Annotated in this window: 39 protein-coding genes (2 of these 39 cut by a window edge); 16 read left to right on the top strand and 23 right to left on the bottom strand. The window is 67.7% G+C overall.

Going from position 1 to position 57671, the window contains the following annotated elements; translation table 11 throughout:
• The 6 genes from K4043_RS16040 to glnA form a co-directional block, all read right to left on the bottom strand.
• A protein-coding gene (locus tag K4043_RS16040) for a hypothetical protein (RefSeq protein WP_265309915.1) crosses the window boundary here: on the bottom strand, positions 1–136 show its start. It extends 479 nt beyond the left edge of the window; 136 of the gene's 615 nt are visible here — the first part of the coding sequence; its start codon is at positions 134–136; the stop codon falls past the left edge of the window.
• Positions 137–704: 568 nt separating this feature from the next.
• Positions 705–16988 carry a hemagglutinin repeat-containing protein gene (locus K4043_RS16035; RefSeq protein ID WP_265309914.1) on the bottom strand — a complete coding sequence of 5428 codons (16284 nt, stop codon included), beginning with the start codon at positions 16986–16988 and terminating at the stop codon, positions 705–707.
• A 69-nt stretch (positions 16989–17057) separates the two neighbouring features.
• Complete coding sequence (locus K4043_RS16030; RefSeq protein ID WP_260232304.1) at positions 17058–18707, bottom strand: ShlB/FhaC/HecB family hemolysin secretion/activation protein; 1650 nt, start codon at positions 18705–18707, stop codon at positions 17058–17060.
• A 464-nt stretch (positions 18708–19171) separates the two neighbouring features.
• Positions 19172–20605, bottom strand: coding sequence for an ammonium transporter (gene amt, locus K4043_RS16025; RefSeq protein ID WP_123731038.1), 1434 nt, complete (start codon positions 20603–20605; stop codon positions 19172–19174).
• An 18-nt stretch (positions 20606–20623) separates the two neighbouring features.
• Positions 20624–20962 carry a P-II family nitrogen regulator gene (locus K4043_RS16020; RefSeq protein WP_019184907.1) on the bottom strand — a complete coding sequence of 113 codons (339 nt, stop codon included), beginning with the start codon at positions 20960–20962 and terminating at the stop codon, positions 20624–20626.
• A gap of 339 nt (positions 20963–21301) precedes the next feature.
• On the bottom strand, positions 21302–22711 hold the full coding sequence (gene glnA / locus K4043_RS16015; RefSeq protein WP_123731037.1) for a type I glutamate--ammonia ligase: 1410 nt from the start codon (positions 22709–22711) through the stop codon (positions 21302–21304).
• Positions 22712–22934: 223 nt separating this feature from the next.
• Here glnA and K4043_RS16010 point away from each other — a divergent pair, with 223 nt between their 5' ends.
• Complete coding sequence (locus tag K4043_RS16010) at positions 22935–23729, top strand: undecaprenyl-diphosphate phosphatase (protein ID WP_123731036.1); 795 nt, start codon at positions 22935–22937, stop codon at positions 23727–23729.
• A 71-nt stretch (positions 23730–23800) separates the two neighbouring features.
• The gene (locus tag K4043_RS16005; RefSeq protein WP_265309913.1) at positions 23801–24625 is read left to right on the top strand and encodes an META and DUF4377 domain-containing protein; all 825 of its coding nucleotides are present in this window, start codon (positions 23801–23803) and stop codon (positions 24623–24625) included.
• Positions 24626–24851: 226 nt separating this feature from the next.
• Here the strand turns inward: K4043_RS16005 and K4043_RS16000 are convergent, their stop codons facing one another.
• The 9 genes from K4043_RS16000 to K4043_RS15960 all read right to left on the bottom strand — a co-directional run bounded on the left by K4043_RS16000 (position 24852) and on the right by K4043_RS15960 (position 33868).
• A complete protein-coding gene (locus K4043_RS16000) occupies positions 24852–25463 on the bottom strand; it encodes a YbhB/YbcL family Raf kinase inhibitor-like protein (RefSeq protein WP_265309912.1) in 612 nt (203 codons plus the stop codon).
• A 10-nt stretch (positions 25464–25473) separates the two neighbouring features.
• Positions 25474–27543: a tetratricopeptide repeat protein gene (locus K4043_RS15995; protein WP_265309911.1), complete on the bottom strand. Its 2070-nt coding sequence runs from the start codon at positions 27541–27543 to the stop codon at positions 25474–25476.
• Positions 27544–27605: 62 nt separating this feature from the next.
• Positions 27606–28601 (bottom strand): alpha/beta fold hydrolase, encoded by a 996-nt coding sequence (locus K4043_RS15990; RefSeq protein WP_265310028.1) that lies wholly within the window; start codon positions 28599–28601, stop codon positions 27606–27608.
• Between the two features lie 57 nt (positions 28602–28658).
• The gene (locus K4043_RS15985; protein WP_265309910.1) at positions 28659–29450 is read right to left on the bottom strand and encodes a lysophospholipid acyltransferase family protein; all 792 of its coding nucleotides are present in this window, start codon (positions 29448–29450) and stop codon (positions 28659–28661) included.
• A 181-nt stretch (positions 29451–29631) separates the two neighbouring features.
• The gene (locus K4043_RS15980; RefSeq protein ID WP_123731030.1) at positions 29632–30069 is read right to left on the bottom strand and encodes a hotdog fold thioesterase; all 438 of its coding nucleotides are present in this window, start codon (positions 30067–30069) and stop codon (positions 29632–29634) included.
• Between the two features lie 19 nt (positions 30070–30088).
• A complete protein-coding gene (locus K4043_RS15975) occupies positions 30089–32149 on the bottom strand; it encodes a phospholipase D-like domain-containing protein (RefSeq protein WP_123731029.1) in 2061 nt (686 codons plus the stop codon).
• Complete coding sequence (locus K4043_RS15970) at positions 32146–32703, bottom strand: YceI family protein (RefSeq protein WP_260232303.1); 558 nt, start codon at positions 32701–32703, stop codon at positions 32146–32148. Before K4043_RS15970 ends, K4043_RS15975 begins: the two co-directional genes overlap by 4 nt.
• Positions 32704–32745: 42 nt before the next feature.
• Positions 32746–33222, bottom strand: a complete 477-nt coding sequence (locus K4043_RS15965; protein WP_123731027.1) for a histidine phosphatase family protein — start codon at positions 33220–33222, stop codon at positions 32746–32748.
• A gap of 13 nt (positions 33223–33235) precedes the next feature.
• On the bottom strand, positions 33236–33868 hold the full coding sequence (locus K4043_RS15960) for a ParA family protein (protein WP_123731026.1): 633 nt from the start codon (positions 33866–33868) through the stop codon (positions 33236–33238).
• Positions 33869–34000: 132 nt separating this feature from the next.
• On the opposite strand from K4043_RS15960, the gene K4043_RS15955 reads away from it, so the two are divergent.
• A complete protein-coding gene (locus tag K4043_RS15955) occupies positions 34001–35485 on the top strand; it encodes an AAA family ATPase (RefSeq protein WP_123731025.1) in 1485 nt (494 codons plus the stop codon).
• A gap of 10 nt (positions 35486–35495) precedes the next feature.
• Here the strand turns inward: K4043_RS15955 and K4043_RS15950 are convergent, their stop codons facing one another.
• From K4043_RS15950 to K4043_RS15940, 3 genes are all read right to left on the bottom strand, one after another.
• Positions 35496–36413 carry an AEC family transporter gene (locus K4043_RS15950; RefSeq protein WP_265309909.1) on the bottom strand — a complete coding sequence of 306 codons (918 nt, stop codon included), beginning with the start codon at positions 36411–36413 and terminating at the stop codon, positions 35496–35498.
• Between the two features lie 110 nt (positions 36414–36523).
• Complete coding sequence (locus K4043_RS15945) at positions 36524–37162, bottom strand: tetratricopeptide repeat protein (protein WP_123731023.1); 639 nt, start codon at positions 37160–37162, stop codon at positions 36524–36526.
• A 92-nt stretch (positions 37163–37254) separates the two neighbouring features.
• Positions 37255–37878: a class I SAM-dependent methyltransferase gene (locus K4043_RS15940; RefSeq protein ID WP_265309908.1), complete on the bottom strand. Its 624-nt coding sequence runs from the start codon at positions 37876–37878 to the stop codon at positions 37255–37257.
• A gap of 144 nt (positions 37879–38022) precedes the next feature.
• On the opposite strand from K4043_RS15940, the gene K4043_RS15935 reads away from it, so the two are divergent.
• The 10 genes from K4043_RS15935 to K4043_RS15890 all read left to right on the top strand — a co-directional run bounded on the left by K4043_RS15935 (position 38023) and on the right by K4043_RS15890 (position 50599).
• Complete coding sequence (locus K4043_RS15935) at positions 38023–39651, top strand: TldD/PmbA family protein (protein WP_184997333.1); 1629 nt, start codon at positions 38023–38025, stop codon at positions 39649–39651.
• Complete coding sequence (locus K4043_RS15930; protein ID WP_221180355.1) at positions 39648–39797, top strand: hypothetical protein; 150 nt, start codon at positions 39648–39650, stop codon at positions 39795–39797. The genes K4043_RS15935 and K4043_RS15930 overlap by 4 nt, the downstream gene beginning before the upstream one ends.
• Positions 39784–41418: a TldD/PmbA family protein gene (locus tag K4043_RS15925; RefSeq protein WP_265309907.1), complete on the top strand. Its 1635-nt coding sequence runs from the start codon at positions 39784–39786 to the stop codon at positions 41416–41418. Before K4043_RS15930 ends, K4043_RS15925 begins: the two co-directional genes overlap by 14 nt.
• 20 nt (positions 41419–41438) lie before the next feature.
• Positions 41439–42773, top strand: coding sequence for a TldD/PmbA family protein (locus K4043_RS15920; RefSeq protein ID WP_123731020.1), 1335 nt, complete (start codon positions 41439–41441; stop codon positions 42771–42773).
• Positions 42774–42840: 67 nt separating this feature from the next.
• The gene (locus tag K4043_RS15915; protein ID WP_123731019.1) at positions 42841–43542 is read left to right on the top strand and encodes a DUF4159 domain-containing protein; all 702 of its coding nucleotides are present in this window, start codon (positions 42841–42843) and stop codon (positions 43540–43542) included.
• A gap of 63 nt (positions 43543–43605) precedes the next feature.
• The gene (locus K4043_RS15910) at positions 43606–44589 is read left to right on the top strand and encodes a MoxR family ATPase (protein WP_265309906.1); all 984 of its coding nucleotides are present in this window, start codon (positions 43606–43608) and stop codon (positions 44587–44589) included.
• A 10-nt stretch (positions 44590–44599) separates the two neighbouring features.
• A complete protein-coding gene (locus tag K4043_RS15905) occupies positions 44600–45496 on the top strand; it encodes a DUF58 domain-containing protein (protein ID WP_265309905.1) in 897 nt (298 codons plus the stop codon).
• A complete protein-coding gene (locus K4043_RS15900; protein WP_265309904.1) occupies positions 45493–46611 on the top strand; it encodes a BatA domain-containing protein in 1119 nt (372 codons plus the stop codon). The genes K4043_RS15905 and K4043_RS15900 overlap by 4 nt, the downstream gene beginning before the upstream one ends.
• Complete coding sequence (locus tag K4043_RS15895) at positions 46608–48770, top strand: DUF4175 domain-containing protein (protein WP_265309903.1); 2163 nt, start codon at positions 46608–46610, stop codon at positions 48768–48770. The genes K4043_RS15900 and K4043_RS15895 overlap by 4 nt, the downstream gene beginning before the upstream one ends.
• On the top strand, positions 48767–50599 hold the full coding sequence (locus tag K4043_RS15890) for a ThuA domain-containing protein (protein ID WP_265309902.1): 1833 nt from the start codon (positions 48767–48769) through the stop codon (positions 50597–50599). The genes K4043_RS15895 and K4043_RS15890 overlap by 4 nt, the downstream gene beginning before the upstream one ends.
• A gap of 34 nt (positions 50600–50633) precedes the next feature.
• On the opposite strand, the gene K4043_RS15885 is transcribed toward K4043_RS15890, so the two are convergent.
• The 4 genes from K4043_RS15885 to K4043_RS15870 all read right to left on the bottom strand — a co-directional run bounded on the left by K4043_RS15885 (position 50634) and on the right by K4043_RS15870 (position 53090).
• The gene (locus K4043_RS15885) at positions 50634–51245 is read right to left on the bottom strand and encodes a hypothetical protein (protein ID WP_265309901.1); all 612 of its coding nucleotides are present in this window, start codon (positions 51243–51245) and stop codon (positions 50634–50636) included.
• Positions 51242–51742: a sigma-70 family RNA polymerase sigma factor gene (locus tag K4043_RS15880; protein WP_265309900.1), complete on the bottom strand. Its 501-nt coding sequence runs from the start codon at positions 51740–51742 to the stop codon at positions 51242–51244. The genes K4043_RS15885 and K4043_RS15880 overlap by 4 nt, the downstream gene beginning before the upstream one ends.
• A 9-nt stretch (positions 51743–51751) precedes the next feature.
• Positions 51752–52480: a hypothetical protein gene (locus K4043_RS15875; protein ID WP_265309899.1), complete on the bottom strand. Its 729-nt coding sequence runs from the start codon at positions 52478–52480 to the stop codon at positions 51752–51754.
• A gap of 166 nt (positions 52481–52646) precedes the next feature.
• Positions 52647–53090 carry a hypothetical protein gene (locus tag K4043_RS15870; protein WP_265309898.1) on the bottom strand — a complete coding sequence of 148 codons (444 nt, stop codon included), beginning with the start codon at positions 53088–53090 and terminating at the stop codon, positions 52647–52649.
• A gap of 208 nt (positions 53091–53298) precedes the next feature.
• Here K4043_RS15870 and K4043_RS15865 point away from each other — a divergent pair, with 208 nt between their 5' ends.
• The 3 genes from K4043_RS15865 to K4043_RS15855 are packed head-to-tail and all read left to right on the top strand — an operon-like array spanning position 53299 to position 57272.
• Positions 53299–55779 (top strand): DEAD/DEAH box helicase, encoded by a 2481-nt coding sequence (locus tag K4043_RS15865; RefSeq protein WP_321160153.1) that lies wholly within the window; start codon positions 53299–53301, stop codon positions 55777–55779.
• The gene (locus K4043_RS15860) at positions 55776–56888 is read left to right on the top strand and encodes a ribonuclease H-like domain-containing protein (RefSeq protein ID WP_265309897.1); all 1113 of its coding nucleotides are present in this window, start codon (positions 55776–55778) and stop codon (positions 56886–56888) included. Before K4043_RS15865 ends, K4043_RS15860 begins: the two co-directional genes overlap by 4 nt.
• 48 nt (positions 56889–56936) lie before the next feature.
• On the top strand, positions 56937–57272 hold the full coding sequence (locus K4043_RS15855; protein ID WP_265309896.1) for an I78 family peptidase inhibitor: 336 nt from the start codon (positions 56937–56939) through the stop codon (positions 57270–57272).
• Between the two features lie 5 nt (positions 57273–57277).
• On the opposite strand, the gene K4043_RS15850 is transcribed toward K4043_RS15855, so the two are convergent.
• A protein-coding gene (locus tag K4043_RS15850) for a M56 family metallopeptidase (protein WP_321160152.1) crosses the window boundary here: on the bottom strand, positions 57278–57671 show its 3' end. It continues 1427 nt past the right edge of the window; only the last 394 of its 1821 coding nucleotides appear in the window; the start codon falls outside the window, past its right edge; it ends in the stop codon at positions 57278–57280.

Here is a 57671-nt window from a genome sequence, read left to right as displayed (position 1 = left end):
TGAAGGTCAGCGTCTGCGCGGTTAGTTCGCTGTTGGTGGCGTTGGTGCTGGCAATCGCACCGCCGACCAGGTTTACGTAGCCGGCATCGACGTAGCACCCGCCGTCACCGGCGAACAGGCCCGACTGCTGGCCCACGCCCTGATAGCTGCCATCGGATTTGCCCGCCTGGCTGACCCCAGCCCAGCGTGCGCCAGTGGCGTGCAGGCAAACTGAGTCCTTTCCGCATGCTGCACAATCAGGATCCTTCGCCTTCCGCTGCGGGGCACTAAGGTAAATGCTCTCCACCACATTTTTCGCGATTCCGGCTGCCAGTGCAGCTCCTCACCGTTAAGTGGCTGCGCATCTATGAAGATGGAAAGAATGTTGCACTCGCTGCGAACAGGAGCAGCGATCCCACGGCAAGAAGCGTCTCCCACCGAAGGAACCGACCGGACATAGCGACACGCACAATTAGGGCGAGAGTCAGTACAGGGAGCGATACAAAAGCGATGACTAGAAAAGCATCCATGCAAGGGCGCAGAAAATGACATAGCGCGAGCGAGAACGAACCTCTGCCGTCGCAGCCAAGGAAGCTGTAGCTCATTACGTAGTTGGTCAGCACTGCCGCCCAGCTGGTCAAGCACACTATCCAGGAAAAAATGTAAGAACGTTGCATCATTTACGACATCCTCATCGAGCCGACCACGGGCCGTAAGCCCGGTATTTACCTGCGCGTCCAGTCGCTCGGAAAATTGAGCTTTGACCAGTCAATCTGAGGTGCTACGGGTAGGGTCACACCGTAGACCTTACGAATGGCTTCGTTGGCAATGTTTCCTCCACAGCGTTGGTACCACTCGCAACCCGCGATGGGCGAATCAACCAGTGCCGGATCCTTACCGCCATAGGCGGCGGCCGCCGCCGCCAGAGCCGCCTTCTGATCATCGTTTGATTTCTTGGCAACAACGGTTGCGGTGAGTGTACTCACATCATTGCTTCGGACGTTGGGACCAGCGACTGATGATGCCACCGCGTATAGCGATTCGACATAGTTTGTGAAGGCTCCTGGGTGCTTATTCGGCTCATCTGGATCAGTACCGTCCTTCAGATGTCCTTGCCCGCCGTCGTAATGCGTTCCGTCAGCCTGGACATGTGCAAAAGAATCGCCAAAGGCATGAAGTATCCTCTGATTCTCCGCATTCGAGAGGATGGCTGCCTTTGATTCCGGATTGTTCTCATACCGCTTCAAGTCAGTGAGAATTTCTTTGACCTTCTTCGCCAGCTCATTCTGTATGGCAGCGACCTTGGCTGGGTCTTTCTCTCCGGTGAGAAGGTGGTACGCCTTCTGATTTCCGGTGGGAGAATCACCGTTGGCTACGTTTTCCTTTGTGATGGCGTTGCGGTTGTCCGTGTCTGGTGACCATGCGGCGAGGGCTACAGCTTTTGCGTCCTGCTCTGAGAAGCCAGACAGGTAGAGAATGGTCGCCATCGTGGAGTAGTGACCTACCTCTGACCAGTTGTTCTCAACAGCGTTCTTCGCTGCAGAGCTGCCTGCGATGGCTCCCAGCATGCCGTCTTGGAGTGAGCCTAGCATCGCGCCTCCGATACCCGCGACGGCGCTGACGGTATCCTGCTCGCTTGAGCTGAGGTCTTTGCTGTCCTTGCCAAATATGAATTTGGCAATAGCTGGTGCAGCTGCCTCAGCACCACCAGCTGCCAGAGCCCCGATCATTGCACTGTCTCCACCGGCCGAGGCCACCGCTGCGCCCAGCAGGGCATGCGCGAGCAGATGCGTGGCGCTTCCCTCTTCGCCACGCTTGCCGTTGTCCATCTCGTTCCTGGCCGCATTCTCCTTGAAATACTGGCCAATCTGGTACGAGATCACCGGTGCAAGAGTACCCGCCACGATCTGCCCCGTGCTGCCGGAGGACGCCGCGATGCCGCCCGTGATCGCACCTACCAGAACGCCAACCTTCTGCAGGCGTTCGATTTCACGGTCGGCCTCGACGGCCGTCGCTATGAGTTGAGCTTTCTGCTCTTGACTCATTGAATCGCGAAGCGCGGGGTCGGCGAGCTGTTTCTTGGCATCTTCCTTGCGCGCATTTTCCTCATCAATCGATGCATTGATGCCCGCACGAATACGCATACCCGCATCTACAACGGTGCCCGTAGCCTGCGCCATGGCGCGCTGCTCCTGCAGCATTTTTTGCAGGTCTGGCAACCCTTCAAGCGCTTGGTGGGCAGCACTGGCGTCTGTGTTCACCCCAAGGTCGGCGGCGTCGACCTTCCTGCCGCCGATGGTGATGTTGCCACCGGTCAAGGTTGCGTAGGTGGTGGAGCTGTCGTGCCCGCTGTCGGACATCGGAATGCCCGGGCTGAAGGACGTACTATTCGCCGCGCCGTACTCTCCGTTACGGATCGTGCTACCGATGTCCTTGAACTGTCCGGCCGCGCCCGGTGCAGGCACGGGGTCGCCATTGGCGTCGGTGGCTGCATTGCCAGTCGACCCAAAGCCACCGCTGATGCCCGCCGAGCTGGCCCGGTAGTCCATCTCGTTCTTGAGGTCGGTAAAGGTAAACGTCTCAGCGCTCAGTTCGCTATTGGCCGCGTTGGTACTGGCAATCGCACCGCCCACCAGGTTCACGTGGCCGGCGTCCACGTGATAACCACCATCGCCTGCGAACAAGCCTGATTGCTCACCCACACCCTTGTAGCTTCCATTGGCCTTGCCCACGCTGGCATACCCACTGGCGTCCCACGCGGTGCCGAACGAGACCTGCACCCGGCCGCCCACTTGGTTCTCCTTCGACATGCTTTCGGCGATGTCCTGCATGGATTGGATGGTCAGCGTGCCACCGGTCTTGACGTCGATCCGGTCAGCAGTGGCCGTGGCGCCACGCAGGGTGGTGTCACCGTCCGCCTTCAGCGAGATGTTGCTGCCGATCAGGGTGGTGTTCTGCCAGGTGCTGCTTTCGGCGCTGGACTTGCTGCTGCCTACGCTGGCCTCTGCATACACGTACACGCCGGTCTGCGCGCCCACCGACACGCCTACGCCGACTTCAGCGCCAGCATTGTTGCTTTTGCTCTTGTTCTGCAGGTTGGCCTGGCCGGCTTCCAGCAGAATGTCGCGCGCCGAGTCCAGCGACAGTGTGTTGCCAGCGCTGAGGTTGCCCTGCACCACATGGATATCGCCACTGGTGCTCGTCAGGTTGACGTTGCCGCCGCCCTGGATGGTGGAGCCGCGCGAGACGGTGCTGCTGCCGTCCGCGCTGCTGCTCGCGGACTTGAAACCGATGCCGGCTTCAGCACTGAGCAGCGACGCGCCGCCTCCCTTGGCCGCACTGGCGATCGCACTGCCCGCTTGATACGCATTGGCACCGGCCGCCATGCCCTGCATCGCCTGCAGGCGCCCGTCCGACTGCCGCGCCGAATCCACGTTGTTGATCAGGTCGATGAACGGCGACTTGATCCGCGCAAACACGCCGATCTTGAGGTCCTTGTCGCTCTGCGAGTTATAGCCGGTCTCGTTGGCAGTGAGCAACTCGATCTCCGCCGCTGTGATGTTGACATCCTGCGCGGCTACCACGTTGCTGGCGATCTGGGTGTACTTGCCGCCCGCGCCAAGGTTGACGTTGCCGCCCAGGCTGCCGATGGTGCTGGCCACCTGCGAGACCATGCCGCTGTCGTCGTCGTGCTGCTGGCGGTGCCAGCCGGCGAACTTCTCGGTGTCGGAGATCTGCACCGTGCCGATGGCCTTGCTGTCGGCGGTGTTGGCGTTGCTCACTGTGTCCTGGCCGCTCTGCACGGTGAGGTTGCCGGCGGCGCGGATGGTCACGTCCTTTTCGGCGGCGATGTTCGCGGCGGTGAGGGTGATGTCGCCTTCGGTGGTGGCCATGCGCACGCCACCGCCCACGGACAGCTGGGTGCCGGTGATGGTGTCGCTCTGGCCGCTGCCGTCACTGCGGGAGTTGTTGGTGCCGAACGGCAAGCCGCTGGTGTTGTTGGCGAAGCCCCAGCCCTTGCCGCTGCTCTGGCTGGTGCTGGATTCGGTGTTGTGGGCGACATCGAACACGATGTCCTTGGTGGCCAGCAGCAGGGCATCGCCCTCGGCCGCCATCTGCGCGCCCTGGCTGTAGATCGAGCCGCCGTTGGCGATCACGGTGAGGTCGCCGCCCGCGCTCAGCTGGGCGACGCGGGCGTCGCTGGTGGAGTGGACCTGGTTGCCGCTGGAGCGTTGGCTGCCGCCGGTGACCACCACCGACGTGGTGGCCGCACGCACGCCGGAGGCGGTGCCTTCGGCGTTGCGGGTGATGTCGCCCATGATCGAGCCACTGTCGGCCATCCCGTCGGTGGTGGAATCGCGGGCGCTGCGGTAAGCCTTGGTGGGATCGTAGGTGACGCCCATAGAGAAGCCGCTGGACTTGCTGGACTGGCTGATCTGGCTGTCCACCGTGTCCTGGCGCGCCAGCAGGTTGATGTCCTTGCCGATCAGGGTCAGGTCCTGCCCAGCCGCCACGTCGGAGGCCGCGATCGTGAGCTGGTTACCGGCGTTGAGCTGCACATTGCCGTTCATCGAGCCCACCGCCGATCCCACCTGGGTGGTGGACTGGCTGGCGCTCTGGTTGTCCGACTTGGCGCTGCTGTACCCCACCGACGCCACGCCATTGCCGAAGCCGCCGGTGATGCCGGATTTCTTCTGGCTGAAGCTGCTGGCCTCGCTGTAGGTGTCCTGCGCCGATTCGATGGTGATGTTGTTGGCCGCGGCGATGCGCAGGTCGTTGTCAGCCAGCACGGTCGAGCCGGTGATGGTCACATCGTTGCCGGCGATCATGTCCACCGTCTTGCCACCGATGGTGCTGCCCACCGCATAGCTGGCCGAGCTCTGGTCGTGGGTGGTGGTGGTGGTGCTGGACAGCGTCTTCTTCTTGCGGGTGGTTTCGTCCACCACCAGATCGTGGGTTTCCTGCGCGGTGGTCAGCGCCAGGTTGCGCCCGGCCGAGAGCAGCACGCCGCCGTCGCTGCTGTCCACCGTGGTGGCCTGCAGGGTGAGGTCGCGGCCGGCCTGCAGGGCAACGCCTTCGGCACCGGTGAGCTGGTTGCCCAGCACCCAGCCATCGGCGGCACTGACTTCGCGCGAGCCGTTCTTGCTCTTGGCACCGCTGTCGAAGGTGCGCGTGTCCACCACGGCAACGCTGTTGATGTCGCGCCCTGCCTGGGCCACGAGTGCGTTGGCGGCCGAGACGTTGGCAGCGGTCAGGTTCAGATCGTTGCCGGCCTTGAGCACCACATCGCCGGCACCGCTGATGGTGGTGCCGATGTTGATCGACTGGCTCTGGCTGTTGAAGTTGCGGGCGTCATGGGTGAGCGAGACGCTGCTCTGCTCGGCCACCGAGGTGAGGCTGAGGTCGCCACCGGCCACGATCGCGGTCAGGCCGTCGGTACCGGCGTTGGCCAGCTGCGCGGCCCGCAGCTCCACGTTGCCACCGGCGTTGACGCTGAGCACACCGGCGCCGTCCTTGTTGGTCACATACAGGCCGGCCACGCGATCCAGCGTGGTGGTCTGCTGCACCAGCAGGTCGCCGTTGTCGCGCCACTCGCGCGTGGTCGAGGCGACGGTGATGTTGCCACCGGCCTTGAGCCCCAGTGCATCGGTGGCGGTGACGGTGCTGCCGATGATGTCGATGTCGTGGGTGGCCTGCAGGCCGACCTGCTGGCCGCTGATCTGCCCGCCGCTGACGTTGCGGATGTTGCCGGCATCGATGCTCACCAGCTGACGCCCGGCGATGGCACCGCTGTTGACCAGGTCGCCGCGCAGCTTGATGTCGATGTCGGCACCGGCCAGCAGCGCACCATTGGTATCCAGATCGCCCGGCATCACCCGCAGGTACACCTGTGGCACCAGCGCGCGCACGGTGGAGCCGTCGGCCAGGGTGACGTCCTGCTCCACCAGCCAGACGATGTCGCTGGTGAGGCGGGCCATCTGCTCGGCGGTCAGCGCCACGCCGGGGCGCAGGCCCCACGCACTGGCGACGGTAGCACCGGCCTCCAGCAGCGCGCGGTACTGGTCTTCGTCGCTGGCATGGCCATCGAGGAAGCGGCGGCCGGTGAGCTCGCCGATCTGTTCGCGCACCAGCTTCTGTTCGTAGAAGCCGTCGCCCAGGCGCTTCTGGGTCTGCGAGGGCTCATAGCCGGCGCGCTGCAGCAGGTAGTCCGAGCTGAGCCAACTGCGGTAGCTGGCAAAGCGCGGGTCGGTTTCCACCAGGTAGCTGCCACGGTTGGCATCCACGTTGAACAGGCTGGCGCTGGGTGCGCTGGCATTGGGCGTGGTGGTCACCACCACGTGCGGGTCATTGCCGGCGGCGGCGACGGCCTGCTTGTTGGCCAGTGCGGCATTGCCACCGCTGCCGGCGTGGCCACCGGCCTGCACGGCCCCCGGGCCGGTGGCCGTGGCCTGTGCTGCCTGCCCGGCCACGATGTCCTGCACGCCGCCCGTGCCCGGGCCCGCCGAGCCGACCTGGCTTGGCCCTTGGGCGTTGGCGGCATCGGCCAGCTGGCCGCTGGTGCGGTCGGCACCCTGCAGGCCTTGGCCTGCCGCGCCCTGTGCGCCACCGGCCGCAGACGGTCCCTGGGCGTGCGCGCCATCGGCGATGTGGCCACCGGCCTGACCCGGCCCCTGTACCGCACTACCGGTTTGACCGTGTGCTGCGCCGGCCGCCGTCGGCCCCTGTGCGTTCACCGGGCCGGCGCCCTGGCCGCTGCTCTGCCCCGGTCCCTGCACCGCGCCTGCGCCCGGGCCGACCGAGCCTGCGCCCGGCCCACCGGTGTTGAGGTTGGCCATGCTGTCGCCATCGCGCACGTTCGGCGCGTCGCGGCCGGTGTTCTCGTTGCGCAGGTTGCCGACATCGATGCTCAACTTGCCGCCGGCGGTGATGCCCGCACCCAGCACGCCGATCTGCTCGGAGATCGGCGCGGCGCTCCATTGGCTGCGCGAGCCGCCATAGGTGATGGAGACATTGCTGAAGCTATGTGTGCGGAACAGCGTCTTGGCGGTGTTGATGATCGAGGATTCACCCACGTTCAATCCGACCACGGCCAGGTTGCCACCGGCGGCGATGCTGGCGTATTCGTTGCGCAACGCATCGGTGGCGATGCGCATGTGGCCACCGGCATTGATCACGGCGTCAGCACCGGCCGACACCAGCACGTCTTCGGTGGTGGTACGGGTGGCGACGCGGGTCTTCTCGTTGCCATTGGTGCTGGTGGTGTGGCGCTGCATGTTGATCAGCATCGCCTCCGGATTGTCGTAGTCCGGGTAGGTGATCAACCGCACGCAGGTGGTGGTGCAGGTGCCGTAGGCGTTGTTGTAGGCCAGGGTGTCCGATTCGTAGTTGAAACCGTCCCTGCTTCCCGGCGGCATCGCCGAGAGATCGCGGAATGGATCTTCGGCCCCGGCGCCCAGCTGGTCCGGATTGTTGCGGCTGTCCGCACGGCCCACGTAGTAGATGACCACCGTGCCATCCTGCGCGGGCAGGCGCGAGCGCTCGCCACGTGAGCCGTTCAGGCCACCGCGTGCGAAGTAGTAGGCACTGGTGTTGGCGGTCAGCCGGACCACCGCCCGGCGGATCTGCTGGCCGTCGGGGGTGATGTACGCGGTGTCTTCCAGGATGTCATCCGGATTGAGGTAATAGACCTCGTAGGGCTGGAAGTTGGAGGTCTCACGCAGATTGCCGGTGTTGCGCCCATTCTTGAACCAGCCCGGCTGGTTGAGCGTGACCGGCCCATGCTGGATGGTCTGCTGCTGCACCACCACGTTTTCGCGGATGTTGTTCACCGCCAGCGCGGACATGTCCAGGTTGCCGGCGATCTCGATGGTGGAGCTGAGGTTGTCGATGCGCTGCGCGCTGCCCACGGCCGTCAGCCCGTTGAGCGCCCCGCCGATGGCCGCATCGCCATCGCTGAAGATGAGGCTTTGGCCGCGGTTGTTCAGCACACCCACGCCGAGGTCCAGGCGCTGGCGTGCGGCGATGGTGGCCGAGCGCTGCGCGCCGCCCACGTTTTCGGCCAGGTTGTTGAGGGTGCCGGCCTGGATGGCGATGTGGTCGCCGTAGATGCGGCCGGTGCCGATGTTGTTCAGCGTGCCGGCGTCGATGTGGGTAATGCGGCCGTCCAGCAGGCCGCGGTTGAGCAGTTCACCGCTGGCCACCAGCCGGGTCAGGCCGACGCTGCTGATCTCGCCGGAAGCGGCGTTGTGGATGTTGCCGGCGCTGATGTTCACCCCGGCGCCCTGCAGCTTGCCCAGGTTGTCCAGGTTGCCCTGGATGGCCAGGGTGAGCGTGCCGTTGGCGGCGAGCTCGCCGGTGTTGATGTGGCTCTGGCCCAGCTCCAGGGTCATGTCGCCCTGCGAGAGCAGCTTGCCGTCACCGGTGATCTCACGCGTGCGCACGATCTGGTTGCTGCCGGCCACCAGTGAACCGCCGGCGTTGGCGATGCTGTCGGCGCGGATATCAGAAGTCTCGGCGGCGGATATCTGGCCGCCGCTGTTGTTCAGCAGGCCACTGACCTGTACCACGAGGGTGTCGGCCAGGATCTGGCCCTGCTGGTTGTCCAGGCTGCCGGTGCCCAGCTGCAGGTGCTTGCCCTGCAGGCCCAGTGCCGGGCCAGTGGGCGCGCTCAGGGTGTATCGGTTATCGATGTTGCCCGCCTGCAGGGCGAGCGTGCCACCGGCGGCCACCAGGCCCCCGCGGTTGTCCAGCGCGCCGGGCAGGACGATGTCCGCATTGCGGCCCACCGTGATCTTGCCGCCGGCGTTGGCCACCGATTGCGCACGCAGGGTCAGGTCGCCTGCGCCCACCAGCGCGCCGCCGGCGGTGTTGTCGACGCTGCTGGCAGTGACGGTGATCGCGCCCTGGCCGAATACCGAACCGGCACGGTTGTCGAACGCACCGCTGTGGATCTCCAGCGTACCGCTGCTGTTGATGCCGTTGCCGTTGGCATTCGTGTTGATCAGGGCCTGGCCGGCCGTGTCGATACGCAGGTTGCCGGCGGACTGCAGCAGCCCACCGCTGTTGTCCAGCTGGCCGGTGCGCAGCGCGGCGCCCCCGGTCAGGCTGGCCACGGTGCCTGCGCGGTTGTCCAGGGTGTAGCCGCGGGTATCCAGATCCACCGTGCCGGCGATGATCCGGCCGCTGTGGTTGTCGATGCCGCTGCTGGTCACGCGCAGATCGGTACCGGCTTGGATCAAGCCGTTGGTATTGCGTACCTGCGTGGCCGTGTCGAGCTGCAATGCGGCCCCGGCGGCCAGGGTGCCCGCTTCATTGTTCAGGGATTGCGTGGTGATGTGCGCGTTGCCACCCGACGACACCGTGCCCTGCGCGCTGTTGTCGAGCAGGCCATCGACGGTCACCGTCAAGCGGGAGCTGCCGTCGCTGTGCAGGGTGCCACCGCGGTTGTCCAGGCCGGTGGCGGTGACCGTGGCATTGCCGGTGGTCAGGAGGCGACCGCCGCGGTTCTCCAGTGCACCGCCGATGGCCAGCTGATTGCTCCCCGCCCCGGCCGCCTGCACGGTGCCCTGGTTGTTGAGCAGCTGCGCGGCGCGCAGATCCAGCGTGCCATTGCTGGCCAGGGTGCCGGCGGTGTTGTCCAGTCGGCCGCGCACGTTCAGCGCCAGCACGTCGGTGCCGGTGGCGGTGAGTGTGCCGCCTGCAGTGACCAGTTCCCCGGTCTCGATACGGATGCGCTGCGCGGCGGTAGTGCCATCGCGCAGGTCGGTGTTCTCGCCGATCAGCGCCAGGCTGCCATTGCTGAGCAGCTTGCCGCCCTGGCCGTTGAGGGTGTGAGCGTTGATCGCCAGCGTACCGGTGCCCGCCTGCTGCACGGTTCCACCGGCATTGCCGAGGGTGGCCGCGGTGATCTGCAGGTCGCCATTGCTGGCCAGCGTGCCGCCGTTGCCATTGTCCAGCACGCCACTGACGGTCAGGCTGCTGGCCTGCGCGCCCGTAGCCAGCACGGTGCCGCCCTGGTTGTTGAAGGCGTCGGCCTGGACGGTCAGCTGGGTTGCGTTGAGGGTGGCACCGCGGTGGTCCACCGCACCGGCCTGCAGCGCCAGTGCGCCTGCACTGACGATGGTGCCCTTCGCACCATCGAGCTGGCCGACCGTCAGGCTCAGTGACTCGGTACCGCCGTGGCTGAGGGTGCCTTGCTCATTGATCAGGCGGGCGGCATCGATCTGCAGCTGGCGGCCATTGCTGGCCACATCGCCGCGGGTGTTGTCGAACGTGCCGAGCACGTTGATGCGGGTATCACCGGTGCCGGCTGCGCTCAGCGTGCCGTCGATGTTGGAGAGCGCGCCGGCCGTGATCTGCTGGGCGCCATTGGCGGCGATGGTGCCGCCGTTGTTGGTCAGCGCCCTGTCCACCTGCAGGGTCATGGCCTGCGTGCCGGTGGAGGTGAGCGTGCCCTTGCTGGTATCCAGGCTGCCGGCAGTCACCGTGACCTGGCGTGCGCCGGTGGTGGCGCCACTGAGATCGAGCGTATCGCCCTTCAGTTGCAGCGCACCGTTGCCGACGATGCGGCCACCCGCACCGTGCAGGTCGGTCACCTCGATGGCGAGCGTGCCTTCACCGGCGTGCTCGATGCTGCCGGTCTGGTTGTCCAGGGTGGCGGCGGTGAGGTGCGCGTCGCCGCCGCTGGCGATGACACCCTGGCCGCTGTTGTCCAGCCGCCCGTCCACGCCGAGGGTCAACGCCCCGCCGGTCTGCAGGGTGCCGCCGTGGTTGTCCACGCTGGCCGCACCGATGACGGTCGCGCCGGTGGCGAGAATGCGCCCGCCGCGGTTCTCCAGCGCCTGGCCCACCTGCAGCTGGTTGCTGCCCGCGCCAGCCGCCTGCAGCGTGCCCTGGTTGTTGATGAGGGTGGCCGCGTGCAGGTCCACCGTGCCATTGCTGGCCAGGGTGCCGCCGGTGTTGTCCAGGCGGTTGCGCACGTTCAGCGCCAGCGGCCCCGTGCCGGTGGCGAAAAGGTTGCCGCCGGCGGTGGTCAGGTCACCGGTGTCGATGCGGATCTGCTGCGCCGAGGTGGTGCCGTTGCGCAGGTCGGTGGTGTCGCCGGCGAGCGCCAGCGCGCCATTGCTGACCAGCGTACCGCCCTGACCATTGAGGGTCGCGGCGGTGATGCTCAGCGTGCCGGTGCCGGCCTGCTGCACGGTGCCGCCGGCGTTGCCGAGGGTGGCCGCGGTGATCTGCAGGTCGCCGTTGCTGGCCAGGGTACCGTCGTCGCCGTTGTCCAGGGTGCCATCCACCCGCACCGTGTTGGCCTGGGTGCCGGTGGAGAGCACGGTGCCACCACGGTTGTCGAGTGCGGTCGCGACGATGTCCAGCTGGCCGGCGCTGAGGGTGGCGTCGCGGTGATCGATCGCGTCCGCACGCAGGGTCAGCGTGCCGGCGGTGGCGATGCTGCCTTTCTGGCCCTGCAGGCTGCCGGTCTGCAGGGTGAGGCCGTTCTGGCCGGCGTGGTGGATCCGGCCGGTGTCATTGACCAGGCTGCCGGTCTGCACCGTCAGGGCGCCGCCGTTGCTGGCCAGGGTGCCGCGGGTGTTGTCGAACTGGCCAGCGACTTCAATGCGGGTGTCTGCAGTTCCTGCCGAACTCAGCGTACCGGCAACGTTGGACAGCGTACCGGCGCTGATCTGCTGCGCGCCATTGGCAGCAATGGTGCCGCCATCGTTGCCCAGCGCATCGCGCACCTGCAGCACCATGGTCTGCTCACCGGTGCTGCTGAGCGTGCCACCGGCGTTGTCCAGGCTGCCGGCGGTCACCGTGACCTGGCGCGCTGCAGTGGTGCCCCCGCGGATATCCAGGGCGTCGCCCTGCAGGGTCAACGCGCCATTGCTGATGATGCGGCCGCCAGCGCCCTGCAGCGTGCCGGTATCGATCTGCAGCTGGCCCTCGCCGGCCTGTTCGATGCTGCCGCTGCGGTTGTCCAGCGTGGCCGCGCGCAACTGTGCATCGCCGCCACTGGCGATCAGGCCGGTGTTGCTGTTGTCCAACAGGCCATCCACGCCCACGCTCAGGTCGGTGGCGCTGTGGACCGTGCCGCCCTGGTTGTCCAGGCTGGCCGCGGTGACGTTGAGATCACCGCTGGTGAGGATCTTGCCGCCGCGGTTCTGCAGCGCCTGGTCGATGCTCAGCTGGCTAGCGGCGGTCCCTGCGGCCTGCAGGTTGCCACCGTTGTTGAGCAGCGTGGCGGCGCGCAGATCCAGCGCACCATTGGTCGCCACGGTGCCGCCGGTGTTGTCCAGGCGGCCGCGGACCTGCAGCGCCAGTGCGTCGGTGCTGGTGGCCGTGAGCGTGCCGCCGGCGGTGGTGAGATCGCCGGTCTCGATGCGGATGCGCTGGGCCGAGGTGGTGCCAGCGCGCAGATCGGTGGTATCGCCCTGCACGTGCAGCGTGCCGTTGCTGAGCAGGGTGCCGCCGGCACCGTTGAGGGTGGCGGCGTTGATCGCCAACAGACCATTGCCGGCCTGCTGCACGGTACCGCCGGCATTGCCGAGCAGCGCTGCGTTGAGGGTCAGATCGCCATTGCTGGCGATGAGGCCATCGTCACCGTTGTCCAGGGCGCCGGCCACGTCGATGTGGTTGGCCTGGGTACCCGTGGCCACGAGTTGCCCGCCGCGGTTGTCGAAGGCCTCTGCCGCCAGCGCGATCTGCGTGGCCTGCAGGGTCGCACCACGGTGGTCCACCTCGCCCGCGGTGAGCGTGAGGGCGCCGGCGGTGACGATGTGGCCATCCTGGCCCAGCAACTGCCCGGTGCTCAGGGTCAGGCCCTGGGTGCCGGCATGGCTGAGGGTGCCGTCGATGTTGCGCAGGCTGCCCGTTGCCACTTCCAGTGCAGCGGCATTGCTGGCGATCACGCCCTTGCTGTTGTCCAGCTGACCCGCTACGTGGATCTGGCTGTTGCCGGTGCCGGCCGAACTCAACGTGCCACCCCGGTTGGACAGCGCGCCGGCCTCGATGTGCTGGGCACCGTTGGCAGCGATCGTGCCGGTATCGTTGGTCAGCTGCTCGCGCACCTGCAGGCGCATGTCCGCTGTGCCGGTGGCGCTGAGCGTGCCACCGCTGTTGTCCAGGCTGCCGGCCTGCACGGTGATCTGCGTGGCACCCACCGCACCATCACGCAAGTCCAGCGTCTGGCCCTGCAGGTGCAGCGCATCGGCCGCGACCAGGGTGCCATCGGCATTGCGCAGCACCTCGGCCTCGATCCGCAGATCGCCATTGCCGGAGATCGCGCCGCCGGTGTTGTCCAGCAGCTGCGTCACGCGCACCTGCGAGGCGGCCTCGCCAGCGGCGATGAGCTTGCCGTGGTCATTGACGAAGCGGCCGGCGTTGATGTCCACGGCGCCGTTGCTGCCAAGGGTGCCGCCACTGTTGTCCAGCAGGGCGCGTGCCTGCACCTGCAGTGCCTGGGTGCCCAGCGCTCTGAGCTGACCACCGGCGGTGATCAGGCGCTCGCTGTCGATGCGGATCTGCTGTGCCGAGGTGGTGCCATTGCGCAGATCCAGCGTGTCGCCCTGCAGGTCGAGCGCGCCGTTGCTGAGCAGCGTGCCGGCGTGGCCGTTGAGCGTGTCCACCTTGATGGCGAGCGTGCCGGTGCCGGCCTGCTGGATGGTGCCGCCGGCGTTGCCGAGGGTGCTGGCGCTGATGGATAGATCGCCATTGCTGGCCAGGGTGCCGCCATCGCCGTTGTCCAGCGTGTCGGTGACCTGCAGCGTGTTGGCGGCAGTGCCTGTGGCGATGATGCTGCCACCGCGGTTGTCCAGCGATTGCGCGGTGATGTCCAGCTGCTCGGCGGCCACGGACGCGCCGCGATGGTCGACAGCTCCGGCGCTGAGCTCGAGCGCGCCAGCCGTGCCGATGCGACCACGCTGACCGTCCAGTCGGCCGGTGGTGATGGACAGTCCGTTCTGACCGGCATGGCTGATCGTGCCATCGGCATTGACCAGTGCACCTGCCTGCAGCTGCAGTGCGCCTGCATTGCTGGCCACGGTGCCACCGGTGTTGTCCAGCGTGCCGGCCACGATCAGGCGGGTATCGGCGGTGCCGGCCGAGTTCAACGCGCCGCCCCGGTTGGTCAGCGCGCCTGCCTCGATCTGCTGCGCGCCGTTGGCGGTGAGCGTGCCCCCGTCATTGACCAGGCTGCCGCTGATGCGCAGCTGCATGGCCTGCTCGCCCAGCGAGAGCAGGGTGCCGCCGGTGTTGTCCAGCGCGCCGGCACGGATGTCGACCTCGCGGCCGCGGGTCGTGGCCTTGTGCAGGTCCAGTGTCTGCGCCTGCAGCTGCAGCAGGCCATTGCTGGCGATGGTGCCTTCGCCGCCGCTCAGGCTGGCGGTGGTGATCTGCAGCGTGCCGTTGCCGGCATGATCGATGCTGCCGCCGCCATTGAGCAGACGCTCGGCATCGATGCGCAGGTCGCCATTGCTGGAAAGCGTGCCGCCCTGGTTGTGCAGCGCCTCGCTGGCGTGCAGCGTGGTCTGCCCGGTGCCGGCGGCGATCAGCTTGCCGCCGGTGTTGATCAAGGTGGTGCTGTCGATGGCCAGCGCGCCGTTGCTGCCCAGTGTGCCCCCGGTGTTGTCCAGGGTGCGGGCCACCTGCAGATCCAGTACCTCGGTGCCGGCCGAGGTGAGCGTGCCACCGGCAGTGATCAGATCGCCGGTGGTGATCGCGATGCGCTGCGCGGAGGTGGTGCCATCGCGCAGGTTGGTGGTATCGCCCTGTACCACCAGGCTGCCATTGCTGAGCACGGTGCCGCCCTGGCCCTGCAGGTTGACCGCATCGATACGCAGGCTGCCGGTGCCGGCCTGCTGCACGGTGCCACCGGCATTGCCCAGCTGCGCTGCGGTGATCTGCAGGTCGCCGTTGCTGGCCAGGGTGCCGCCGTCGCCGTTGTCCAGCGTGCCCTGCACACTGAGCGCGCTGACCTGCTGCCCGGTGGACAGCACCCGCCCGCCGCGGTTGTCGAAGTCGCCGGCGGCAAGGCTCACCTGGTTGGCGATCATCTGCGCCTTGCGGTGGTCGGCACTGCCCAGCTGCAGGGCGATGTCGCCGGCGGTGGCGATGGTGCCCTGCACACCGTCCAGGCGATCAGCGCGCAGCTGCAGCCCGTTGCTGCCCGCATGGCTGAGGCTGCCGCGGGTGTTGATCAGATGGCCCAGGTCCAGGCCGAAGGTCGTGGCGTTGCTGGCCAGGCTGCCGTCGCTGTTGTCCAGCGTGCCGATGGACCAGGCGGTGGCCGCGCTGCCACCGTGCGCGAGGGTACCGCCGCGGTTGAACAGCGACTGTGCCTGCAGCTGGAAGGTCTGCGCCAGCGCCATGTGGCCGCCGCTGTTGTCCAGCGTCTGCACCTGGGCCGAGGCCGCTCCCTGCACCTCCAGCCGGCCGCCGACATTGCGCAGCGCGTCGCCCTGCACCTGCATGGTCTGCACGCCCAGCGTGCCGCGGCTGTTGTCCAGGCTGTTGCCGGCGCTCAGCTGCAGGATGCCGGTGGCATCGATGGCACCGCCGTCGTTGTCCAGCGAGGTGGCGATGTTGAGTGCGCCGGCCGCCAGCGGCGCGGTGGGCGTGGGTGGTGTGGTGCCGCCGGTGCCGCCCTGGCCCGGCGTGGGCGTGCCGGTGCCGGGGGTGCTGCCGCTGCCGGGCTGTCCGGTAGTGCCGCCGGTGGTGCCGCCGCCGGTTTCCTGCCCCGGCGAGGTGCTGGCCACCGTGCCGATCCGGCCCTGCTCGTTGCTGATGTCCGTGCCGCTCAGTTGCAGCGTCTGGGCACCCACCTGTTCGATACTGCCGCCGCGGTTGCGCAGCGCATCGGCGTTCACCTCGATGCGGCGGGCATTGAGCGTGCCGCCGCTGTTGTCCAGATCGGCGGGCGTGTCCACGCGCAGTTCGCGCTCGGCGCTGAGCGTGCCCGCATTGGCCACGCCGCCGGCGGCGGTGATCCGGGTGTCCTGCTGCGCGTGCAGCGCACCGGTGTTCTCCAGCCGGCCATCGGCAGTGACCACCAGCTCGCCGGCCTGCGCGCCGATCTTGCCGGCGTTGCTCATGCCGACGCCATGCTCGTTGCCGACCAGCCAGATGCGGTTGGCATACATGCCACCGAGCGCGCCGACATCCAGCGCGAAGGCCGGTGTGCCACCGGCCGGAGCCTGTGCGGTCACGCTGCTGTGGTCGGCACTGACCACGTTGGTGCCCAGGCTGGCCTGCAGCTGGTTGGCCCAGATACCGGCGTTGACCTGCAGCGAGCGGGTGATGATGTCGGTGTAGTCGGTCAGGCTGGCATCCAGGCCCGCACCGGACACGCGGATCGCGCCGCCCTCGACACGGTAGCCATCCAGCGCGCCGTTGTTGAGGATGGGCGTGCCGGTGGTCAGGGTGACCCGGCTCGCGTTGAGGAAGCCGGCACCGTCGATCTGGATGCCGGCCGGGTTGGCGATGACCACCTGGGCACGGGCACCGGCCACTTCGACATAGCCGTTGAGGTGGCTGGGGTTGCTGCCGTTGACCTCATTGAGGATGACCCGCGCGGTGCCGGTGGCCAGCCAGGGATTGCCCTGCACCCAGCCACCGATCTGCGTCTGCACGTCCGTGCGCGAATTGTTGAGGATGACGCCCTGGCGGCCGACATCGAGCTGTTGGTACTGGTTGCGCGAGACACCGGCCGCGCTGGGCGTGGTGATGTTGACCTGCGGCGTGCCGTTGGCCGAGGTGATCACGGTGGGCCGCTGCTGGGCCGGTGCGCCGGGGTCGGCGATGATGCGGCCGGCATCGGGCACCTGCTGCGCGGACAGCGGCTGTACCAGCCCTACCCAACCGAGCACCAGCCACAGCGCAAAGCTCATTGGCCGCAGCGTGGCCATCGTGTTGCCGCCGCGCGCATCGCAGCCACCGCGGGGTGCGGTCACCAGTTCGGAGGCGACCTGCATGACACCCAGGGTACGGTTGAAAACCAGGCGATAGACTCGATTCACGGCGTTGCTTCCTTTCAATGCGGTGTGGGGTCGCGCGCCGCAGCGGCGCGCAGGGCCGTACAGCTGGCGTCAGAACGAGACGCCGAGGTTCATGCCAAAGGTGGTGTAGGCGGTCTGGAAGCCATCGGGCTTGTGCAGCGGGCTGCCGACGAAGCCTTCCCATTGCACGTGACGCGAGCCGCCACGCAGGCCCAGCGCCATGCCGGTGAGGCGGTCGCCGAGCAGCCACTCGGTCGAGGGTCCGCCCACCTGGCCATGGTCCACGGCCACGAAGCTCTCGACACCGCCGCCCATGGCAAAGGCCAGTTCATTGCGCAGCAGCCAGCCGCGCTCGCCGGTGAGCGAGAGTTCCCCGTCGAAGCCGCGCACGGTGTAGCGGCCGCCGATGGAGAAGCGGTCCTGCGGTACCAGCCGCGAACGGTTCCACTGCGCGCGCCAGCTGCCGGTATAGCGCAGTGCCTGCCGGCCCCATTGCATCGGCACGGTGAGCTGCGCATCGGCGGTCACCACCTTGCCGCGCGCGGTGCCTTCGCCAAAGCCCTCTTCCGGTGCCTGCAGCGCGTTGAACGCGCCGGTACCGCGGCGGTAGGCCAGGTTCGCATCCAGCGTGGCCTTGCCGATGAAGTGGCGGTGCGCGATCCCCAGCTCCCACCCGGCCATGCGCCGGCGCTGCACGAGGATCTCGGTGTCGTCGATGAAGTTGTCCGATTCACGGTACCAGCCGCGCGCGTGCATGCTGGTCTTGGCATGCGCATTGCGGAACAGCATGCGGGTCAGGCGCAGCTCGGCATTGCGGCTGGAGCCGCTGTACTCATAGCTCTCGTACGCGCCGGCCACGGTCTGCCGGTAGTCGTATTCGCTGGCGTTGGCCCCCAGCAGCCACCAGCCCAGCGGCACGCTGTAGTGGGTGGACCAGCTGTCGGTGCCGCGGTCGCTGCCGTTGAACACGGACTTGCCCGCATTGACGTAGAACAGGTCGCTCAGCCCGGCCAGGTTGTCCAGCGACAGCGTGGCGCCGGCCTGCAGCTTGCCGGTGGACTGGCTGCCGGCGTCATCCAGGGTCAGGCTCACGCGCACCGGTGCGCGCTGCGCCCAGCTGATGACCAGATCGCTTTCACCGGGTTTGTCCTGTGCGCCCTCCTTCGGCGGGGCGATCTGGATGTCGACCGTGGCGGTGGGGACGCGCTGCAGGTTTTCCAGCGCCTGTTCGATATCGCGCAGGTTGAGCAGATCGCCGGGGCCCACCGCCAGCGCATTCCACAAGGCGGGCATACGCCCTTCCTCGCTGGAGAAGCGGACCGCATTGATGCGGCCGGGCACTACGGTGAGTGTCAACGTGCCGGTCTTCAGGTCCTGCGGGGCGGCCAGGATGCGGGTGGTCACGTAGCCGCGCGCGATGATCGCGTTCTGCATGCGCTTGATCACGATGTCCACGCCGCCGGTGCCCAGGCAACGGCCGGTGGCCGGATCGTCGCTCGGATCGGCCGCGCGCAGTGACCAGCGGAAATGATCGGCCAGTTCGCCCTCCAGCGCGATGCGCTGGATCGGGAAACAGGGCGATTCGTCAGCCGGTAGGCGACCCACCGCTTCTTCCGGCGTGGCTTGCAGGCGCACGTCGGGCGTGGCTTCCTGTTGCTCGCGCAAGGCGCGCTCGCGCTCCTGCTGGCGCAGCAGTTCCTGATCCGGGGGGGCGACCTGCGCGCACACGGTGGCCTGCATGCAGGCCACGACCAATGCGACACCCACAGCCAACCGCCACCGCAGCGCGCGGCTGCGTTCCATACGTCCTTGTTGCACGTTCACGCTCTTCCTTGGCAAGAATCCGTGCCGGCCGGCAGGTTAGCGGCGGGCGGGCCCGGAACTTTAAAGGAATCGGGGCACCGGAAACAGGGCCTTGAACGACCGCCTGTCGGCTGAAGTGTGAAGACGGCACTGTGAAAAGGTGATGCTGGTCCGGGCGATGGCCGGGCGCGGATGCGCCCTGCGCGCAGCAGGGTCGCGCGTAAAACAGGCAGTCCCGTGGACCGACGGCTCCGGGCGCGGCGTGCCGGAAACTGTGACCCTTGTCCGACGCCGGGCACCGGAACACCCTGACCAGGCGCCCACAAAAAACCGGCGACCCGAAGGCCGCCGGCAAAGGTAAAACATCTCTCTCTCGTTTCTAATGCGGTATCGCGCGCGGATCAGGCCTCGTAGGCCGACTCGCCGTGCGAGGTGACGTCCAGGCCGGTGCGCTCGGCTTCTTCGGTGACGCGCAGGCCAAACACCATGCGTACCACCAGCAGGATCAGCACAGTGGCCACGGCACACCAGACGATGGTGAAGCCGACGCTGACCAGCTGCACCCAGACCTGGTGGCCGATGTCCAGGTCGGCCTTGGTGCCGCCCAGCGATTGCGCACTGAACACACCGGTGAGCAGTGCACCGACGATGCCGCCGATGCCGTGCACGCCGAACACGTCGGCGGTGTCATCGACCTTGAGCAGGCGCTTGAGACCGGTGACGCCCCAGACGCAGACCACGCCGGCGACCAGGCCGATCACGATCGCGCCCAGCGGGCCCACGGTGCCGCAGGCCGGGGTGATGCCGACCAGGCCGGCGACGGCGCCGGAGGCAGCGCCCAGCGCGGACGGCTTGCCCTTGCTGACTGCTTCGACCAGAGTCCAGCCCAGCACCGCGGCGGCGGTGGCCAGGATGGTGTTGATGAAGGCCAGCGAGGCGACGGTGTCGGCGGCGGCCGCCGAGCCGGCGTTGAAGCCGAACCAGCCCACCCACAGCAGCATCGCGCCAATATAGGTGAACGGCACGTTGTGCGGCTTCAGTGCCGTCTGGCCGTAGCCGATGCGCTTGCCGACGAAGTACGCGCCCACCAGGCCCGCCACGCCGGCATTGATGTGGACCACGGTGCCACCGGCGAAGTCGATCGCGCCCATCTCACCCAGATAGCCGCCGCCCCACACGATGTGCGCCATCGGGATGTAGCTCAGGGTGAACCACAGGGCCGAGAACAGCAGCACGGCCTTGAACTTGATGCGCTCGGCGAACGCGCCGACGATCAGGGCGGTGGTGATGCCGGCGAAGGTCGACTGGAAGGCGACGAACAGGTAATCCGGCAGGCCGGCGATCGGCGTGTTGCCGACGGTATCCGGGCCGAAGCCCTTGAGGAAGGCGAACTCGGTGAACGAGCCGAAGAAAGCGTTGCCTTCGCTGAACACCGCGCTGTAGCCGTAGGCCACCCACAGCATCAGCACCAGCGAGAACACCACCAGGATCTGGCTGAGAATGGACAGCACGTTCTTGGAGCGGACCAGGCCGCCGTAGAACAGGGCCAGGCCCGGCACCACCATCAACAGCACCAGCAAGGTGGAGGTGAGCATCCAGGCGACATCGCCGTGATCGAACGTGGCCGCAGCGGCGGCTTCGGCGACCGGGGCAGCAGTGGCCTCCGGCGCAGTCGGCAACGGCTCGACCGCGACCGTCTCCGACGGTGCCGGGGTGACCTGCGCCTGGGCGTGCGCGCTGCTGGAGAACGCACCAACGGCCAGTGCGCTGATCAGCATCATCAGGCACACGGCATGGAACCGGGCTTGCCACCCGGTGAACAAAGAGGTCTTCATTGTGGGCTCCGAGTGGGGTTAGAGCGCGTCAGCGCCGATTTCGCCGGTGCGGATGCGGACGACCTGTTCGACCGCGGTGACAAAGATCTTGCCGTCGCCGATCTTGCCGGTGCCGGCCGCGGTCTGGATGGCCTCGACCACGGCCTCCAGGCGATCGTCGGTCACGACGGTCTCGATCTTGATCTTCGGCAGAAAATCCACGACGTACTCCGCGCCGCGATACAACTCGGTGTGGCCCTTCTGGCGCCCGAAGCCTTTGACTTCGGTCACGGTGATGCCCGACACGCCAGCGTCGGAGAGGGCCTCGCGGACCTCGTCGAGCTTGAACGGCCGGATGATGGCGGAGATCAGTTTCATGCGCATATCCCGATGGTGGATGGAACCGGCCCGCGTGGGGCCGATGTCAGGTCAACCGGCGGCCACTTGCACATGGCCGCCGGTCGTTGCGCCGAACGTTGCATGGGCCACGCCGATGCCGACGCCCGAAGGGCGACGCCAGCGGTGACGCGGGAGGGAGGAAGGGCCCATGACGCGTCCGGTCTCTCTTGCCCCTGGTGGTACGTGTTGCCTGCGCTGCGGCTCCCCAGCTGCAGCACATGTCCTGCGGACCCGTTGCTGCCCGGATGCGAGGGCTGCAAAAGGCGGCGACGATGACGAAGGGTGGGAGGGATATCCTTCGTCATCGTCACCTGTTGCTCAGTTCGCGTAGTACATCTGGTATTCGAGCGGGTGGGTCGCCGCGCGGAAGCGGGTGACTTCCTGCATCTTCAGCGCGATGTAGCCGTCGATGAAGTCGTCGCTCATCACGCCACCGGCCTTGAGGAACTCGCGGTCCTTGTCCAGCGCTTCCAGGGCCTGGTCCAGCGAGGAGCAGACCTGCGGGATCAGCTTCTCTTCTTCCGGCGGCAGGTCGTACAGATCCTTGTCGCTCGGTGCGCCCGGGTCGATCTGGTTCTTGATGCCGTCCAGGCCGGCCATCATCAGCACGGTGAAGGTCAGGTAGCCGGACTGGATCGGATCGGGGAAGCGCATTTCGATGCGGCGCGCCTTCGGGTTGGACACCCACGGAATGCGGCACGAGGCGGAACGGTTGCGGGCCGAGTAGGCCAGCATCACCGGGGCTTCAAAGCCCGGGACCAGGCGCTTGTAGCTGTTGGTGCCGGAGTTGGCGAAGGCGTTGATGGCCTTGGCGTGCTTGAAGATGCCGCCGATGTACCACAGCGCCAGCTGGCTCAGGCCGCCGTAGCCGTCACCGGAGAACAGGTTGGTGCCGCCCTTGGAAAGCGACTGGTGCACGTGCATGCCGCTGCCGTTGTCACCGACGATCGGCTTGGGCATGAAGGTGGCGGTCTTGCCGTTGCGGTGGGCGACGTTCTTGATGACGTGCTTCATGCGCAGCAGTTCATCGGCCTTCTGCACCAGGGTGCTGAACTTGGTGCCGATCTCGCACTGGCCGGCGGTGGCCACTTCGTGGTGCTGTACTTCCACTTCGATGCCGACCTGTTCCAGCGTCTTGCACATTTCCGCGCGCAGGTCATGCAGCGAATCGGTCGGCGGAACGGGGAAGTAGCCGCCCTTCACGGCGGGACGGTAGCCGCTGTTGGCGCCGTCGTACTTGTCACCGGTGCTCCAGGCCGCTTCTTCGGAATCGATCTTGAAGAAGGTGTGGCCCATGTCATTGGCGAAGCGGACCGAATCGAAGATGAAGAACTCCGGCTCCGGGCCGAAGAAGGCCTGCTCGGCGATGCCGGAGGACTTCAGATAGGCCTCGGCGCGCTTGGCGATGCCGCGCGGGCAACGGCCGTACGGCTGCATGGTGGCCGGATCGAGGATGTCGCAGCTGATGACCAGGGTCGGGTCGGCGTAGAACGGGTCGATGTAGGCGCTGGACGGATCCGGCAGCAGGACCATGTCCGATTCGTTGATGCCCTTCCAGCCGGCGATCGAGCTGCCATCGAACATCTTGCCTTCTTCAAACAGCGACGGCTCCACGATGCTGACCGGGAAGGTGACGTGCTGCTCGATACCACGCATATCGACGAAACGCAGGTCGATGAACTCGATCTGGTTGTCCTTGATCAGCTTCTCAACATTTTCCACGGACATCGGTGAAACCTCAGATGGGTGATTGCCTGTGTGGATAGAGCAATCCCCGTGCCAACTTTTCAGACTTCACAAACCCTTGATTTCACTGGGCTGTCAACCAACGCGACACGTGCCGGTGCGCACCAAAGTAGTGCACACCGTGCACCACGCACACATTTGGTGCGCGGCCTGGATGTTTTATGCTGCCTCCCGATGTCACCCCTTCCGAGCCCCAGCACTCCCGATGTCCGATCTGCTCTCCGCCCTCCTTCTGGGCATTCTTGAAGGCCTCACCGAATTCCTGCCGATCTCCAGCACCGGCCACCTGCTGATCGCCCAGCACTGGCTGGGCGCACGCTCGGACTTCTTCAACATCATCATCCAGGCCGGCGCGATCCTGGCGATCACACTGGTGTTCCGGCAGCGGCTGTGGTCCTTGGCGACCGGCCTGCATGAGCGCGCCAACCGCGATTACGTGCTCAAGCTTGGCACCGCGTTCCTGGTCACCGCCGTGGTCGGCCTGCCGGTCCGCCTTGCCGGCTGGGAGCTGCCCGAGACGGTCACCCCGGTGGCCTGGGCGCTGATCATCGGCGGCCTCTGGATGCTCCTGGTGGAGGCCTACACCGCGCGCCTGCCCGAGCGCGATGAGGTGACCTGGAAGGTCGCCATCCTGGTCGGTGTGGCGCAGGTGGTGGCCGGTGTGTTCCCGGGCACCTCGCGTTCGGCGGCGGCGATCTTCATCGCGATGCTGTTCGGCCTGAGCCGCCGCGCGAAGGCCACCGAGTTCGTGTTCCTGGTGGGGATCCCGACCATGTTCGCCGCCAGCGGCTATGCCTTCCTGGAACTGGCCAAGGACGGCAAGCTGGCCAGCGAGAACTGGACCGATGTGGGCGTGGCCTTCCTTGCCGCGGTCGTCACCGGCTTCATCGTAGTGAAGTGGTTGCTGGGCTACATCAAGTCGCATCGATTCACTGCGTTTGCGTTCTACCGCATCGCGCTGGGCGCGGCCTTGCTGCTCTGGTTGCCGGCTGGCAACTGAACGGCCCGGCGCCGGCACAACCCCGTTGTGGATGCGCCGGCGTTTTTCCCCAGGTTCCCAAGGAGATGTACATGAAACGCACCCTGATGCTGATCCTGCCGCTGGCCCTGATGGCCGCCTGCAGCAACCCCTCCACCGCCCCGGCCGGCCGCGATGACCTCGCCCCGGCACCGACCGCCGCCGCCGACCAGGCCGCCGTGGCCCGTCTGGACGTGCAGCGCCTGCAGGGCAGCCATTGGCGCCTGGATTCGGCCACCGATGCCAGCGGCAAGCGCATCGATGCGCTGTTCGCCCGTGCCGACAAGCCGGTCACGCTGGACTTCAAGGATGACCGCATCGCGATCAGCAACACCTGCAACCGCATGGGCGGCGGCTACACATTGGCCGATGGTTCGCTGACCATTTCGCCGATGGCCTCGACCATGATGGCCTGCACGGACAAGAACCTGATGGCGCTGGACCAGGCCGTCGGCAGCCGCCTGGAAGGCGCGCTCAAGACCGAACTGGGCGATGCCGGCCAGCTGACCCTGCGTACCGCCAACGGTGATGTGCTGGTGTTCACCCCGGAACCGACCGCTGAAACCCGCTACGGCGGCGAAGGCGAAACGGTGTTCCTGGAAGTGGCCGCGCAGACCAAGCCGTGCCCGCACCCGATGATCCGCGACAAGCAGTGCCTGCAGACCCGCGAGATCCGCTACGACGCCAACGGCGTCAAGCAGGGCGAGCCGGGTGAGTGGCAGAACTTCTACGACGTCATCGAGGGCTACACCCACGAAGACGGCGTGCGCAACGTGGTGCGCGTGAAGCGTTACACGATCGCCAACCCGCCGGCCGATGCCTCGTCCAACGCCTACGTGCTGGACATGGTGGTCGAGTCCGCGAACGAGAAGAAATAAGAAAGCAGAAGGGCGGCCACGGGCCGCCCTTCTTCATCCTGTAGTGCCGGCCGCTGGCCGGCTCCCGATCTGTAGTGCCGGCCGCTGGCCGGCTCCCGATCTGTAGTGCCGGCCGCTGGCCGGCTCCCGATCTGTAGTGCCGGCCGCTGGCCGGCTCCCGATAGCGCAGTACCGACCAACGGTCGGTACCTACCGGCGCGCGCGCCGACCAACGGTCGGCCTCACCTCAGGCCAGCGCCGGATTCAACGTGTAGGTGCCATGCAGCGAGGCTTCGGCCAGCACGTGCCCGTGCATCGCGCGCAGCACGTCCGCTGCAGTGAACGGATCGGGAAGCGCCAGCTGCGCCACGTCCAGCGCGAACACGCGGAAGAAATAGCGATGCACGCGTTCGTCGTTGAACGGCGGGTACGGGCCGTCATAGCCCAGGTACTGGCCGGCCATGTCCGGATTGCCGGCAAACCAGCCGGTGAAATCGTTCAGGCCCTGGCGGCAGCCCGAAGGGCCCGCCGGCTGGGTCTTGCCGCGTACGGTGAAGCCGTCGCTGCAGCTGCCCGCGGCGAGCTCGCGCACGTCGGCCGGGATATCGGCCATCGCCCAGTGCGCGAAGTGCGCACGCGGCTGATCGCGTGGCACCGTGCAATCCTGGCGGCCCACCGTCTCCGGCACGGTCGGCACATCCGGGTCGATACACAACAACGCGAACGAACGGGTACCGGCCGGCACGTCGTGCCAGGCCAGCTGCGGGTTGCGGTTGGGCGCGAAGCCCTCGGCGTTGCCGGCCGCGAACGTGGCCGCGATCGGCTGCCCGTTGGTGATGCTGTCACTGCTCAGCTGCATGTGCGTCTCCTCACTCTTCCGGGTAGCCCAGGCGCACCGCGACCGAGGTCAGCAGCGCGAAGGCCGGGCCCATCTCATCGCGGTAGTCGCGCCAATGGCCGGGGGCCATGCGGGCCGGGCCGAGCGTGGGCGCGGGCGGGAAATGCATGCCGAACAGGTTGCCCAGATGATGTGCCATGGCCTGCGCGTCGTGGCCGATGTCATCGATGCGCACCAGCGCATTCGGGTACAGGTCCTGCTCGTGCAGGGTGGCGATCTGGGCGAGCGAGCGCGCCAGCCATTCGGCAGCTTCGTGCACCGAGTTCAACGCGAACGGTGCCGGTGCACCGAAGGCGATCCACTCCAGCAGCATGTCGCGCGGATCGCGCAGCGCGATGATCAGGCGGCCCTCCGGCAGCTGCGGGCGCAACGCCCACAGCAAGGCGTTGTCCCACCACAGCAGCCAGTCGATCACCGCACCTTCGGGAACGCCGCGGGCCGGCAGCTGGCTGCGCCATTGTTCAACAAGCGCCTCGGCAGTGAGCTTGCCGGTCGAGAGGTCCTGCAGCGTGTGATAGCTCTGGAAGGCATCGTTGGGCGGGGTCGCACCAAACCGATCCCCGCGCACCACCGGGCTGGCGGCGGCCATCGCCGCGACCACGCGCTCCACGCCCGAGCCCGGAGCACCCCAGACGAAGATCGGTGCAACAGCGTTGCCTTCGGGCACCGGTGCCAGGTCCGGCCAGCTCAGCGGCGCCTTGGCCTGGGGCGGCAGCGGCAGACGCTGCGGTGCTTCGGCGGCGTGCAGTTCGACCCACGTCCGGATCGCCTCACGGTACTGTCCAGCACGGTCCTGGACCGAGCCCAGCCACGCGCGCAGGGATGGCTTGGCCGCGTCCGGCGCGCCATCGTGCAGCGCCTGCACGCGGGCGATGGCGGCCGAGGGATCCCGCTTGAGCAGGCCGTCGACCAGCCGCATTTCGCCACTGGCACGACCCGGTTCGAGGGTCACGATCCGCTCGGCCACGGCTTCGGCCGCGTCGTCTTCATTGTTCATGTCGTGCAGGCGCAGGCGGGTTTCCAGCGCCGGCAGGTGCTCGGGCATGGCCTCCAGCCAACGCTCGCCCACGGCAACCGCTTCCGGCCCACCGACCGGCTCCACGGTCAGGCGCGCCATCCACAGGTCATGCACCTGGGGGTGATCGGCCAGGGTCGCATCCAGCGTTTCGCGGGCCTGCTGTTCGCGGCCCAGGCGTTGCCAGGCCATCAGCAGCAGTTGCAGGGTGTGGCGATCGGCAGGCCACTGCGCCAGCACCGGCAGCAGCTGCTCCAGCGCCTGCAGCGGTTGCCCGGCCTGCAGTTCCAGCTCGCCGGCCAGACGGCGCATCGCCGGGGTATCACCGGCCGGGGTGGCAAGCACGTGGCGCATCATCTCGGCGGCCACATCCACGTGGCCCTGGCGAAGCGCCAACTGCACGATCAGGCCCTGCAGCGAGGTGACGCTCGGGTTCAACTCGAGCACGCGGCGGAACGCCTGCTCGGCGAAGGCGAGCATGTCCTTGCCCAGGTAGGCAAAGCCGAGGGCGTACAACACCCGCGAATCACCCGGCAGGGCTTCGCTGGCGGCCGACAGCAGCGACAGCGCGCGATCCACCTCGCCCCGGCGCAGCGCGACCATGCCTGACAGTGCGGCCAGTTCCGGGTGGTCTTCGTCCACGCGCGTGGCCAGGCGGGTCAGCCGCTCGGCTTCGTCCACATCGTTGCGGGCCAGCGCCAGGTGCGCCTGCATCACATAGGCGGAGAGCTCATTGGGATTGAGTTCGGCGGTGCGGTCCAGCGCCGAACCGGCGGCATCGAACTGGCGCAGGGCCAACAGCAGGCCAGCCTGCTGCAGGTGCAGATCGGCGTTCTCCGGGGCGAGCGTCAGTGCCTGCTGCAGGCTGGTCAGCGCGTCGTCGAACTGGCCCTGCTGCTGCAGCGACAGCGACAGCCAGCGGTGCGCCTGCGGCTGCTCCGGCTCGGCCGTGGTCCATTCGCGCGCCAGTTGCACGGCGTCGTCCACCGCATTGCGGCGCAGGGCTTGAAGAATCTGGTCTTGCATGACGGTCCGAACTCGAGGGTCAAACCCCGATTGTAGCGGGGCCGGCCCGCCAGAACGGCCGATCAGGCGGGCGTGTTCGCCTCGATCCCCAGCCGCTGGGCCACCCAGCGCTCGGAGAAGCCATCGCCGCGCCAGTTCTCCAGGAAGCCGCAATGGCCGCCCCACGGGGCGATTTCCAGGTGGGCATGGGCCGGCAGGCGCCAGCCGTTGAAGGTGGTGAACGGGATCACCGGGTCGTCCTGGGCCATCAGGATGTCGGCCGGCACCTGCAGCCCGGCCAACCGGTCGCCGGCGATCGAGTAGCCATCGAAGTACGCCTGCAGGGAGCCGAAATCGGTGTGGTGCTCGACCAGCCAGGCGGTCAGTGCGCGGATGTCCAGCTTGAGCACGCGGTCGTCCCAGTCGCTCAGCTCGGGGAACAGGTCGCGCTTGCGGCGCAGCGAACCGGCCCACTTGCGCCGGAAGTACCAGTCGTACATCGCCGGGCCGTTCTCGATGCTCTCCATCGTGATGGCCGGGTCCAGCACCGGGCAGACCGAGGCGACCCGGCGCAACGGTACCCCGGCCGACGGTGCACGCAGGGCCAGGCGCAGCACGAAGTTGCCGCCCAGCGAATAGCCGGCTGCGACCAGCGGCAGCTCGGGCCAGCGCCGGGCGATGTCGCCGGCCGCCTGCACCACTTCATCGATGCGGTTGGAGTGGAAGATGCCGGGGTTGAGGTGATGGGTGTTGCCATGGTCGCGGAAGTTCAACCGCACCACGTCATAGCCTTCTTCAAGCAGCCGCGCGGCGGTCATCCGCATGTAGCTGGATTCGGCGCTGCCTTCCCAGCCGTGCAGCAGCAGCGCCATGCCGATTGGCTGACGGCCCTGGATATAGCTGTGCCAGCCCTGCAGGCGCACGCCTTCGCCACCATCCAGGATCAGCTCGTTGGTCAGCGCGCCGGTGGCCGCAAGCAACACCAGGCCGCGCTGCATGCGCATGCGGCTGGAGCTGAGCATCGACTGCAGATGCGGATTGCGCAGCCAACGCGGCGGTTGATAGTCGGCAGCGGTCAACATGGGCGCGAGCCTGCTCCCGGCTGCGACGCTGGCGCGTGAAGGAACAGCACCGGGTTACTCGGCGGACATGGCCGCCAGGATGCGCGCGCGCGAGGTTTCCGCGATGCGCCGACGGCCTTCCAGATCGTGAGTACCAATAGGCGCGAGGAAGTGCACCTCGGCCCGCCGCGCCGGCTCGCCCAGCAGCCGCAGGAAGTTGGCGAAGAAGCTCTCTTTCGGGCCGAACGCGACGATGGTCTGTGCGTCACCGCGCACGCCATAGCGCAGTGCCACCGGCTGGATCGGCACCTGGGTCTCGACTGCGGCCTGGAAGATGCGCGCGTGGAACGGGCCCACTTCGTGCCCACCGCGGGTACGCCCTTCCGGGAACACGCCAACGGCTTTGCCCTCGCGCAGGCGCACCACCATTTCCTGCATCACGCCCCCCAGCGATTCCGTGCTGCCACGCTGATGGAAGATCGTCTGCCCGCGGGCCGCCAGCCAACCGACCACCGGCCACCCGGCGATCTCCTGCTTGGCCACGAAGCCCATCATCCGCTGGCTGTGCAGCATCGAGATGTCGACCCAGCTGACGTGGTTGGCCACGAACAGCACCGCGCCCGGCAGCGGTGTGCCGATCCGGTGCAGGCGGAAGCCGAAGATCCACATCAGGCCGGCCGACCAGGCGTTGACCGCGGCATGCTCGAACGTGCGCTCGCCCACACGCATACGCCCCCACGGCGGCAGCATGGCGATCAGCAGCATCGGCAGGAACAGCAACAGGTGGACCAGCAGCAGCGGTACGCGGTACAGGTAACGGCACACACGCGCCACGCCGCCACGTGAGGCCGGAGTGGGGGAATTCATCCGCGAACGATACCCGAGCGCCGCAGGCTCTGCCAGCGGAATCCGGACAATTCCATGACAGCGGCACGCCACTCGCCGCACGCGGTCAAGCCGGTGCCCCTGCACGGCACATCCACCGGGGCGACATGCGCCGGCGCACTGTCATGGCCGGTGCAACACAGCGTCCATGCCATGCCGCCGATCAGCCCGGCCGGACCGCCGGAACCACCGCCAGCGTCAACCGCGAGGTGCAGACCAGCTTGCCGGCCTCATCTTCGATACGGATGTCCCAGACCTGGGTGCTGCGGCCGACGTGCACCGCACGCGCGGTACCGGTGACGGTGCCGGCGCGCACGGCGCGGATATGGTTGGCGTTGATCTCCAGCCCGACGCAGACCTGCGCGCTGGTATCCACACACAGGTTGCCGGCACTGCTGCCGAGCGTCTCGGCCAGCACCACCGACGCACCGCCATGCAGGATGCCGTACGGCTGGCGGGTACGTTCGTCGACCGGCATGGTCGCGCTGATCCAGTCCTCGCCCACCGCGGTGAACGTGATGCCCAGGTGCTCGATGAGTGTGTTGCGACCAAGGTCGTTGAGTGTCTCGAGGGACACCGCGTCGCGGAATACCTGGGGCATGCAGCTTCTCCGTGGAGGATTACAGAATCGGAACCAGCCCGGCGCCGAAGGCGGTCAGCATGCGCACCAGCAACCACTTCGGCCCGACATTCACCTCGGGGAAGTCACCGACAGCGACATAGCAGGTATGGAACGCCGGGTCCTGCCGCCGCAGCGGCTCGGGGCATGCCGGGCCCGGCTGGAATTCGTAATCGGTGGCGTAGCGCCATGGCCAGAAATCGAGCACGGGCAACGCTTCGGAGGCCTTGCCGACGCTGTAGTTCAATCCGGACAGCACCGGCGGCTTGGCACGCGGCGCCACCACCCAGGAGTTCTGCGGGTGGATGTCGCGCAGGATGCTCTGTGCCAGCGCCTCGGCGAACACCGGGTCATCGATGATCACCGCGCCTTCGGTGTTGTAGTTCTCGCTGCGCGGGTCGAAGTTGTGCGTGCCGATCACGCCGATGCGACGGTCCACCACCAGCGACTTGGCATGCAGCCCCATGCGGGCGCCCGTGCGGGTGACCGGCAACGGCTTGTTGACCGCCTTGGTACCAAGGAAGGACGGCCGGGTTTCAGCACGCAGCACGCGGCGCTCGACCACGCTGCCATCCATGCGCCGCCGCGCGGAGGGGCCCGGCGTGGGCTGGCGCGTAACCCGGGGAACAGCATCGGCATCACTGCCGGTATCACTGCTGCGACGGCTGTCGGCACTGCCACTGCTGCGCGCATTGCTGCCGGCCGCACTGCCCCCAAGCAGGCTGCTGCGCCGGCCCGGCGAAGACGATGCTTCGGTGCCCAGCGGCGCCGGCAGCAGGTTGCGGTAGTCCACCGGGGCATCCAGCGGGAACGGCTTGAACTCATAGACGTTGAAGCCCAGCTCGCGCAGGTTGCGGCGTTTGTACTTGTAGGACAGCGCGTAGACGATCGGGTTGTCGGTGGCGGCCAGGCTGTTGGTGGACACCACCACGCGCGGTGCATGCTCGCGCTTGCGCAGATCGCGGAACAGGCGCTGGGCCGGCTTGGACAGCACCAGATACGGGGTCTGCAGCAGCACCTCGGTCTGTGCGCTGGCAATCAGCGAATCCAGCTGCGGCTCGGTCACGTGCTGGCCGTTGGCCGGTTGGCTGGCCCGTTCGCGGCGGTGCTTGCGCGGCAGATCCGCTACGTACTGCACCGAGGCCACCGGCAGGGCGGTATCGACGAAGGTGCGGCGAACGTAGTCGGGGTCGTTGGCCTCTTCGCTGACCCGTTCGAGTCGCTCCGGTCGCCGCACATCGGCCGGCGGCATGGCCGGGACACCCTGGCGCAGCAGCGTGCGCCCGACATCGTTGAGGCGTTCGGCCGGCACGCTGCGCGGCGCGCGCCAGAACGCATCGAAGTTGGCGGCCATCTCGCGCACTTCCGGGCCGGCCACGATCACGTCGCGGTCGCGGAAGTTGTATTCGCTGTCCCAGTCGTAATAGTCGTCCTGGTAGTTGCGCCCGCCGACCACGCCGAGTGCATCGTCGACCACCAGCAGCTTGTTGTGCATGCGCTGGTTGAAGCGGCGGAAGCAGCACACCACGCTGGCCGCGTAGTCGAAGTAGTTCAGGCGCGCCTTGCCGAAGGTCGGGTTGTAGACCCGCAGCTCGAAGTTCGCATGGCTGCCGGACAGGGCCCCCAGGATTTCCAGATCGGAGATCGCCGAGAGCTGATCGATCAACAACCGGACCTTGACCCCGCGGCGCGCGGCCGCCTGCAGCTCGTCCAGCACCAGCCGGGCGCTGTCGTCCTTGTCGAAGATATAGGTCTGCAGGTCGATGCTGCGCGTGGCACTGCGGATCAGGTTCAAACGCGCGACAAGGGCGACTTCGCCTTCGTCCAGAATGGTGGCGTAGTGGCGCGGCTGGCCGGCGTGGGATTCGGCGAACGCGCGGCCACCGAGGGCGCGCAGCGGTGAATCCAGCGCGCAGCGGTCCGCCTGGGTGCAGTCAACCACGGTCGAGCGCGCCTGCACGGCGATGCCGGCCGCGCGGTCGCGCTCGGCGTTGGACAGCGAGGCACAGCCGCTGCCCAGCAACAGCGTTGCCAGCACCAACAGACGCAGCAATGGATTCACGGTTTCGGCGCCTCGCTCAGACGCGCACGCAATACAAAGGTCACTCGATCACTCAAGGCAAGCTGCCAGCTGTCCATTCCATACCGGCCACGTTGGACGGTACCGCGGCTGACGACGTCGCAATCATACCCGGCCCGGGCACACTCGGGCGCTTCCACCCGCAGGGTCTCCGGGTGGCTGACCCCGCGCAGGATCAGGCGGCCTTCAATGGCACCGCCCTTCTCCACCACCTCCGGCCAGTAGGGCAGCGAGTCGAACTCGACCACCGGATAGCGGGCCGAGTCGAAAAACTCCTCGCCCCGCATCCAGCCGGTGTAGCGGGGCTTGCCGGGAATCTCGACATAGCGGGTGAACATCCGCAGGTGCACCTGGTGGCGACCGTCGGAGAGCACCTCGATGTTGCCTTCGAAGCGGGGGAATACCCCCTCCATGCGTTGCCCCAGCCGGGTCCGGATCTCAAACCCGAAGCGCGACTTGGCGGTGTCGAAGGCCAGCGCATGGCTGGTCGGTGCCGGTACGGACGACGGCGGGGCGGCATGCACCGCCCCTGCCATCAGCAGTAGCCCGACCCACGCCGCGCGGACTGCCCACACGGGTTATGGCCACCAGAACGCGGTCAAGCTGGCGACACCCGGCTCGATGGCAGCATCACGGTCGAACGCCAGCACCGCGATCCCGCCCGGCGGCATGCCGCGGTAGTCGCTGCTGGTGCCTTCACTCATCAAGGCGACCAGCTGCTCCAGGCCGGGGTTGTGGCCGACCACCAGCAGGCGGTCGACATCACGACGGGCATCGATCAGCCCCATCAGGGTGCCCGGGGTGGCATCGTAGACGGCATCTTCCAGCCGCTTCTCGACGAACCCGGTGATGCCCAGCACGGCTTCGAGGGTTTCGCGGGTCCGCCGCGACGGCGAGCACAACACGCAGTCGGGCAGCAGGTTGTTTTCCTTGAGCCAGCGGCCGGCGGCCTCGGCTTCGGCCAGACCGACCGGCGACAGCGGGCGGTCCAGATCGGCCTGGCCGGTGCTGGCGGCTTCGGCATGGGCGTGACGCAGCAGTATCAGTTCTCGCATGGGATCTCTCGTGTCAGGCGTTCTTCAGCCACTTCAACAGCGGCTCCCAGTCACTCTGGTGCTCGCGCACCTGGGCCGAGCGGTAGTCGAACAGACTCCGGCCCAGCCCGACCATCACCACATAGCTTTGGCTGTCGCGCAACTGTGCGACGACCTCGTACGGCCATTCGGCCAACATCTGTATCGCCTGCTGCGAGGTCTGCGTCCAGGGCTTGGTGCGGTTGAGCACCAGGCCGACCGGCAGGCGGCGGTTATGTACGCGGGGAACTTTGGACAGGCTGTTGAGGAAGCCGACGATGGCTTCGATGTCCAGCGCGGATGGCAGCACCGGCACCACGACGGCATCGGCCGCGTCCAGGAAATGGGGAATATCGTCGGCCATCGCACCGGCCGGGGCATCGATGATGACCTCGTCGGTGCCCTCGGGAACCAGTCGTTCCCAGCTCTTTTTGCGGTACACGTCGATCGGCAGCACGGCACTTTCCAGGACCGAGCGGCGTTGCGCCCAGCGGGTGCTGGAGCCTTGTGGATCGGCATCGGCCAGGACGGTCCGTTTGCCTGCCAATGCCGAATGCGCCGCCAGGTGGGTGGCGACGGTGGTCTTGCCCACCCCGCCCTTGGAACCGGCCACCAGGATCGTCTTCATGCAAGCCTCGCTTCCGGGAAACGTTCCGGCAGCCTACACCGGCGCCTGTGACGGAGATAGTCGCAGCGCTGAACCAGAACGGGCGGCCGCGGCTTTGCTATCGTGGATGGTTCCAATGGATTGACCGCCGGCATGAGCGAACTACAGGACCTGAGCGCGTTGATCCGCGCCAACACCCCGCTGATCATCATCGAGACCCAGGATGAAGGCCGCGTGGTGGAGCTGTTCCGGCAGACCCTGATGCATGTCTGGCGTGCCCTGCACCGCTGGTCGATCACCGAAGGCCTGCGCCGGATCGACATGGACCGCGAGGACGACCCGGTCGGTCCGCCCGATGCCAGCGCGGCCCTGCAGATGATCCGCCAGGCCGAGCAGCGCGGCATCTACCTGCTGCTCGATTTCCATCCGTACCTGGGCTATGCCAGCCACCAGCGCGCGCTGCGCGACCTGATCCAGCGGCGGCATTGCGAGGCCCACGTGCTGGTACTGATCGGGGCCAAGGTCGAGCTGCCGGCCGAGCTGGAAGCGCTGGCCACCCGCTTCAACCCGCGCCTGCCCGACCTCAATGCCCTGTTGAAGATGCTGCGCGAGGAAGCCGAAGCCTATGCCCGCGAGAACGGCGGGCGGCGCGTGGAAGTGGACAACGAGGCCGTGCAGAAGATCCTGCACAACCTGCGCGGGCTGAGCCTGGTCGACGCGCGGCGGATCGCCCGGCAGCTGATCTTCGCCGATGGCGCGCTCAGCCAGGATGACCTGCCGCAGCTGGCCCGGCTCAAGTTCGAGCTGCTCAACCGCGCCGGGCACCTGCACTTCGAGTACGACACCACGCGGTTTGCCGATGTGGCCGGCGCCAATCGGCTCAAGCGCTGGGTCAACCAGCGTCGCCCGGTGTTCCTGGGCGGTGCCGGCCCGGCCGGCCTGGACCCGCCCAAGGGCATGCTGCTGCTCGGCGTGCAGGGCTGCGGCAAATCGATGCTGGCCAAGGCGACCGCCGCCGGGTTTGGCGTACCGCTGCTGCGGCTGGATTTCGGCAGCCTGTACGACAAGTACCACGGTGAGACCGAGAAGAACCTGCGCGACGCACTCGCCTCTGCCGAGCAGCTGGCGCCCTGCGTGCTGTGGATCGATGAGATCGAAAAAGGCCTGGCCAGTGGCGGCGAAGACGGCGGTGTGTCGCGCCGCGTGCTCGGCCACCTGTTGACCTGGCTGGCCGAGCGCAAGAGCACCGTGTTCATCGTTGCCACCGCCAACCAGGTGCATGAACTGCCGGCCGAGCTGCTGCGAAAGGGCCGCTTCGACGAGATCTTCTTCGTGGATCTGCCCGATGCCAACACCCGGGTGGAGCTACTGCGGCTGCACCTGGGCAAGCGTCAGCTCAACGCCGACGACTTCGCGCTGCCCGCCCTGGCGGCGGCAGCGGACGGCTTCTCGGGCGCGGAGATCGAACAGGCCGTGGTATCGGGCCTGTATGCCGCGCATGCCGAGTCACGCGTGCTGGATACCGAGCTGTTGATGCAGGAAGTCCGCGGGAGCCGGCCGTTGTCGGTGCTGATGGCAGAACAGGTCACCGCGCTGCGCGAGTGGGCGCGCGGGCGCACCGTCAGCGCGGACGAATGATCCGCGCGCGTCATCCCGCCAGGCGGTGCAACACCCACACCCACGCCGGCAGCGTCACCAGCGACAGCAGGATGCCGTAGCCAACCAGCGCGGCCGCCAGGCGCGGGGCGAGGCGATGTGACATCGCCAGCGCGGCGGCGGTGATCATGGTCGGCATCGCCGACTCCAGCACATTGGCCTGCAGCATCGCGCCCTGCAACCCGAACGCCCAGGAGATGGGCAGCGCCAGCGCCGGCATCACCAGCAGCTTCAGCAGCAACCCGATGCCCAGCGGCTTGAGCTCGTCCAGTGGCAGGCGCAGCTGGATGGAAAAACCGACTGCCAGCATCACCAGCGGCAGCATCGCATCGGCGAGCTGCTTCAGCCCGGTGCCGATCCAGCCCGGTGGCTGCTCAGGCATCAGGGTCAGCGCGAACAGCAAGGCCCACAACGGCGGGAACTTCGCGATCCGCAGCAGGATCTGCGCGGCGGTCGGCGGGGTGTCGCCGCTGTAGCGCGCGATCACATACAGGCCGAACGTGGACAGCAGCACGAAGGTGCCGAACTGGTCGTAGACCACCGCATAGGGCAGCGCATGATCACCGATCAGCGCGCGCACCATCGGGTAGCCGATGAAACTGGAATTGGCCAGCGCCACGCAGATCAGCAGCACCGCATGCACATCGCGGGCGAAGCCGAAGGCGCGCGTGGCCAGGCTCACTGCCGCGAGTGTGCACAGCATCAACAGCCATGGCGTGGCGACCAGCCCGATCAGGCTGATATCCAGATGCAGGCGGGGGACGTAGATCAGCACCGCCGCGGGCAGGCAGACGTACAGCACGATGCGGTTCAGCACATCGGCGGTGTTCTCCGGCAGCGCGCGCAGGCGCGAGAAGACCATGCCCAGGCCGAGCATGGTCAGGATCAGCGCGAATGCATCGAAGGCCATCGCGACAGCCTAGCCCACTCGGCCGCCACCGCCGCCCCGACGATGGTCGAAACGTGATCCTTCCACGGTATGCGCCGGGCCTGCCCGCTTGCCCGGGCAGGCCCGCGCGATCACGGCCAGGCCGGCGGCTTTTCCGCCCATGCCTGCTGGATCTCGGCGAGCGTGGCGCGTTCGCTGTCGCGCCAGCCCGGCAACAGGGCGGCGTAACGATCCGTTCCGCTCCATTGTTGCGGCTCGGTGCGCACCGCAGCGGCATACCACTGCACCGCATCGCTCTTGCGGCCCAAGGTCCACAGGGCCAGCGCGAAGGTGGGCGGTACCCATGACGGGTTGCCACGCAGGCCCGCCTGGGCGGCCGACCAGTGCGCCAGCGCCGCCTCGGGCTCGCCCAGCCGGAACAGATCCCAGCCATAGTTCCAGCGGACCGAACGGCCCTGCACCGAGGTGGCCGTCGCCGCCGTCGTCGCCTGCTCGTACAGGCTGCGCCCCAGTTCCGGCCGCCCCTGCGCGATCGCCACACCGGCCAACTGCACGGTCGCCTCCAGCGATTTGCGGCCGCGCTCGCGGTGTTTCATCAATTGGTCGACGAGATCCCCACCCTCGCCCTGCACCACCACCATCGGGGTGGCGGCCACGTCGTTGTCGAAGTAGAACTCCTGCACCGCCGGCAGCGATTGCGCCGACGCGTTGAACACACAAGCCCCTACGGCCAGCGCCAGGCTGGCCAGCATCTGTCTTGCCACTGCCATGCAAACTCCCCCAGGTTGTCACAACAACCTCCCCTCCTGATCCTAACCGCAGCGCGCGCCCGGAACCAAGCGCCGCCGACCAACGGTCGGATCTAGCGGGTGCGCCGCCAGACCCGCAGCCGGTTGTTGGCCGGCATCGCGGCATCCTCGATCAGCACCAGGCCCACTCCGGCCGCCAGCGCATCCACCGCCTCGGCATCGCGGATGCCCGAGGCCGGATCGCGCGCCTTCAGCCAGCCATCGAACTGGCGATTGCTCTCGCTGCTGAAGGTCCCCTGCTCGTTGAAGGGGCCGTAGACACACAGCAGCGCATCATCGGCCATGACTGTCGGCAACCCGGCGAACAGGGCCTGGACGTGCGCCCAGCTCATGATGTGCAGCGTGTTGGCACTGAACACCGCATCGAACGCCAGCGGCGCGGCGGGCAGCGGCCCCAGCCCCGGCGCCGGCGACAGTACCGCCTGCAAGGGCCACGGTGCCGGTGTGTTGGGCAGGCCGGCGGCCTGCAGCCGCTCGGCGATCCCGGGCAGATGATCCGGATGGTCGCTCGCCTGCCAGTGCAGATGCGGTAGTGCACCTGCGAAGTGCTCCGCGTGCTGGCCGGTACCGCTGCCGATCTCCAGCACCCGCTGGCGCGTGGCAAGGTGGCGCTGCAGTACCGCCAGGATGGGCGCGCGATTGCGCTCACAGGCCTCGGACCAGCGCATCTCACTCATGGGAATGTCACATCGGCAGGGAATCGATGTCCATCCAACCATGACCGCAGTCACTTGTGCCACCCTGTCATGGCGTTGAAAGTCGAAGGCTTGTCCAACGCCGCCGGCCCTCGTGCCGTCGGCCGTCCTTGGGGGATGTGAGCTGTGCAACGTCGTGAGTTCCTAGCGCTGTCTGGAATGGGCCTGGCTGGCCTGGTACTGCCGCACGGTCGGCTGATCGCCGCCGAGCAACTGCTCGAACCGGGCGATGTGGGCCGCCAGAAGGCGCTGGCCGAGGCTGCGCTCGCCGCCGCCAAGCGCGCCGGTGCCAGTTACTGCGATGTCCGCATCGGCCGCTACCTCAACCAGGCGGTGATCACCCGCGAGGCCAACGTCCAGAACGTCACCAACAGCGAATCCTCGGGCATCGGCATCCGGGTGATCGTCAACGGCGCCTGGGGCTTTGCCGCAACCCATCTGCAGACCCCGGCCGCGGTGCTGGCCACCGTCGAACAGGCCGCGGCAATCGCCCGCGCCAACGCCGGCATCCAGACCCGTCCCGTGCAGCTGGCCCCGGTCACCGGGGTGGGCGATGTGAGCTGGAAGACCCCGATCCGCAAGAACGCGATGGCGGTGCCGATCAAGGACAAGGTCGACATGCTGCTGTCGCTGAACGCAGCCGCGCTCAATGCCGGCGCCGACTTCATCAACTCCACCCTGTTCCTGGTCAACGAGCAGAAGTTCTTCGCCTCCAGCGACGGCTCCTTCATCGACCAGGACGTTCACCGCATCTGGCTGCCCTTCACCGCCACCGCGATCGACAAGGCCAGCGGCAAGTTCCGCACCCGCGCCGGGCTGTCCTCGCCGATGGGCATGGGCTACGAGTTCCTGGATGGCGAGGCGCGCGGCAAGATCGCGCTGCCCGGCGGGGTGGTCGCCTACCGTGACTCCTACGATCCGGTGGAGGACGCGATCGCCGCGGCCCGCCAGGCGCGGGAGAAGCTCAAGGCGCCGTCGGTCAAGCCGGGCAAGTACGACCTGGTGCTGGACCCGTCCAACCTGTTCCTCACGATCCACGAGAACGTCGGCCACCCGCTGGAGCTGGACCGCGTGCTCGGTTACGAGGCCAACTACGCCGGCACCAGTTTCGCCACGCTGGACAAGCGCGATGCGGGCTTCCGCTGGGGCAGCGACATCGTCAACTTCTTCGCCGACAAGACCGCCCCGGGCAGCCTGGGCGCGGTGGGCTACGACGATGAAGGCGTGAAAACCAAGCGCTGGGACCTGGTCAAGGACGGCATCCTGGTCAACTACCAGGCCACCCGCGACGAGGTGCATATCCTTGGCGAGAAGGAGAGCCACGGCTGCAGCTACGCCGATTCGTGGTCCAGCGTGCAGTTCCAGCGCATGGCCAACGTGTCGCTGGCGCCGGGCAGGACCCCGCTGAGCGTGGCCGACATGATCAAGAACGTGGAGAACGGCATCTACATCCACGGCCGTGGCTCCTACTCGATCGACCAGCAGCGCTTCAACGCGCAGTTCGGCGGCCAGCTGTACTACCAGATCAAGAACGGTGAGATCACCGGCATGGTCGAGGACGCCGCCTACCAGATCCGCACGCCGGAGTTCTGGAATGCCTGCAGCGCGATCTGCGACGAGCGCGATTTCCGCTTCGGCGGTTCGTTCTTCGATGGCAAGGGCCAGCCGGGCCAGGTCTCGGCGGTCTCGCACGGCTCGTCGACCACGCGCTTCGATGGCATCAACATCATCAACACCGCGCGCAGCCTGGGATGAGCCTGTCCCTGCTCCGTGCCGAATGTCACTACCGCGGCGCCCGCATGGCCGCAAGAATCGGCTGTGCCGCCGCGGCGGTCGCCCTGATGTCGCTGTTTCCCTGCCACCCCCACACCGACGTGGAGAGCTGCCTTGCAAAGACGTGACTTTCTCGCCCTGACCGGGCTTACCGCTGGCGGACTGATCGTGCCGTCGTTCTTCGGCAAGGTCATTGCCGCCGAACAACTGCAGAGCGCACTCGATCCGGCGCTCAAGAAGCGCTTGGCCGATGCCGCCCTGGCCGCCGCGCGCCAGGCCGGCGCGACCTACTGCGACGTGCGTATCGGCCGCTACCTGCGCCAGTACGTGATCACCCGCGAGGACAAGGTCCAGAACGTGGTGAACACCGAATCGACCGGTGTGGGCATCCGCGTGATCGTCAACGGCGCCTGGGGCTTTGCCGCCACCAACCAGCTCGGCACCACCGATGTGGCGCGTGCCGCGCAGCAGGCCGCCGCGATCGCCAAGGCCAACGCCGGCGTGCAGACCGCCCCGGTGCAGCTGGCCGCCGCACCCGGCGTGGGTGAGGTGTCCTGGCGCACGCCGATCCGCAAGAACGCGATGGACGTGCCGATCAAGGAGAAGGTCGAGCTGCTGCTGGACGTCAATGCAGGTGCGATGGGTGCCGGCGCCAGCTTCGTCAACTCGATGCTGTTCCTGGTCAACGAGCAGAAGTACTTCGCCTCCACCGACGGCTCCTACATCGACCAGGACGTGCACCGCATCTGGGCACCGATGACGGTCACCGCGATCGACAAGAGCACCGGCAAGTTCCGCACCCGCTCGGGGCTGTCCTCGCCGATGGGCCTGGGCTACGAGTACCTTGATGGCGTCGGCACCGGCAAGGCGGTCTCGCCCAACGGCGTGGTCAACTACCGCAACTCCTACGACATGAAGGCCGATGCGATCGCCGCGGCCAAGCAGGCGCAGGAAAAGCTCAAGGCACCGTCGGTGAAGCCGGGCAAGTACGACCTGATCCTGGATCCGTCGCACACCTGGCTGACCATCCACGAGTCGGTCGGCCACCCGCTGGAACTGGACCGCGTGCTCGGCTACGAAGCCAACTACGCCGGCACCAGCTTCGCCACGCTGGACAAGCGCGAGCAGCATTTCCAGTACGGCAGCGACAAGGTCAACATCTTCGCCGACAAGACCCAGCCGGGCAGCCTCGGTGCGGTCGGCTACGACGATGAAGGCGTCAAGACCAAGCGCTGGGACCTGATCAGCGAAGGCAAGCTGGTGGATTACCAGACCATCCGCGACCAGGCCCATATCCTGGGCAAGACCGAGTCCGACGGCTGCTGCTATGCCGATTCCTGGTCCAGCGTGCAGTTCCAGCGCATGGCCAATGTCTCGATGGCGCCGGGCAAGAACAAGCTGAGCGTGGCCGACATGGTCAAGGACGTCGAGAACGGCATCTACATCATCGGCGACGGTTCGTTCTCCATCGATCAGCAGCGCTACAACGCGCAGTTCGGTGGCCAGCTGTTCTATGAGATCAAGAACGGCCAGATCACCCGCATGCTCGAGGACGTGGCCTACCAGATCCGCACGCCGGAGTTCTGGAACGCCTGCACTGCCGTGGCCGATGAAAGCGACTACCGCCTGGGCGGTTCGTTCTTCGATGGCAAGGGCCAGCCCGGCCAGGTCTCGGCGGTCTCGCACGGTTCGTCCACCGCGCGCTTCAACGGCATCAACGTCATCAACACCGCGCGCAGCCTCGGCTGACCGGTCAGGAGCCCCAATCCATGAGTATCTTCACCGAAGCCCAGGCCAAGGCCATCCTCGACAAGGTCATCGCGCTCTCCAAGGCCGATGAGTGCACCGCCGTGCTGGCCGGCTCGATCGACGGCAACATCCGTTTCGCACTGAACAACGTCTCCACCAGCGGGATCGTCGACAACACCGAACTGGCCGTGACGGTCGCCTTCGGCAAGCGCGTCGGCACCGCCTCGATCAACGAGTTCGACGACGCCGCGCTGGAGCGCGTGGTGCGCCGTGCCGAAGATCTGGCCCGCCTGGCCCCGGAGAACCCGGAGTTCCTGCCGGCGATCGGCAAGCAGACGTACCGGTCCAGCCCGACCTTCAGCGAATCCACCGCGGCCATCGACCCGGCCTTCCGCGCCAAGGTCGCCGCCGATTCGATCGCGCCCTGCCGTGGCAACGGCCTGATCGCCGCCGGCTTCCTGGAAGACGGCCAGAGCTTCCAGGCCACCGCCAACAGCAACGGCAACTTCGGTTACCAGCGCGGCACCAACTTCGATTACACCTGCACCGTGCGCACCGAAGACGGCCGCGGCTCGGGCTGGGTCGGCCGCAACCTCAAGGATGCCGCCGATTTCAAGGCCGACCAGGACATCCGCATCGCCATGCGCAAGGCCACCGAATCGGCCGAAGCCAAGGCGTTGGAGCCGGGCAAGTACACGGTGATCCTGGAGCCGGCGGCCGCGGCCGGCCTGATCAGCTTCATGATGAACTTCTTCGACGCGCGCTCGGCCGATGAAGGCCGCAGCTTCCTCTCCAGGAAGGGCGGCGGCAACAAGCTCGGCGAACAGGTCTACGACCCGCGCGTGAACATGGTGGCCGACCCGTGGCACCCGGACGCGGCCGTGCTGCCGTGGGACAACGAAGGTCAGCCACGCGAGAAGCTGGACATCATCAAGGATGGCAAGATCGCCAACCTCAACTACTCGCGTTTCTGGGCGCAGAAGCAGGGCAAGACCGCCAACGCGCGGCCGGGCAACCTGCTGATGGCCGGTGGCGACAAGAGCACCGCCGAGCTGGTGCGTGGCACCCAGAAGGGCATCCTGGTCACGCGTACCTGGTACATCCGCATGGTCGATCCGCAGACCGTGCTGCTGACCGGCCTGACCCGTGATGGCACCTTCTACATCGAGAACGGCCAGATCAAGCACCCGGTGAAGAACTTCCGCTTCAACGAGTCGCCGGTGATCATGCTCAACAACATCGAAGAACTGGGCAAGCCGGTGCGTGTGGCCGGTGACGAGTCCAGCCTGGTGATGATGATCCCGCCGATGAAGCTGCGCGATTTCACCTTCACCTCGTTGTCCGACGCGGTCTGATGAACGGTCGTGACGGCCACTGGCCGTCTCTTCGCCTGACCGGTGACACCCGGGAACGTGCGTGGCGATGAACCGCGCACAGTTCCTGCGCCTGATGCTGGGCAGTGCCGCCTTCGCGGCATTGCCCGCACCGGCACGCGCCCAGGCCGGGCGCTATGACTTCTGGTTCACCCGCCTCAAGTACGACTCCGGGGACTGGGACGTGGATGCGCGCATGCCATCCAACGTGATCACCTCGCTGATCGATTACACCTCCCTGCGCGTGGACCCGACCGAACATGTGATCGCACTGTCCGATCCGCGCATGCTGGAGGCGCCGTTCTGCTACCTGGCCGGGCACAAGCTGGTCGAGTTCAACGCGGCCGAACGGCAGAACTTCGTGCGCTATGTGCGCAATGGCGGCTTCGTGTTCGTCGATGACTGCAACCACGACATCGACGGCCTGTTCGCGACCTCCTTCGAAGCGCAGATGGCCAAACTGTTCGGGCCCAAGGCATTGACCAAGCTGCCCAACAACCACGCGCTGTACCGCAGTTTCTTCCGCTTTCCCGAGGGCCCGCCGGCCACCGGGTTCGAGCTCAATGGCTGGGGCGATGATCTGGTCCACGATTACCTCAAGGGCATCCAGATCGATGGCCGCCTCGGCGTGCTCTACAGCAACAAGGATTACGGGTGCGAGTGGGACTACGACTGGCGCAACAAGCGCTTCCTGGCCGAAGACAACACCCGTTTCGCGGTCAACATCGTGATGTATGCGTTGAACAGTTAGGTTCCTTCCTGCATTTTCAGCCACGCATGGCGTGGCTCTACACCGATTTTCTGCGAGTGCCTTATGACGACCGACCGCCTTGATGCCCTTCTTCCCAAACTGCAGCAGCTGCGCGGCGCGCTGGCCCAGGCCGTGGTCGGCCAGCACGCGGTGGTCGAGCAGCTGCTGATCGGCCTGCTGGCCGGCGGCCACTGCCTGCTCGAAGGCGCGCCCGGGCTGGGCAAGACCCTGCTGGTGCGCTCGCTCGGACAGGCGCTGGAGCTGCAGTTCCGGCGTGTGCAGTTCACCCCCGATCTGATGCCCAGCGACATCCTCGGCACCGAGCTGCTGGAAGAGGACCACGGCACCGGCCACCGTCACTTCCGCTTCCAGAAGGGCCCGATCTTCACCCACCTGCTGCTGGCCGACGAACTCAACCGCACCCCGCCCAAGACCCAGGCCGCGCTGCTGGAGGCAATGCAGGAGCGCACCGTCAGCTACGCCGGCACCACCTATACGCTGCCCGCACCGTTCTTCGTGCTGGCCACGCAGAACCCGATCGAGCAGGCGGGCACCTACCCGCTGCCCGAAGCGCAGCTCGACCGCTTCCTGCTGCACGTACGGGTGGACTACCCCACCGAGCAGGAAGAGCGCGACATCCTGCTGCAGACCACCGGCAGCGCCAGTGGCAGCGTGCCCAAGGTGATGGACGCCGACGAGGTACTGGCGCTGCAGGCTGCGGTGCGCCAGGTTCACATCAGCGAAGACGTCCTCACCTGGATCACGCGCCTGGTGCGTGCCAGCCGCCCTGGCAGCGATGCGCCGGCCGCGGTGAACCAGTGGATCAAGTGGGGCGCCGGCCCGCGCGCCGGGCAGTCGCTGGTACTGGCGGCCAAGGCGCGCGCGCTGTTGCAGGGCCGTTTCGCCGCCACGCGCGAGGATGTGCAGGCGCTGGCGGCACCGGTGATGCGTCACCGGCTGCTGCTGTCGTTTGCCGCCGAAGCCGAGCAGAAGAGCGCTGACGATGTGGTCGCCGCGCTGCTGCAGGCCGTGCCGTTCCCGGGGTGATCCACACGCCGTGAGCCGCAACGCACCGATCGCGATCCCCGCCGATGTCCGCAGCCGCCTCAAGGTGCTGCGGCTGCTGCCACGTCGTGCGCGCGGTGCGCACGGGATCGGCCAGCACGCCAGCCGCAGCCGTGGCGCCGGGCTGGAATTCGCGCAGTACCGTGCCTACGAACCCGGTGATGAGCTGCGCCAGATCGACTGGAAGCTCTACGCGCGCTCGGACCGGTTCTTCGTGCGCGAATCCGAGCGCGAGAGCCCGATCACGGCGTGGGTGCTGATCGATGCGACCGCCTCGGCGGGCCAGCGCGACCGTGCGCGACCGGACTGGTCGCGGCTGGACCACGCCTGCGCCACCGCCGCCTGTCTGGTGGAATTGGCCCTGCAGCAGGGCGACCGCTTCGGCGTGATCGCCATCAGCGGCGAGGGCGTGCAATTGGTCCCCGCTGGGCACGGCCCGCGCCATCGCGACCGCGTGCACCTGCTGCTGCGCCAGCTGCAGGCCAGTGGCACGTGGCCACCGGTCACTTCGCTGGCCCCGGTCTGGGAGCGGGTGCAGGCCGGCGACCTGCTGGTCGCACTGGGCGACGGTTTTGACGAGGCCGGCATCGTGCTGCTGGAAAGGCTGGCAGCCGCCCGCCGCGAGGTGCTGCACCTGCAGCTGCTGACCGCCGAAGAGCGCGATTTCCCGTTCACCGACGGCCACCGCTTCCGCGATCCGGAGACCGGTGAAGAACTCCTGGGCGATGGCCGTGCGATCCGTGCCGAATACCTGGCCCGTTTCGATACCGCCCAGCGTGCGTTGCAGGCGCGACTGCAGAGCAGCGGCATCGTGCATGCGACCGGCTATCTCGACCATCCGCTGGATCAGCCATTGCGGGTGCTGCTCGGCACAGGGAGTGGCGCGTGAGCCTGCTGTTCCCGCTCGGCCTGCTCGCACTGGCGGCCTGGCTGGTGCCGCTGTTGATCCACCTGGCGCGGCGCCACCAATATGCGCCGCTGGATTTCGCTGCGCTGCGGTGGTTGCGTGCACGGATCCGGCCGCGCCAGCGCGTGCGTTTCGACGAATGGCCGCTGCTGCTGGTACGGCTGCTGCTGCTCGCCGCGCTGGCCTTGCTGCTGGCGCGCCCGGTGCTGCACGGGGGCGCGGCCGACACGCACGCGGTCACCTTGGTCGCCCCCGGTCTGGATGGCACCGCCCTGCGTGGTCAGGACACCAAGGGCGACTGGCGCTGGCTTTCACCAGGCTTCCCCACGCTGGCCGACGCCGCCCCGCCGTTCCCGCAACCCTTGGCCAGCCTGCTGCGTGAGCTGGACCAGCGCCTGCCGGCCGGCTCCCCGCTGACGGTGTACGTGCCCGACCCGATGTCCGGTCTGGATGGAGAGCGCCCGCGATTGTCGCGCCCCGTGACCTGGCGGCCGGTGCCCATGGCGCCTCCCGCCACACGCGTCGCCGCCGTGCCCCTGCTGCAGATCGGTGGCGGCATCACCGAGCGCGAGCAGCGCGTACTGGCGGCGATCCAGCGCGCGTGGTCGAACCAACCCCTGTCACCCGCGCGCGCAGCGACCACCGCCCCGGATGATGGGCAGCTCGGCGTGTGGCTCGCCGCCGAGCCGTTGCCGACCGTCTGGCAGGCATGGGTGCAACAGGGCGGCAGCGTGCTGGTCGCATCGGATCCGGCGGGGGCCGGTTGGATGCCGGTCCTGCGCGATGCGCAGGGCGCGTCCGTGCTGGAGTACCGCCCGGAAGGGCGCGGTCGTCTGCTGCGCTTCACCGCAGCGCTGTCGCCGCCGGAACTGCCGGCATTGCGCGATCCCGACCTCCCGCGCCAGTTGCTGGGGGTGATCGCGGCGCCGGCCGCCCCCACCCTCGCACCTGCGGCCACACAGCTGCCGTTGCGTGGCGCCTCCGCACCGCTCCCGGCACCGCGTGAGCTGGCCCCCTGGCTGCTGGCGCTGATCGTGCTGCTGTTCGCGGTGGAGCGCGCGATGGCGACGTCGCCGCGCCGCGGAGCAGGCGCATGAGTCCCACCCTCCAGCGCGGCTGGCAACGTGCACGCCGGCGGCAGTGGTGGATCACCACCGCGCTTGCCGTACCGCTCGCGTTTGCGCTCAGTGCGGTGGCGTGGCGGATCGCAGGGTTCAACGCCTTCACCGTGGTCCTGCTGATGGCATTGCTGATCAGCGTCGGGTTGGCGACCTGGCGCGCACGCCGGCTGGATCGCCAGTGGCTCATTCGCCGCCTGGATGAGCACCCGGTCGCGCAGGACAGTGCCGATCTGCTGTTTGCCGCACCGCAGGCGTTGAATCCGCTGCAGCAACGCCAGCGCGCGCATGTCGACGCGGCACTGCAGTCGCGCCTGCCCGAGTTGCGCCCCCACTGGCCCGGCCGCTGGGTGCTGGCGTCGGCGTTGATGTCGGTGGTGGTGATGGCACTGGCCTTCGGCTGGCCGCGCGGCCAGAACGCGGCGCCGCTGTTCCCCGGCATTGCAGCACCGCCCGCCACACCGGCGCAGCCGCCGCAGCTGCGCTCGACGCGGCTGGAGATCACCGCCCCGGCCTACACCGGCCAGGCCGCGCGCGTGCAGAACGCGCTGGACGGCAAGGTGGCACAGGACAGCCGTCTGCGCTGGTCGCTGCGCTTCACCGCGCAGCCGCAGACGGCTGCTCTGCAGTTCCACGATGGCCAGCGCATCGCCTTGCAGCGCGATGGCGACCAGTGGAGCGCGCAGTGGACCGCAACACGTCCGGCGCTGTACCGCGTGGTCACCGAACCCACCCTGCGCGACACCCGTCTGTACCGGCTCGATGTGGTGCCCGATCGCCCCCCGGTGGTGCGTGTGATCGCACCGGACCGCAGCCTCGTGCTGGGCGCGCCCGGCCAGCGCCAATGGCCGCTCCAGTTCGAGGCCACCGATGACTACGGTGTGGTCGCCACCGCACAGTTGAAGGTCACCCTGGCCCAGGGCAGCGGTGAGAACATCACCTTCCGCGAACAGACCTTCAGCCTGGCCGGCACCGGCCCGGCAACGCAGCGGCGCTTTGCCCGCACGCTGGATCTCGCCGCGCTGGGCGCCACCGAAGGCAACGACGTGATCGCACAGTTGACCGTACGCGATACCCACACGCCCACCGCACAGAGCGCCCAGAGCAGCAGCGTGATCCTGCGCCTGCCCAGTGCCGCGGAAATCCAGGGCACCGACATGGAGGGCATGGTCAAGAAAACGCTGCCGGCGTACTTCCGCAGCCAGCGCCAGATCATCATCGACGCCGAAGCGCTGATCAAACTGCGCGGCAAGCTGCCGGCCGAGGAATTCGTCAAACGCGCCGATGCGATCGGCGTGGACCAGCGCATCCTGCGCCTGCGCTATGGCCAGTTCCTTGGCGAGGAAAGCGAAGGCGGGGCCAAGCCGCCGCCGACCAGCGATACCCTGCCCACCAGTGACGTCCCGGCCAGCACGCACGACGATCATGATCACGATGGCGAGCCTGCGCAGGCCCAGGCCGGTCACGACGATCACGACCATGGGGCGCCGACCGACGGCACAGCCGCTGTGTTCGGCAGCGCCACGGATGTGCTGTCCGAGTATGGCCATACCCATGATCACGCCGAGGCCGCCACCCTGCTGGATCCCAAGACGCGCGCCACGCTGAAGGCGGCGCTCGATCAGATGTGGTCGTCGGAGGGCGAACTGCGCCAGGGCCAGCCCGAGCGTGCCCTGCCCTACGCCTACAAGGCACTGGGCTTCATCAAGGAAGTGCAGCAGGCCGAGCGCATCTACCTGGCACGGGTCGGCCCGGAGCTGCCGCCGATCGATGAGAGCCGGCGCATGACCGGCGATCGCGCCGAGCTGGCCAGCCGCACATTGCCGCTGCGGGCACTGGACGCTCCGGACCAGGCGATCGTGGAGGTCTGGCAGCAGCTCGCCGATCCGGCCAGCGCGCCCGATCTGGACGCACTGACCCAGTGGCTGCGGCGCAATGAAGCGCGCCTGCCGGACCCGCTGAGCCTGGCTGCCGCCATCGAGGAGCTCCGCATCGCACCGGACTGCACCGACTGCCATCAGGCCCTGCGCGCGCAGCTGTGGCGTGCCCTGCTGCGGCCGTTGCCGCAGGTCCCTCGTCGCATCGCGCCCGATGCCATGGGTCAGCGCTACCTGGATGCCCTGGAGGCCACGCCATGAGCGAACCGCGCTGGATCCTGATCGCTCTGCTTGCCGTGCTGCTGCTGAGCAGCACGCGTCTGTGCTGGCAGCAGTGGCGTGGACCGGCGCGCACGCGCGTTGTGTTCGCCAGCCTGCTGCTGTTGCAGGCGGCGATGACCACGCTGCTTTACCTGACGCTGGTGCCACCGATGCAGCACGCCGCCGGGGGTCAACTCACCGTACTGACGGCGGCGGCCGATCAGGTCCGCTGGCCGGCCGAGCCGGGTGAGACCCTGATCGCACTGCCGGAGGCGCCGAACGCCACCGACGCCGACCGCGCTCCCGATCTCGCCACTGCGCTGCGACAGCATCCGGGCAGCACCTCGCTTCGGCTGATCGGTGATGGTTTGCCCGCGCGTGATCGCGACACCGCGCTGCCGGATGACGTCCGCGTTGCGTCGCCTGCCCCACCGCAGGGCTGGATCGCGTTGCAGCCGCCACCGGTCACGGCGCCCGGTGCGGTGTTTACCGTCACCGCGCGTGCCCAGGGGGTCCCGGATGCACGTGCCGAGTTGCTGGATCCGGCGGGTGGGGTGGTTGACCGTGCCACGCCCGGCGAGGATGGCAACGTGCAGCTCGGCGGTGTGGCGCGCGTCCCCGGGCAGAGCACGTTCCGCCTGCGGCTGCTGGATGGCGGGCAGCATGTGGTCGACACACTACCCGTGCCGGTGGACACCGCCGCTGCGACGGCCCCGCGCCTGTTGATCCTCGCTGGCGCGCCGGGCCCGGAACTGAAGTACCTGCGCCGCTGGGCCACCGATGCCGGGCTGCGGGTACAGGCGCAGGCCAACGCGGGCGGTGGCGTATCACTCGGCGATGCACCGATCGCGCTCACCGCTGCCACCTTGGCACAGACCGATGTCGTGGTACTGGATGAGCGCAGTCTGGCCGGGCTGTCGGCCGCGCAACGCAGCGCGCTGCAGCAGGCGATCCGCGGCGGGCTGGGCGTGCTCGTCCGCACCAGCGGCCCGCTCGGCGATGGCGCCCGCCAGGTGCTGCGCAGCTGGGGACTCTCCGTCACCGGCGGCAACCAGGCCGCGCCCCTGTCACTGACGGCCGATGCCGACGCCGCGTTGCTGCAGGCACGTCGTGGCCCACAACGACCTGCATCGGACACCACCGCCTACATCGAGGACGCCGACACCGCCTCGCACCAGGCTGCGCTGCCGGTGTTGGAGCAGCTGGGCCTCAAGGCCACCGATGCCATCGCCCTGCTGCACGATGACAAGGGCGCTGCCGTCGGCGGCTATCGTCCGCTCGGACGCGGCCGCGTTGCACTCCTGCCCGTCACCGACAGCTATCGGCTGGTGCTGGCCGGCCGCGACGATCGCCACGCCGAACTGTGGAGCGGCGTGCTGGCCAGCGTGGCGCGCCCGCTTCCTGCCGCGGATGCGCCACGCATCGGCATCCACACGCCGTGGACCAGCGAGCGCATGGCGCTGTGCCAGCTGGAGGCGACTGCACAGGTGCGTGCACCGGATGGCGCGCTCATCCCGCTGCGGCTTGATCCGGCGAGCGGTACCGAGCGCTGCGCTGGCTACTGGCCGAACCAGCCGGGCTGGCATCAGCTGCAGCAAGGCGAAGGCCGTATCGCGTTCTACGTGTTCGATCCCGCCACCGCGCTGCCGCTGCATCGGCAGCAACTGCGCGATGCGACTTCCCAGCACCTGGCTACCGGCGCCGCTGCAGCATCGGCTGGCGTGGTCGAGACGCCGAGTGCACGCTGGCCATGGCTGCTCGCCTTCGTGCTGGCGGCCGGGCTGCTGTGGTGGCTGGAGCGGCGACGGGTGCCGGCCCCTGCGCAGTGATCCTTCAGCGGGCCTGCGATCGTGCCTGCTGAGCTCAGTCAACGTCCATCATCTTCTCCAGTGAATGCAACCGCTGCAGCCGCTGCCGGTGCCGGCGGCATATCGCCCACGCAGCGACAGCAAACACCGCCACAACGAGGGCATTGATCACGATGCTCAAGGCCCACCCCGCAGGGGGTGCAGCCTGCACCATAGGCACGCGACCCTGCGCCGTGAGCCATGCCCAGAGCACCATCGCGGTCCACAGCGCCACACTCACCCATGTCGACACGCGCCAGATGCGCAGCGCGGTGCGTGAGCGCTCGCGCTCGAAGGCCATCAGTGCGCGTGCGTCCAGCGCCTGCGCACGCCATTGACGTCGGCGCTGCCACAGCGTCCAGCCGGTCATGGCCATCACCAGTCCCATCAGGAACCACACCAGGCCCGCCGGCACCGGCAGCCGATCGCCCAGTGACAGCGCGCGAACGCAGTTGGCAAGCGACAGGACCGCCAGGATCACCTCAATGCTCCACACAATGCGCAGGCGGCCGCTCCGGCGATGAACCTCGCGCTCAAGCGCCTGCACATCGGGGGCTGCACTGGGCTGTGCCTGCCAGCGCGTTACAAGTGCATCCCACCCCGTGCTCTCGTCGTCGATCGCGTTCATCGCGAAGCTCCCATCTGATCCCGCAGTTTTCGCCTGGCCCGGCTGAGCCGCTGGGCAACGGCGTTTTCCTCAAGCCCCAGCGCGTCCGAGATTTCGCGGTGTGAGAATCCCTCCAGGGCGAGGGACACCACCTGCCGGTAGCCGAGCGGCAGACTGAGCACGGCGCACAACAGCTCATCGCGCTGCTGCTGCGCTTCTGCATGGCGCAGCGGGTCGGCGCTCGGATCAGGCCAGCCCTCGTCCAGATCCCGTGCCGACAGCCGTGGCTCCCTGGCGAGGACATCAACGGATCGATTGTGGGCGACACGTGCGATGAACGCCCGCAACGAGCCGTCGCCCCGCCAGCGCGGGAGCGCCTGCCATACCGCGATGCTGACTTCTTGGAGGAGATCATCGCGGCGGGCGATATCGCGCGTGTAGCTGTAGGCCAGCCGGCTCAGCATCGGCCAGTGCTCACGAAGGATGGACTGCAGGTCAGCGGAGGTCGGCAGCGGCAAGGCGGCGGCTCAGTCAGCGGCAACGGAACCAAATGCATCGCGGTACGCCCAATAGGCCACATACCCCAATTGCAGCAACGGCAACAGTAACCAGGGCTGGAATACGACGCTGCCAACCAGCAGCATCGACAGCACAAGGTACATCGCGATGGGTTGCCAACCTGCAGCCAGCAGGCGCCGGTTCTCACGCAATGCCTCCGCCACGCCAACGCGGTCCAGCACCACCCGCGGCACGGTGAAGAACAGCAGCACACCGGGCAGCATCCCCGCCGCGAAGACGATGGCCAACTGCAGGCGGGTCAGCTGGGTGATGACAGCTGGGTCCGCCGTCGCCATGCCGAGCGCCACCGACGGCCCGATCCACATCCACAGCAGCGCCAACTGAAAGGCGAACACCCCCGATGCGAGCAGCGCCAACTGCAGCAGACGGCCACGCAGCCCGAACATGCGGGCCATGCCTTGCCTCACATCGAAACGACCGCTGCGCACACGCTGGTCAAGAATGATCAGGCACCACACCGACGCGATCGGCACGACGAACTTGGACAGCAACACGCCGACCACCGGAATGGACACTTGAAGGACGAGTTCGACCGCCATCGGCACCAAGGACAGCCCGAACCAGCGCAGCGGCGCCTGTCGGTACATGTGCCAGGCCGCGGCAAACCAGTGCCACAGACGCCCGATGGACCAGGATCGGGCAGGGACCGATTGCGAAACGTTATCAGGGGCAAGCATGTGACTCTCCATGTGGGCGTGCGTCCTTTAGAAGACCGTCAGTGCGTGGAAAACCTGACAGGCCTTCCACGATCCCGACCGATCCCGCCCCTCCACGTGCTTGCGGTGCGACGTTACCCCGCGTCCCAGGCCTGCTTCGGTGGTCCACCGCCTGGGTGCGTGTCGCTCAACGCTCCGGCAGCGCAGGGCACCCACCCTGCTGCATACACACCTCCTGCGCACGGCGCCGTTCTTCGTCGGTCAGCTCCGGCGGTGGGCGCGCAGTCGCGGACTGGATCTGATCCGGTCCGCCGGTAAGTTTGTTCACGCCCTGCGCAGCGGCGGCCAGCCCCTTGTTGATGCCCATCATCAGATAGCCACCGCTCATGCTGACCTGCTCAGGCGACGGCGGCTCGCTCCAGGTGCGGCTGAAGCGGTTGGGCTGCACCTGCACTGGATTCTTGAAGCGGTACAGATCCAGCGGCTCGTCGTCGGGCTTGAGGGCGCGCACCTCGCCCAGCGTGGTGACATCGCCCTGCGTTGTCGCGGCCGGCGGTTCCACCGGCTCGGGGGCAGCGACCTGCTGCGCCTGCCCAGCGGCGGCCAGCCACAACCCCGCAAGCACTGCCAAGCCTTGATATTCACGTAATGCCACAGCAACTCCGTCCGTGTTTGTAGCGGGCTGCCCCCTAGGATACGGAGGCGGGTGTCAGGTTTCGTTGATGGCACCTGTCCAGCCAGCGCGGGACCCACTGAATGATTCACCGGCCATATCGCAATGTCTCAGACATTGAGACGCGGTCATGTTTCCATAGCGTCCTTTGCAGACCGTTGTGACCATGGCTTACGAACTCGCCAAGCGCACCGAGGACGCCGAGCGCCGCCTCGCCACGACCGAAGGGCTGCCCTCGCGCGATGGTGCGCTGCTGACCGCGCGCCTGCAGCGCCGCTATAACGACCGCATCACCGGCAGCTTCACGATTCCCGCCCGCGAGGGCCAGTACGCGCCGATCCCGGCCGATGTGCCCGATGCGCTGGTCAATGCACTGAAGGCGCGCGGCATCGAGCAGCTGTACAGCCACCAGGCCGAGGCCTGGGAGGCCAGCCAGCGGGGCGAGCACGTGGCCATCGTGACCCCGACCGCCAGCGGGAAATCGCTGTGCTACACCCTGCCGGTGGTCAGCGCCGCCATGCAGAGCAAGGCCAAGGCGCTGTACCTGTTCCCGACCAAGGCGCTGGCCCAGGACCAGGTGGCCGAGCTGCTGGAGCTCAACCGCGCCGGCGACCTGGGGGTGAAAGCCTTCACCTTCGATGGCGATACGCCGGGCGATGCGCGCCAGGCGATCCGCCTGCACGGCGACATCGTGGTCTCCAACCCGGACATGCTGCACCAGGCGATCCTGCCGCATCACACCAAGTGGGCGCAGTTCTTCGAGAACCTGCGCTACGTGGTGATCGATGAGGTGCACACCTACCGCGGCGTGTTCGGCAGCCACGTCACCAACGTGCTGCGCCGGCTCAAGCGGATCTGCGCTTTCTACGGCGTGGAGCCGCAGTTCATTCTGTGCTCGGCGACCATCGGCAACCCGCAGGCGCATGCCGAGGCGCTGATCGAAGCGCCGGTCACCGCGATCACTGAATCCGGCGCGCCGACCGGGCCCAAGCACGTGCTGCTGTGGAACCCGCCGGTGGTCAATGCCGATCTCGGCCTGCGGGCCTCGGCGCGCTCGCAGAGCAACCGCATCGCCCGCATCGCGATCAAATCCGGGCTGAAGACCCTGATCTTCGCGCAGAGCCGGTTGATGGTCGAAGTACTGACCAAGTACCTCAAGGACATCTTCGACCACGACCCGCGCAAGCCGGCCCGTATCCGCGCCTACCGCGGCGGTTACCTGCCCACTGAACGGCGCGAGACCGAGCGGGCGATGCGCGCGGGGCAGATCGACGGCATCGTCAGCACCTCGGCGCTGGAGCTGGGCGTGGATATCGGCAGCCTGGACGTGGTCATCCTCAACGGCTATCCGGGCAGCGTCGCCGCGACCTGGCAGCGTTTCGGCCGCGCCGGCCGCCGCCAGCAACCCGCACTGGGCGTGATGGTGGCCAGCTCGCAGCCGCTGGACCAGTACGTGGTGCGGCATCCGGACTTCTTCGCCGAGGCCTCGCCCGAGCATGCGCGCATCGCGCCGGACCAGCCGCTGATCCTGTTCGATCACATCCGCTGCGCCGCGTTCGAGCTGCCGTTCCTGGCCGGCGATCCGTTCGGCCCGATCGATCCGCTGGTGTTCCTCGAGGCACTGGCCGAGACCGAGGTGGTGCATCGCGAAGGCGACCGCTGGGAGTGGATCGCCGACAGCTACCCGGCCAACGCGGTCAGCCTGCGCTCGGTCGCCGATGGCAACTTCGTGGTGGTGGACCGCAGCGACGGCAAGCAGCAGATCATCGCCGAGGTGGATTACTCCGCCGCCGCGCTGACGCTGTATGAAGGCGCCATCCACATGGTGCAGTCCACCCCCTACCAGGTGGAGCGGCTGGATTGGGAAGGTCGCAAGGCCTACGTCACCCGCACCCACGTGGACTACTACACCGACAGCATCGACTTCACCAAACTCAAGGTGCTGGACCGTTTCGACGGCTGCATCGCCGGGCGCGGCGACTCGCACCACGGCGAAGTGCACGTGGTGCGCCGCGTGGCCGGCTACAAGAAGATCCGCTATTACACGCACGAGAACATCGGCTACGGCCCGGTCAACCTGCCCGACCAGGAGCTGCACACCACTGCGGTGTGGTGGCAGTTGCCGCAGGCGCTGCTGCTGACCGCGTTCGACAGCAAGCAGGAAGCGCTGGACGGCTTCCTCGGCGCCGCCTACGCGCTGCACATCGTCGCCACGGTGGCGGTGATGGCCGATGCGCGCGACCTGCAGAAGGCCGTCGGCAATGGCGATGGTGCGTGGTTCGCAGTGGCCGACCAGAGCGGACGCGGGCAGCTGCGGGGCGCCGAGTTCGATGCCAGCGCGATCGAGCTGCAGCAGCAGTTCGTGCCGACGGTGTATCTGTACGACAACTTCCCCGGCGGTGTGGGCCTGAGCGAGCCGCTGTGGCTGCGCCAGGCCGAGCTGCTGCTGCGCGCGCGCGAGCTGGTGCAGGTCTGTGACTGCAAGGCCGGCTGCCCGGCCTGCGTGGGCCCGGTGCTGGCCGGCCAGGAGGACGATGCCACCACGCCCAAGGCCCTGGCGTTGAAGGTGCTGGATCTGTTCGACAGCGCCGCGCTGCCGTCTGCTGAAGAGCCGGAGTGCCAGAGCGCCGAGGTGCTGACCCCGTGAGCCTGAGCCTGGACAAGCTGCGCCTGCTGCGCCGGCAGGCCGGTGATGCGACGGCGGCGCCTGCCTCTGGTCCGGCCATCGCCCCTGGGCGCGGATCCGCTGCCGCTGACACGGGCGCTCCCGGCGACACGGGCAACGCTCCGCTTCCGGCCGCCGCCAACGATGCACGTGCGCGTACGCCCGCACCGGCCTCCGTCTTCGGCTGGGTCGAGCAGGAGGTCCGCCACAAGCCAACCGGCGCGGCCGCACGCGAGACCGCACCGGCAGTTACCGCTGTTCCTGTTCCCGCGCCCGCGCTGCGCAAACCCGAGATCGGTGGCCTGCGCCGTCTGCTCGGCCTGCGCGATCGCGGGCTCGGCACGGCCACCCCGCGCGAGAACGCCAAGGATCGCCATGTGCCTGGTGAGGAGATTGCGCCGGGCCTGTTCCTGATCGAATCGTTCGTTACCCAAGCCATTCCGACCGAACCGTTGTCGCTGGCCTTCGCCAAGCGCGACGGCGAGCAGGTGCAGCCGCAGGACCTGCTGTTCTTCGATACCGAAACCACCGGCCTGGCCGGCGGCACCGGCACCCGCGCCTTCATGATCGGTGCCGCGGACTGGCATACCCATCCCGAACGTGGCGACGGCCTGCGCATCCGCCAGTTGCTGATGACGACGATGGCCGCGGAAACCGCGATGCTGCGCGAGTTCGCCGGCTGGCTGCAGCCGAGCACGGTGTTTTCCAGTTACAACGGGCGCTGCTACGACGCCCCGTTGCTCAAGACGCGCTATCGGCTGGCCCGGCAGCGCTGCCCGATCACGCCACTGGATCACGTCGATCTGCTGTTCCCGACACGCCGCCGCTATCGCGGCACCTGGGAAAACTGCCGGCTGGCCACGATCGAACGCCAGCTGCTGCAGATCGTGCGCGAAGACGATCTGCCCGGCTCGGAAGCGCCGGCTGCGTGGCTCAACTACCTGCGCGGCGGCAGTGCGGTGAACCTGCGCCGGGTGGCCGAGCACAACCACCAGGACGTGGTGACCCTGGCGCTGCTGATGCGGCGACTGGTGGCCGAGGAACAGCGCGACCGGGAGACCCTGGCGCTGCAGGCCATTGACGCGGTGTAAAGGCCGGCCCACGGACACTGCGGGTACTTACCGTGGGAGGACCACCACATGCGTCTGAACCTTCTGTTCGCCCTGGGCTGCGCCCTGCCGCTGGCCGCCTGCAGTCCGCCGGCCAAGACCGCCTCGACGCCGCCTGACAGCCCGACCTCGACCGCCCCACCCGCGGTGGCTGGCAGTGGCGGTCAGTGCGACCCAGAAAAACTCACCGGCCTGACCGGGCAGACCGCCACCGAGGCGGTGATCCAGAAGGCGGTGAAGGACAGCGGTGCCCGCAATGCCCGCGTGCTCAAGCCGGGCATGGCGATGACCATGGATTACCGCGAAGACCGCCTCAGCATCGAAGTGGACGCGCAGAACAGGATCGTGCGCGCCAACTGCGGGTGAGTTGATCAGTTGCGCACGCGCTGTGCCTTGCCGCTGGCCAGGGCCTGATCGATCGCGGTGCGCACGTCGCGCACGGCACGCGCCGAGGCCACACTCTGCTGCTGTGCCAGACGCGCCTGTTCCTTGCCCAGTTCGGCCTGCTCACGCGCCACCAGCGCGATCTGCCGGGCATCCACCGCCCTGGCTGAGGCGGTACGTGCTTCGCGTGCGGCCTGGCTGGCAGCCGACGCCGCTGCACGTGACTGGCGAGCCCCCTGGCGGGCCGCCCGGTCAGCCTCGACAGCGGCATCCAGACCGGCATCGCGGATCGCGCTGTTGACCACCGCGCTGACATCCACCGCGGCCATTGCATCGGCCGTGATCTGCAACGATGCCGCCGCGATCTGTTGACCGATCGCC

The sequence above is a fragment of the Stenotrophomonas sp. SRS1 genome (assembly GCF_026130205.1).
Classification (GTDB): Bacteria; Pseudomonadota; Gammaproteobacteria; order Xanthomonadales; family Xanthomonadaceae; genus Stenotrophomonas; species Stenotrophomonas rhizophila_B.
Note: the sequence above shows the minus strand (reverse complement) of the source record. Positions and strands in the feature narration are given on the sequence as shown.

Excerpts from the sequence above, each read along its gene's own strand:
- K4043_RS16030 (WP_260232304.1), bottom strand. The coding sequence starts at position 18,707 with ATGCAGGCCACCGTGTGCGCGCAGGTCGCCCCCCCGGATCAGGAACTG.
- amt (WP_123731038.1), bottom strand. The coding sequence starts at position 20,605 with ATGAAGACCTCTTTGTTCACCGGGTGGCAAGCCCGGTTCCATGCCGTG.
- K4043_RS16020 (WP_019184907.1), bottom strand. The coding sequence starts at position 20,962 with ATGAAACTGATCTCCGCCATCATCCGGCCGTTCAAGCTCGACGAGGTC.
- glnA (WP_123731037.1), bottom strand. The coding sequence starts at position 22,711 with ATGTCCGTGGAAAATGTTGAGAAGCTGATCAAGGACAACCAGATCGAG.
- K4043_RS16010 (WP_123731036.1), top strand. The coding sequence starts at position 22,935 with ATGTCCGATCTGCTCTCCGCCCTCCTTCTGGGCATTCTTGAAGGCCTC.
- K4043_RS16005 (WP_265309913.1), top strand. The coding sequence starts at position 23,801 with ATGAAACGCACCCTGATGCTGATCCTGCCGCTGGCCCTGATGGCCGCC.
- K4043_RS16000 (WP_265309912.1), bottom strand. The coding sequence starts at position 25,463 with ATGCAGCTGAGCAGTGACAGCATCACCAACGGGCAGCCGATCGCGGCC.
- K4043_RS15995 (WP_265309911.1), bottom strand. The coding sequence starts at position 27,543 with ATGCAAGACCAGATTCTTCAAGCCCTGCGCCGCAATGCGGTGGACGAC.
- K4043_RS15985 (WP_265309910.1), bottom strand. The coding sequence starts at position 29,450 with ATGAATTCCCCCACTCCGGCCTCACGTGGCGGCGTGGCGCGTGTGTGC.
- K4043_RS15980 (WP_123731030.1), bottom strand. The coding sequence starts at position 30,069 with ATGCCCCAGGTATTCCGCGACGCGGTGTCCCTCGAGACACTCAACGAC.
- K4043_RS15970 (WP_260232303.1), bottom strand. The coding sequence starts at position 32,703 with ATGGCAGGGGCGGTGCATGCCGCCCCGCCGTCGTCCGTACCGGCACCG.
- K4043_RS15965 (WP_123731027.1), bottom strand. The coding sequence starts at position 33,222 with ATGCGAGAACTGATACTGCTGCGTCACGCCCATGCCGAAGCCGCCAGC.
- K4043_RS15960 (WP_123731026.1), bottom strand. The coding sequence starts at position 33,868 with ATGAAGACGATCCTGGTGGCCGGTTCCAAGGGCGGGGTGGGCAAGACC.
- K4043_RS15955 (WP_123731025.1), top strand. The coding sequence starts at position 34,001 with ATGAGCGAACTACAGGACCTGAGCGCGTTGATCCGCGCCAACACCCCG.
- K4043_RS15950 (WP_265309909.1), bottom strand. The coding sequence starts at position 36,413 with ATGGCCTTCGATGCATTCGCGCTGATCCTGACCATGCTCGGCCTGGGC.
- K4043_RS15945 (WP_123731023.1), bottom strand. The coding sequence starts at position 37,162 with ATGGCAGTGGCAAGACAGATGCTGGCCAGCCTGGCGCTGGCCGTAGGG.
- K4043_RS15940 (WP_265309908.1), bottom strand. The coding sequence starts at position 37,878 with ATGAGTGAGATGCGCTGGTCCGAGGCCTGTGAGCGCAATCGCGCGCCC.
- K4043_RS15930 (WP_221180355.1), top strand. The coding sequence starts at position 39,648 with ATGAGCCTGTCCCTGCTCCGTGCCGAATGTCACTACCGCGGCGCCCGC.
- K4043_RS15920 (WP_123731020.1), top strand. The coding sequence starts at position 41,439 with ATGAGTATCTTCACCGAAGCCCAGGCCAAGGCCATCCTCGACAAGGTC.
- K4043_RS15915 (WP_123731019.1), top strand. The coding sequence starts at position 42,841 with ATGAACCGCGCACAGTTCCTGCGCCTGATGCTGGGCAGTGCCGCCTTC.
- K4043_RS15910 (WP_265309906.1), top strand. The coding sequence starts at position 43,606 with ATGACGACCGACCGCCTTGATGCCCTTCTTCCCAAACTGCAGCAGCTG.
- K4043_RS15895 (WP_265309903.1), top strand. The coding sequence starts at position 46,608 with ATGAGTCCCACCCTCCAGCGCGGCTGGCAACGTGCACGCCGGCGGCAG.
- K4043_RS15890 (WP_265309902.1), top strand. The coding sequence starts at position 48,767 with ATGAGCGAACCGCGCTGGATCCTGATCGCTCTGCTTGCCGTGCTGCTG.
- K4043_RS15885 (WP_265309901.1), bottom strand. The coding sequence starts at position 51,245 with ATGAACGCGATCGACGACGAGAGCACGGGGTGGGATGCACTTGTAACG.
- K4043_RS15875 (WP_265309899.1), bottom strand. The coding sequence starts at position 52,480 with ATGCTTGCCCCTGATAACGTTTCGCAATCGGTCCCTGCCCGATCCTGG.
- K4043_RS15865 (WP_321160153.1), top strand. The coding sequence starts at position 53,299 with ATGGCTTACGAACTCGCCAAGCGCACCGAGGACGCCGAGCGCCGCCTC.
- K4043_RS15855 (WP_265309896.1), top strand. The coding sequence starts at position 56,937 with ATGCGTCTGAACCTTCTGTTCGCCCTGGGCTGCGCCCTGCCGCTGGCC.